Origin of the sequence: Nocardia abscessus NBRC 100374 (assembly GCF_000308455.1) — a bacterium.
GTDB lineage: Bacteria > Actinomycetota > Actinomycetes > Mycobacteriales > Mycobacteriaceae > Nocardia > Nocardia abscessus.
This window is the reverse complement of record NZ_BAFP01000263.1, coordinates 1-42365: the sequence shown is the minus strand read 5'-3', so window position 1 is coordinate 42365 and position 42365 is coordinate 1. Positions and strand designations below refer to the sequence as shown.

The following is a 42365-nucleotide window of genomic DNA, read 5'->3' as shown; positions in this document are numbered from 1 at the left end:
CAACCAGCTCTAGCGCCAGAACGAGCCCGAACGCGGCCGGTCGCCCTCACCCGCCGGCCGCGCTCCTCGAACAGGAAAGGACATCGGATGGCGCTCGACGCCGCAACAATCACCGCGATCGCCGACGAACTCGCCGCCGCCGAACGCGATCGCACCACGGTGCCGCTGCTGACCGTCCGGCACCCGGGCATGACGGTCGCGGATTCGTATGCCGTGCAGAACGAGTGGCGCCGCCGCGGGATCGCCGCCGGGCGCCGTCCGATCGGCCGCAAGATCGGACTGACGAGCAAGGCCATGCAGGCCGCGACCGGAATCACCGAACCCGACTACGGCGCGATGTTCGCCGACGCGGTCTTCGACAACGGCTCGGTCATCGAACACGGGCAATTCCCCAACGTGCGCATCGAGGTCGAGCTGGCGTTCGTGCTCTCCGAGCCGCTGGAGGGTCCCGGCGTGACCGTCTTCGATGTGCTGCGTGCGACCGAATACGTCGTCCCCGCACTGGAAGTCCTCTCCTCGCGCATCGAACTGCAGGGCCGGACGATCGTCGACACCATCAGCGACAACGCGGGCTTCGGCGCGATGGTCTACGGCGGCAATCCGGTGCGGATCGGCGAGACCGACCTGCGCTGGGTCTCCGCTCTGCTCTACCGCAACGAGACGATCGAGGAATCGGGCGTCGCGGCAGCTGTGCTCAACCACCCCGCCACCGGAGTGGCGTGGCTCGCCGACAAGCTCGCCGAGCACGGTGACCGCCTCGAAGCAGGCGAAATCGTTTTGGCCGGGTCCTTCACCCGCCCGATGTGGGTCGAGCGCGGGGACACCGTGCTCGCCGACTACGGACCGTTGGGAACGATCTCATGTCGTTTCGTCTGAACCCGACGTTCGCCGACCGGCTGGCTCGCGCGGATCGAACGCTCTTCGGTGGATGGATCTGCTCGGGTTCGGCCGTCGCCGCCGAAATCATGGCCGGGGCGGGGCTCGACTGGTTGCTCATCGATATGGAGCACGCGCCCAACGGTTTGGAGTCGACGCTCGCGCAGCTCTACGCCGTCTCGGGCTATTCGTCGACGCCGGTCGTGCGCGTCCCGGCGGGCGATGCGGTGATCGTCAAGCAGGTGCTCGACCTCGGCGCGCAGAACATCCTCGTGCCGATGATCTCGACACCTGAGGAGGCGAAAGCAGTCGCCGCGATGACCCGGTACCCGCCTACGGGGGTACGCGGTGTGGGCAGCGCACTCGCGCGATCGGCGCGATGGAACCGCGTCGACGGATACTTGCGCGATGATGCCGCTCACGTTTCCGTGTTCGTGCAGATCGAGACCGTCGAGGGCGTGGCGAACGCCCGCGCGATCGCCGAAACCCTCGGCGTCGACGGTGTTTTCGTCGGCCCGAGCGACCTCGCCGCCTCGATGGGACTGATCGGGCAGCAGACGCATCCGGATGTCGTCGCCGCGGTGAAGCGTGCCTTCGCGGGCATCGCCGCGGCCGGAAAACCCATCGGGATCAACGCTTTCGATCCGGTCGCCGCACGCGACTACGCCGCAGCCGGAGCCCGGTTCATCCTCGTCGGAGCCGACGTGGCGCTGCTCGCACGCGCCTCGGAGAAGCTGGCCGAGACCTACATCGCGAGCCCGGATCAGGCTCCCCGTACCTCGTACTGAAGGACCCGCACGGTGCGCCATCCGCGCACGGCAGCGTCCGCGCGGCGGCGTACCGCGAGCCGTGTCCGAGACAACCGCCTCAGGAGTGACGTCATGACCGAACGTGAGACCACACTGCTTTCCGCCGCCCCCCACCAGTTGTTCATCGGGGGCGAGTGGATCGATGCCGCCAGCGGCGGCACCTTCCCGGTACGCGACCCCGCCACCGGCCGGATCGTGCGCGAAGTGGCCGACGCCACCGCCGACGACGCGATCCGCGCGCTGGACGCCGCCGTCGCCGCACAGGAGCCGTGGGCGACCACGGCGCCCCGCACGCGCAGCGACATCCTGCGCGCCGCTTGGGAACTCGTGCAACAGCACAGCGACGATCTCGCCCTGCTGATGACGGTGGAAATGGGCAAGCCCCTCGCCGAGGCGCGCGGCGAAGTCGCCTACGGCGGCGAGTTCCTGCGCTGGTTCAGCGAGGAAGCCGTGCGCATCCACGGCAGATACGGGCTCAATCCCGAAGGCACGGGGCAGATGATCGTGTCCCAAAGGCCGGTGGGACCGTCGTTCTTCATCACGCCGTGGAACTTCCCGTTCGCCATGGCGACTCGCAAGATCGCTCCAGCGCTCGCCGCCGGATGCACGGTGGTGATCAAGCCCCCGCAGCTGACGCCGCTGACCACGCTCTACTTCACACAGTTACTCGTGCAGGCGGGTCTGCCCACAGGTGTCGTCAACGTCGTCACCTCCGCGTCGTCGCGCCGGGTCTCGGCGCCGATCATCGCCGATCCCCGGCTGCGGAAGCTGTCGTTCACCGGCTCCACCGAGGTCGGCCGCCAACTGATCGCCCAAGCCGCCGACAACGTCCTGCGTGTATCGATGGAACTCGGCGGCAACGCGCCCTTCGTGGTGTTCGAGGACGCCGACCTGGACAAGGCCGTGAACGGAGCGCTCACGGCGAAGTTCCGCAACATCGGCCAGGCGTGCACGGCCGCGAACCGGTTCATCGTGCACGAGGACGTCGCCGACGAATTCGCGAAACAGATCACCGAGCGCGTCGAGGAGATGAAGATCGGCCGCGGCACCGAGGAAGGCGTGACGATCGGCCCCCTCATCGACGACGACGCGGTGAACAAGACCGCCGAACTCGTCGCCGACGCGACGGCGCGCGGCGCGGTGCTGCTGACCGGCGGCGCGAAGGTCGACGGCCCCGGCAGCTTCTATCAGCCGACGGTCCTCACCGGTGTCGCCGACGGCAGCGACATCCTCCAGGAGGAGATCTTCGGCCCGGTCCTCGCGATCGCCACGTTCGCCACCGAGGAGGAAGCGGTCCGCCTCGCCAACAACACCGAATACGGCCTCGTGTCCTACGTCTATACAGAGGATCTCGCACGCGGGCACCGCATGATCGACAAGCTGGAGACCGGCATGATGGGCCTGAACGCCGGCGTCGTCTCCAACGCCGCAGCCCCATTCGGTGGCGTAAAGCAGTCGGGCGTGGGCCGGGAAGGCGGCTTCGAAGGCATTCACGAATTCCTCTCTACGAAATACACCCTGATTCCGAACGAGTGATCACCTGCAGCCATCGGGATCGGATTGTTCGTTGAGCACACGACGGGTGGTGGTCAGGACACAGTTCGCCGCCACTCCCCTGACCGCAATTCTCATTGAAGGGCTCACGCGCGACGAACCGTTGCAGGTGCTTTCCTCACCCGTCCCCTCGGCGGTGTGGTCATGGGCCACTTCGGCGACCGGGTCGGCCGAAAGTCGATCCTGGTCACCTCGCTCGTCCTGATGGGCACCGCGACAGTCGGGATCGGTCTGCTGCCTCACTGGTCAGCCTGGCCTGGCTGGCAGTGGTGACCCGCGAGTCCGCAGGCGTGTCCCGGCGGCGGAAACCCCCACTACCAGTGACGCTGGCAACCCCAAACCCCCCCACTATTCAGAGAAGTCGAGGTCTGTTCCTGATGCGCGCTAAGAAGAAGCTCGTCATGGCGGCTGCGGCCGCCGTGACGGTCGTGGCACTCACCGGCAGTGGCGTCGGAGGCGCTGAGACGGCGGACGCCACTGTCCGCAAGATCAGCGGCTCGCTGTCCGATGGATCCACCTACCTATTCGAAGTGCCCGCCAACTGGAACGGTACCCTCCTGCTCTACTCCCACGGCTACAACCCCGGACCGTCCAACCCGGCCCGGGACGCCGGCTCGGCCGAGGTGGGCGAGGAACTGCTCGCGGACGGGTACGCCCTCGCCGGTGGGTCCTACCCCGGCGTCGGGTGGCAGACCCCCGACGCGCTGGGCGACCAGACCGCCACGCTCGACGAGTTCGCCGCACAGGTCGCGTCGCCTCGACGCGTCATCGCCTGGGGCGAATCCATGGGCGGGGAGATCACCTCCTTGCTGGCCGAGCGGTACCCGGACAAGATCCACGGTGCGATCGCGCTGTGCCCCGGTGTCGCCGGCACAGTGCCGTGGTTCAACACCTACCTCGACGGTGCGTTCACCCTGCGGACGCTGCTCGACCCCGACGGAACCGTCCCGCTCGTCAACATCACCGATGTGGCCTCGGCCCAGGGCTACTGGACGCAGCTCGTCGAGAACGCGCAGAAGACGGCGGAAGGCCGGGCAAGGCTCGCGCTCGCGGCGTCCTTCACCACCCTGCCGACGTGGTCGCAGCCCGGAACGTCCGAGCCCGCCGGCACCGACCACGCGACCCAGGAGCTCAACCAGTACTACAGCCTCAGCACCACGTTCACGTTGTTCCAGGCGGCGGTGCGCGCCGACATGGAATCCAAGGTGGGCGGGCCGTTCTCCGGGAACACCGGGGTGGACTACCGCGAGCTGTTCAGCGGTCTCGGCCACGACGCGAAGGCCGAGGTCGACGCGCTCTACAAGCAGGCCGGGCTGAGCATCAAGGACGACCTGGACGCGCTCCAAGCCGCCCCACGGATCGAATCCAGCGCCCCGCAGGCGATCGCCAAGATGAACGAATACGCTCCAACCGGCTCTCCGCAGATGCCGATCCTGACCGTGCACACCACCGGGGACGACGCCGTCTTCACCAGCCTGGAATCGCCCTACGCCGCAAAGGTGCGCGCCAACGGTGATGCCGCGCTGCTCAGGCAGACCTACGTGTCCGCCCCGGGGCACTGCAACTTCACCACCGATGAGGTGGTGGCATCGATCAAGACGATGGACCAGCGCCTGAGCACCGGCACCTGGCCGAGCACGAGTCCCCAGGCCATGAACAAACGCGCGGCCGACAACGGCACCGACTCCTCGCACTTCGTGGCGTTCCAACCGGACCCGCTGCCCCGGCCGGGGCTCTATCCGTCGTCCCCAACGCGGTAGGCGCCCGCTCTCTCCCAACCCTTCCAGGCCCCTGACCACATGAGAGCGCGTGGTGCCGGGGCGGTGCTTCCGGCCTCCCCGGCACCACGCGCAGGTCCTGCGCGGTCGATCGCCCGGCGCGACTTCATGGTGGGGTTGGTCCTCTTCGGGAGACTTCGCGATCAAGTTCGCGAAGTCGGTCAGCGCCGACGGCTCGCTGGCCGGCGCGGCGGCGGCCACGCCTGGCCGGGCGGCGACACCACCACCGTCCCCGTCGCCCTGACCGGCACAGTCACCCCCCTCAACGCCAACCACATCATCTGGGACTTCTTCCGCGCACACCCACTCCCACACCCCGAACCCTGACCCAGCCCGCCGGAACGCGGCGCCGAACCGACCATCGACTACCGACCCGAGAGGCCGCCCGCCTCCGTGCCGCACCCCTGCGGGCCCGGCAGTAAGAGTTCCTTACAGTTTCGGCGCCTAGAGGCAAATCCCGCTGTGCTGCAGCAGATTTGGGCATGAATCCGCAACAAGCCAGGGATGCACGAGCCAGGAATGCAAGTGCAGAACCCGCCCGCGCGAACTTGCCAAGCTCAGAGATGCATCCCACTGGAGTTCAAACGGGTTCGAAGGGTTCCTGATGGCCAGCTCGGACCCACCGGCTACCGGCCCGTGTGCGTGCGCGACACCCTGTTCTGAGTACAGAGCACGGACGTCGCGCGGCTCGTCAGTGACGTAGCCGGGCGGCTGCGGCCAGAATCGGGGTGCTCACGGCGGTGGCTGCGGCGCCGAGTGTGGTGTCGGTGGCCAGGATCCACCGGACGGTCTTCATGGCCAGGGTCAGGACTTCTCCGCCGCGCTGGCGCATGTCGGCTTCGAAATGTTCCACGCCGTCGGTGAGGGTTGCGGTGCCGGCGGCGGCGGCGCTCACGTGCTCGAGCAGGCTGGCGGCGTCGCGGATGGCCGCGCCTGCTCCCATTCCGGCGGTGGGTGGTGTGGCGTGGACAGCGTCGCCGAGCGCGGTGATTCGACCCGCGGGCCAGGGCGCGAGATCGTCCGCGCGGGTGGAGGCGGCGTTGAAGCGGAACCCGGCCACGCTGTGCGGGTCGGCCTGGGCGATGACCTCGAGCGTGTGCTCGGCCCAGCCCCGCTCGCGAAACCGGCCCAGCAGCGCGGCCTGCAGTGCACCGCCACGCAGGTCACGCAGGGAGTCGGTGCCGGCGGATTCGGGGAACATCGCGCCCCAAATGTAGGTGGGCCCGGTGGTGACCGACATCCGCAGCTCGCGAGCGTCGAGCGCGGCGTTGCCGACCGGGTCGAGGAAGCCGATATAGAGCGCTGCCCCGTGCGGGCCGATCGCCAGCCCCGATCGTGGCCTCAGTCGCTGCTGCTCGCGGAAGCTGAGGTCTCGCACGAGGGTGCGGCCGGAGAAACCGATGATGCCCGCCGGTCTGTTGGTCGGGCCTCCCGCCAGGTGGCGGGCTACCACCGAGTGGGTGCCGTCCGCGCCCACCACCAGATCCGCCGAGACCGGCGCTCGATCGGTGAACAGCACCTGGGGCGCGCCGTGGTCATCATGGCCGACGCCGGACGCGCTGCATCCCAGGTGCAGGGCATCACCCACCGCTTCGGCCAACAACATCCGCAGGGTGATCCGATCCACGTCGACACTGCCGCTGCCACTGAGGTCCGGCCCGTGGCCGAGCAGCCGGCCGCGGCGGTCCCAGAACGCGTCACGCTCGCGCAGCCGCAGCGCCGACCCCGATGCCAGCAACCGCTGCATGATCTGCGGTTCCACTAGATCTTTCAGCGCCGACTGCGCCCGCTCGTCCAGGGTGATGTGGTAGCCGCCGGTCGCTGCCACGTCGGTGTCGCGGTCGAATATCGCCACCTCGAATCCCCGGCGGCGCAGCCCTGCCCCCAGGGCGAGCCCGCCGATCCCGCCGCCGACCACAACCACCCGCATACCCGACCGTCCTCTCTGCCAATGCTCGTTGAACAGACCCACCCTGACATCGGTGGTGGACACCGAGTGGCCACTACCGGTCATGATGAGACGATGGCGAACACCTCACACCGGGCGTTGCGCCTGCTGTCGCTGCTCGGATCAGGACGGCGGTGGTCGCTGCCCGAGCTGGCCACCCGGCTGGAAGTCAGCGAACGCACCGTCCGCCGCGACATAGAAACACTGCGCCAGCTCGACTACCCGATCACCACCATCCACGGCCCCGACGGCGGCTATCGGCTCGGTGCCGGGCACACCCTGCCGCCGCTGCTGTTCGACCACGACCAGGCCCTCGCGGTCGCGGTGGCCCTGCAGACCGCGCCCAGCACGATGTTCGGCCTCGGGGACGACGCGGCGCGGGCACTGGCCACTCTGCACCAGGTCATGCCCCCTGCGCTGCAGGCATCCATGGAATCCCTGCGCCTGACGCGGCTGCAGAACTACTGGGAGTTCCCCGCACCTCCCATCGACCCGGCCGCTCTCACCGCCGTCGGAACCGCGGTGCGCCACCGCCGCATACTCGTCACCGAGACACTGCGTCCGGACGGCACACGCCCCGAACCAGGGGATGCCGATTTCCTGCCCGCACACCGCATCGAGCCGCATCACCTGGTCGTCTGGGCCGCCCGGTGGTACCTGGTCGCCTACGACCTCACCGACCACGAATGGCGAGTGCACCGCGTCGATCGACTGAACCCCCGCCCCACCACGCAGCACTTCTCCGCCCGCGCGCTTCCCGACGACGACCTCTCCCACTTCGTGATGAGCACCCACGACCGCGGCGACACCCCCGCCGCCTGGCAATGCACCGGCACAGCACGGCTCAACCTGCCCGCTCACATCGTGGCCCGCTGGGCGCCAGGCGGCTCCGTCGTGGAATACCTCGACACCGAACACTGCCGGCTCACTCTCGGCGCCTGGTCCTGGGCCGGTGTCGCCGGCATCCTCGCCACCTTCGACACCGAACTCACCGACCTTCACCCACCCCAGCTCGTCCACGCATGCCGCGAACTCACACGCCGATGGGCCACTATCGCCGACACCTCAGAGAAACTCGACCCTATTCTCATAAGTGACCGAGTTGATGTCCCCCCGGTTCTCCGGAGTTGATTGCTCGACTCTTGGTCACGAAGTCATCGAAGAAGACTTGTTCGTGCCACGGCGTTATCCCGAAGAGTTCCGTCGTAAGGTCCCGGATCTCCGGCTTCGACACCAACCGCCGGTTCCGACTACCGGTAGGTGGGCAGTTCGCGTAGGTGGGCACATCGTCAGCAAATACTTCGAACACGAGGTAACTGCCGAGTGGCATTCGGCTACGAAACCTCCGCGAAAACCCGTTGGCGGACCACAGCGACCACTGCTACCGCCGCCGGAGGCCGTACCCGGGCACCGCTGAGAGAAGTGAGGTGCCCCAGAAACCGACGTGCTCCTGCTGGTATGTGCGAATGTGACGTTTGCCGTCTTCCGGGAGTGCTACCCGGTAGCTGGCGGCGACATGAAAGGGGCCCAGCGATCCTCAATTCCTTGGGCAGATGATGAACGCGCTGCACTATCCCGCGGGCGCCATCCGGGGTAGCCGCAATCGCTGATTGCTGACGATCCGAACCGGCGATAACCCGGCTCGGGCAGCCACGACAGTTTGCGGAGCCTCCCACGAACGATGAGCGAGCCAGGCGGCCCTGAAGATGGAGCGCGGTGCCGCAGCGAAGGATCACCGCTCTGGGTCTACAACCCACTACTCATCGGCGGATAGATTGCGAAGGAGAACAGTCATGCCTGATCTGGTACGCCAGAGTTTCGAATCTCCGGAGGAGAGCAGGCCTTTCGAACAGGACAAAGGCAGAGTCGATCTCGTCAACCTGGACCATGGCCCGGTGGGCCGGGCGATCTTCGAACCCGGTTGGCGGTGGTCGGTTCACGTCAAGCCGATAGCCCAGACCGACAGTTGCCAGTCGGCCCACACCGGCTACTGCATCTCCGGCCGGATGGTGGTCGCCATGGACAACGGCGAGCAACAGGAATACGGGCCCGGCGACTTCATGATCATCCCACCCGGCCACGACGCGTGGACCGTGGGAGACGAACCCTGCGTCATGCTCGACTGGCAGGGCTTCGCCGACTACGCCAAGCGGTAGGCGGGCGATGGACCGTGACTATGCGCGAGCGTGCCAGACGGCTTAATCGAGTGGTACGAACTCGATCGCGCGAAAGGCACTTCCGGCGACCCGCCGTCGCGTATTCAACTGTCGACTATCTGTGGCGCTGCGGACGCTGCTTCGGCGCTTGAGCGTCGATGCGTCCGGTCGACGCTCAGGTTGCCGCGGTCTCGGTCCCTGTGCCCCGAAACCTACACTGAGCCCGTTGCCACGGCACTCACCACGACGGCGGCGGTGAGCGCCGCGTCGACCGCCTGCACCGCGTCCCTGGCCGCCTTCGAGGCCCAGTCCCCAGCGGCGATCTCCTTGACCCGCCGCGTCACCACTCGACGGTCGCGGTCGGGCAAGATCTTCGGCACCGTGTCGACCGCCGACAACACGGACTCCACCGTGATCCTCTGCGAGCGCGCCCAAGCGATGAAGCCCGCGATGGACCCCGCTCGGTCGGGCACTCGACCGACCCAGCTGTCGAGCCGGGCTGATCGAGGTCGGCCAGCGCCCGCGTCGGCGGCCAGATCAGTCAGCAGCTTGATGGCAACGCGGATCCGGAGTCGATCGCGGTGGGCATTCTTCGGGCTGTAGTGGCGGCGAGCCGCGCGGCGTCGCGCGGGACGCAGAACGCTCCAGTACGCATATGACCGAATGTATTTCGCATGTTCGCCCGGCAGCTGGGCATTGGTCATACCCAGCCATGCCTCGACGCGGACGAGCGGTTCATTGCGTGCAGGCAGGGGACCCCGCCTGCACTAATAGCGCCCGCACGAGTCGGCCGTGCCGCGGTGTGGCAATCCATCCGTAGAGTCCGGGGGTCAGCTCCGCGCGGTGGTGGCGAGCGCCTGCAGCACCGCGTGGGGCTGCCGTTGCAGCCAACCCGGCGTCGACTCCGCTGGCTCGATACAGGGCAGCTCACCGATCAGGCCGGACAGCGCGGGCGAGGCTCGGATGCCGCAACGCACCGACGAACTTTCGATACCCGACGATTCCCGCCAGCTGCGGCTTCATCCAGCGCGCCGCGGCCCCCGCCATGACGGTGCGGGGCGATCGAACGGGCTGTCGGCCTCGGCGGCACACCGCTGATGATTAGCCGCCGCATGCGCTGCCCGTTGGTGGTGCATCTGCACTTGCATCCGCACGCCTTAGGGCATGAAACCTGCTGGGGGAAGCATCTCGGCATCCGCACAGGGATAGGTTTCGTCAATCTTGTCGGTGAAAGAAACGAATTATGCGAAAGTTTCCGCAGAGTAGACCGCGAGTTGGGTATCGAAGCAAGTTCGGACCGCGGAACGGTAGCTGATTTGTTAGTACTGATCATGCGAAATATGTGCAGTTTCGACGCATACTGAACTCATCCGCAATCAGAGATTCAGGGGTGCGGAGACATCCAGCGAGAAATTCGACCGGATACGAAGTAACGCAAATCCAACAATTCTCCTTCAGCACATGGCACGGGGCGAATCGGCAGACAGACATTCGCGTACCGGCGCACCCGCAGCAGTGCGACTGAGGCCCCCAGCGCGACAGCGCTTCGCCGGTGCGATCCGGTCGGTTTCCGACAATAAGGAGGTCCCTGATGACTCGCTTGGATATCGGCCCCCGAGAGTTGTCCGAGCCCGGCGAGCAGGGCGGGCCGGGTTTCCTGCTCAGCCGGGCTGAGTGGATCAAGATCCAGGTCTTCGTCCAGGATGCGCTCGTTCTGCCGACGACCCAGACCGAGTTCCGGAACTCCTTGGGCCCGGGCGCGCCCAGTGACCTGTCCGACTTCACCAAGCTGATCAATGTCTATCGGCTGATCAATGATGACGGCAAGAATTGGCGTGACTCGATCTATCCCAAGACGATCAGCCTGGCCAGCAACATCCTCCAGTACAGCAGGGACAAGGTCCCGGTCTACTACCCGCCCATCAAGGACCTGGCGCAACGGCTGACGGACAATCCGAACGATCAGCAGGCGAAGAATGACTTGAAGTCGATTCTCAAGACGGTGAGAAGTGAGGCCGACAGACAGGTGCAGTGGGCGCGCTTGGTCTCGGCAACGACCTTCCAGTTCGCGTACGACATCGAGACCGACAAAACGACGTTGACGGGGACGGACGGCAACGGTGGCCTGGTCGCGTATTACAACAAGAAATACGGCGAAGCAAGCCAGGCCGTCGCCGACGTCACGAAGAAGATCGCCGATGAGAAGGCTGTGCTGAAGGCGGCGAACGACGAGTACAACCACGATGTGGTGGTGGCTTCGACAACGCCGGCCTACGGGTGGCTGGGCCTACCGGGGTTCATCGCCGGAGCAGTCGTGGCCGGTGAATACGGCGCTCGCGCTGTCGAGGCGCTGAAGCGAGTGAATGCCGCCAAGGCGCTAATCAACAAGCTGGAAGCCGAGTTGGCCGCCGACGCGAATCTGATGAACGCCGCTCGATCCGCGAAACAGAGCTCCTCGACGATCACGCAGGACATCACAACGGTGCTCCCCGTGCTCCAGAAGGTCGAGGGCGTCTGGGGTGCTTTGTTCGACGACCTCGGGTACATCCTGGACTTGATCGACAACAACATCGCGCAGGTCCCGCCGATCATCATGGACCTGGGTGTCGACGCGGCCATCGCCAAGTGGGCCGCGGTGGCCAAGGAGGCCGACAACTTCCTCAGGAACGCTCACGTCAGCGAGCAGTCCTACGGTTCGGAGCAGTGGACCGTGGAGAGATGGCGGCTGGCGACCCTCATTACGCCGAACCGCGTCCTTACAGGCGCCGTCCGGTGACTGTCATTGCATCCATCTGGAAGGAGATTCTCCGATGACCGAGTTGAATATCGGGCCCCGGGAACTGGCGGAACCGGGCGAGCAGGGCGGTCCGGCGTTTACCTTGAGCCGTGCCGAGTGGATCCGAATCCAGGCCTACGTCCAGGAAGCCCTCGTCCTCCCGACAACGGAGACCCAGTTCCGGAACAACTTGGGTTCGGGCGCGCCCAGCGACCTGTCGGACTTCACCAAGCTGATCGACGCCTACCAGGAGATCAACAAGCACGTCACGACCTGGCGCGAGACGATCTATCCCGCCACGATCAGCCTGGCCAGCGACATCAACGACTACGGTTCGAACAAAGCGCCCATCTATTACCCGCCCATCAAGGACCTGGCGCAAAAACTGACGGACAACCCGAACGACCAGCAGGCGAAAGACAAGCTCAAAGCGATTCTGGACGTGTTGAAGAAAGACGCCGACACGAGGGTGCAGAAAGCGACCGCAGTCACCGCACAAATCCATCAGTTCGCGAAGGACACCGAAACGGACAAGACGACGATGGTGGGGACTGGCGGTGACGGTGGCCTCGTCGCGTACTACAACGAGAAGTACGGCAAGGCCAGCAAGGATGTCGCTGATGTCACGAAGCAGATCGCCGATGCGAAGGCCGTGCTGAAGGCGGCGAACGACGAGTACAACCACGATGTCGTGGTGGCCGCGACAACGCCGACGTACGCGTGGCTGGGACTGCCCGGCTTCATCGCCGCATCAGTCGTGGCCGGCGTCTACGGCAGTCGCGCCGTCGAGGCCCTGCACAGGATCAACGCCGCCAAGGAACTGATCAATTCGCTGGAAGCCAAGTACGCCGCCTACGCGAACTTGATGCACGCCGTCGAATCCGCTAAGGACAGCTCCACCACGATCGGGCAGGACCTCACCGCGGTGCTCCCGGTAATCCAGAAGATCGAAGGGGTGTGGGGGGCCATCTCCGACGACCTCGAGACGATCCGGACGATGATCGACACGAACATCGAGCAGGTCCCGCCGATCATCATGGATATGGGCGTCGACGCGGCCATCCGTAAGTGGGCCGCCGTGGCCAACGAGGCCGACAGCTATCGCATCAATGCCTACGTCACCGAGCAGCAGCGCAACAGTTTGGACCAGTGGACGGTGGAGGCATGGCGGCTGGAGACCCTCGTCACGCCGAACCGTGTCCTGGCAGGCGTGTAGGACCGCGCCATGAATGTCGTTGCGGCGCAGTCCTACGATTGGCGCACCCTCTACGGTGACATCGAACAACAGGGCAACGTGCCCTGCGCCTCGGCCACCGTGATCGACGCCACCCACGCGGTGTTCCGGGCCATGTACCTCGACCTGGGCGAGGTACAGACCGCGTTGCACAACTCGGGTTTCGATCCTGTGCTGGTGACGCTGGTAGCCGACGTCGTGAACGTACCCGCCGGAATCTCGTGGCAGCTCCAGGAAACTGTTCTGTGGATCCAGACGCGACGGATGCAGAGCGACGAGCCGTTCACCGTGACCCTCGACTACCGAAACGACCACGGTGCCCGGTTCGTGCTTTTCTGCGACGAGCTGGCAGGCAGCGTCCAGGGTCAGGCCGTGCTCGGCTCTCAGCAGACGATCGCTCTACCCGTCATCGACGCCCCACCGCCGTCCGGCGGTGTGCTGATCAAGTATGTCGAGGGCAGTGGTCCGGTCCAAAGCCCTCTGGACCGGGCCCACGGGGTCGCGGCCCTGTCTGCCCCGGACTACTTCCAACAGGCGCTGCGCACGGAGTTCCTGTTCGCCTCACTGCTCTACGACACTCATCCGGAACTGGCGCTGCGCCAGCTGACCTGGCTGAAGAACTGGTCGGGCTACAACGCCGAGTTCTTGGGCGTGCTGCTGCGCAGCTCCTCGCTGCTGACGCTGCTCACTGCGCAGATGAACGCCGAATCCGATGGCACGGTGTTCGTCCCGTATCTGAGTCGGCAGGTCTACACCGAGCTCGCGAAGGCCTTCGTCGCCGAAGCCAAGCAGTACGAGGGCGACTATCAGGCCCTCAGCACCCAGAAGGTCGTCACCGACAACTTCATCCAGCTCGCCAAGAACCTGCTGGCGAACAAGACCTACGAGACGCAGTACACCACCCAACTACTGGACCAGGCGAAAAACAACTTCGACAACGCCAGCGCCGCGGTCACCGCCGCACAGCAACGGCTGACGGCAGCCCAGGACACTGCCGAGGAGACCCAGATCGACTTCGAGGAGATCGGCGTGCCCGAATGGAAGCGCCAACAGATCCTCAAGGCGATCATCGACCTCAGCACCGCGGTCATCACCTTCGGCGTCGGGATCGGCGCCATGTTCGTCGGTGACCCCGCCGTAGGCGCCGCCGCCGCGGGCAGCGCGATCAAGGGAGCGGAGGCGGTCGAAGCCGCCGCCGAAGCCGGCAGCGAAGTCGCGACACTGGCCAAGAGGCTCAAAGACTGCATGGACGAGCTCAAAAAGATCGCGGAGGCACTGAAAAAGGTCTACGACCTGTCGAAGGAGATCGTCGACGCCGTCGAGAACTTTCACGACGCTGAGGAATACGCCGCCAAGCTCAGGGACATGAACCTCGACACCGGTGGAGCGGATCTCACCGCGACCTACCAGTGGCGGATCTACCAGCAGAACACCGACGCCATGCTCGCCGACCCGGTCGAGAAAGGCATCCGCTACGCGCGCGAGCTCGAACTCGCCGTCGACGCCGTCGCCATCCACGGGCAGGAATTGGCCGCCGCTCAAGTGGCGGCGGTGGCGGCCGGTCAGCAGTACGCCGCGGTCAGCCTGCAGAAACAGCTGGCCGAGCAGGAACAGCAGCAGCTGCAGCAGTACGTGGATTCCCTGGTCCGGGGCGAGGCCCCCCTGGCAGCGCTGATGCAGCAGCTGTACCTGCGCTACCTCGACACCAAGAGCTCGCTGTTCACCGCCCTGCAGGGCTACCGCGCGTCGTACTTCTACTGGGCACTGGCACCCTCGGTAGTGCGCCCACGCATCCTCGACAACGTCGGCGAACTCGATACCGGGCTGACGAACCTGACCAGCATCACCATGGACTCCGCGACGGCCCTGGAACACTTCTCACCGCCGCCGCAGATCCTGGCCGACAAGAGATACACCATCGACAGCACAAACGCCCCCGACGTCCTCGCCCAATTCAAGAAATCAGGGACCGCCCGCTTCGTGGTACCACTGGACACCGACGAGTTCGCCGGTTTCGGCCGTGTCCGGCTCACCCGCGTGCGCGTATGGGTGGAAAACGGGACACCGCGCAACGGCGCCTCGGTCAACCTGCAGATCAGCACCCAGGGCAACTACCTCGACCGCTACCGGCGAAATACCTACCAGTTCACCTCCAAACCGCTGGACCTCGACTTCGAATACCGGCTGTCTCCCAAGAAAAACGGACCGCCCGACTGGACCTTCGACGACGGCACCTACGGCTACGTCGAAGTCGACGGCGCTCTCGACCACGAAGTGAGCTACGCCTACTTCGAACCGACCCCATTCGCCGGATGGAACATCATGATCGACCCGTCAACAATCGACCTGACAAACGCCACCTCGATCACCATGCAGTTCTCCGGCTCGATAATCCACGACGCCTGACGAACCACGACAACCATGCGTTACGGGGCTGTCGACCTTGGCTCTGGCTCACTTTCGGTGGTGCCCAGGCTATGCGAGCAGGATGCGGTGTCGAAGTGTATTACCGGGCCTGCCTTGTCGACCCCTTCCGCAACCACTTGCGGCCGTGTCGCACCGAACAGCCCGGTGCCGCGGTTGCCGTCTTCGCGGCTGACCCGCATGAGGTCGTCGTCGAACCGAATGGGCCGGCTCACGGCCGTAGGTCGATGTTCTCGCGTTCCACCTCAGCGCGGATCTCGGCCATGTAGTCGATGGGGTCCTCGCGGATCCGCGTGATCACCCGCTGCAGGGGCGCGGCCGCCGGTTCGTGATCCATGCTCCACAACGCCATTTCGAACAGGACCGGCAGTGTGTCGACCGCTTTGCCGGTCGGAACGTAGTGGACCTGGTTGCGGTCTCCGGTACCGACGCGGCGCACCATGCCGGCGGCCTCGAGTCGTTTGAGCCGATCGGCCAGCACGCTGGTGGAGATGGCTTCGGCGGAGTCGAGGAACTGTGTGGTGCGGCGTTTGCCGACCAGCAGCATGTCCCGCAGCACCAGCAAGGTCCACGGGTCACCGAAGACCTCGAGGAACATGTTCATCGGGCAGGTCGATTTGCCGGCCGAGCGCTTCATTCGCCCAGCGTAGCCGAAACGTTTGCATTATCGAAATATTGAGGTAGATTCGGGCCGTCCCGAACGAGCACACCCTCGATGCACCCGGCGGCACCGAGCAGGCACAAACGAGGAAACCCGATGGAACAGAACGTGATCGACACGGTGGCGGCGATGACCGCGGCCCTGGAGAGCGGCGACATCGACGCCGTGTTGTCCTACTACGTCCACGATGCGGTCGTGGCGTTCGAACCGGGCGCCCCGGTACGGGGTGAACGGCAGTTGCGCGAAGGTTTCGCCGCGTTCGCCGCGCTGACACCCGAATTCCGCTACGGCAACGGGCACGAGGTGATGATCGCCGGTGACACCGCCGTGCACATCGCGCCGTGGACCATGGCCGGCACCGCCCCGGACGGCACACCGGTCGCCCAGAGCGGACTGTCGGTGGCCACCCTGCGCCGACAGCCCGACAGCAGCTGGAAGATCGCGCTGGACAACCCATTCGGAGCCCGACTCATCCCCTGAGCGCCGAGGCAACCGGCAGACGCCGCGTCGAGACGACAGGCTCCGGTGGATGCGGGGCGCCGGGTGAGCCCGCGACAACCAGCCGACGGCTTCCGTACGCCCCCAAGGCACTGACATACCAGCACGATCCGCACTAGCGCGGACCCGCCGCGAGGCAGCGCTGCCGGCTGGCAGTTCGGGCGACAACGACCCCTTCCCTGCACCTGCTGGACCGTGGGAAGAGCCCGTCGCGGTGAGGGGTCATCCTCTCAGGTCGCGGCGGGTGTAGCCGTACAGTCCGATCGCCGTCGCGGCGGCGGCGATGGTGGTGAGCGTGGCGCTTGCGGCCCAGTCGGGTGCGGCGTCGGGTACGGCGGCGAGGTGGGCGAACGGGGAGATCTCGCGGACCCAGGCCGGTGCGCCGCCGCTTTGGGCTAGGACGTCGAGGAGGAACCCTCCGGCAACGGGCACCGCCCCGATCACACCGACGGCGTCGGGGTACCAACCCAGTGCCAGGACCGCGGCGCCGAGTGCGAGCAGGGCCACGGGGGCAACGTTGGCGGCACCGGCGAGGGCCTCACCCAGGCCCAGCGGTGCACCGGTGAGCACCGCACCGGCCCACATCGCGACCGCGGCGGTGAGCAGCAGAACTGCCAGACCGGCGGCGGTCACGGCGATTTCGGTTCCCGCCGAGCGGTACCGCGTCAGCGGCAGAGCGTGCAGGGCGGTCCAGCGGCGCGCTTTCTCATCGGCGGCCATGACTGCGATCCGGATGGCGGCGTAGAGCCCGGCCGGTATGGCGAGCAGAGCCAGCAGCGCCGCGGCGAACCCGGAAGCCGATCCGAGTCCAGCGAAACCTGCCGTCGCCGCGAGCTCGGCGAAACGTGGATTCTTCTCAAAGAATTCGAGGATCGAGGAGATCAAGGCGCCGATCAGCAGGAAGTAGGCGGCGATCCCTACCGCCCACCCCATGGTGGGTGCGAGAGCGCGCCGCACAGCGAAACCGGCCACCGATCCGAGCAGTCGGGTCCGGGGTGCCCGGGTGTCGGCCAGGGTGATCACGGCGCCGCCGAGGTCGCGTCCGGCGGCGGCGACGAGCGCGCACACGGCTGGCACGATGGCGAACACCAGCAGGACGAGCAACGGTTCGACCCTGTTGTCCGCATACGGTGCGCTACGGGCGGCGAGGCCGAAGGGGGTCAGCCACGCGGTCCAGGCGAGCGCGGCGACACCGTCGGCGAGCATCCGCAGCAGCAGCCACACTCCGAGCACGGCCGAGGCGAGCCCGGTGGCCGCTGCGCGCGACGGCAACAATTGGGCGGCAAGCAATCCCACGCCCGCGAAGGCCGCCGTGGTGCCGAACACCGAGGCCGCGTGCAGGGCCGCTCCGGCGGGGTCGGTGCCGGTCACGACCAGCCCGGTTCCGATCCCGAGTGCGATGACGGTGGCGGCCAGCCACAGCGTGGCCGAACACCGCGCGAGCAGGTCCATCCGGCGCAGCCTGCCGCCGAGCAGCAAATCCCAGTGCCCGGCGTCCTCCTCTCCGCGGGTGAGTCGGGTGGCGGTCAGCAGCGCCCACACACCGCACAGCACCAGGACGGGGGTGCCGGTGCGCCAGACGGTGAACCCTCCGGGATCGTCGAGGGCGAGCGGAGCGCCGAACAGAATGCGCACGGCGGGGTTCTCGGCCAACGCGCGCAGGGCATCGGAGTCCATGCTGTCGGCGAAGGTGGTGCGGTACTGGGCCGCGACGAGAGCCGACAGACCGGTGGCGGTGAGCGCGACGATCGCTGCCCCGCGCCGCGTCTGGCGCCGGATCAGCCGGCCCGCCGCCCGCCCCGGCGCGGCGACGTTCACCGGCTGCGAGCCGGCCGCGGTAGTAGCGGTCATCGCCGTGCCTGCCCGTAGTAGTCGAGGAAGATCTCCTCGAGGGTGGGCTCGCGCGAGGACAGCACTGTCACCTGCGCCGCGGCCAGCGCGCGCAGCGCCGGTGCCGCGGGTCCGGACAACGTGAACCGCATCCTGCCCCCGTCGAGCGCTTCGACGGCCTCGACACCGTCCACATCGCTCACTGCCGGCGCCTGGCCCTGGTAGGCGATTTCCACAATGGTGCGGCGCAGCCGGCGCAGCTCGGCCAGGGTCGCGATCTCCACTAGCCGGCCGGAGCGCAGAATCGCGACCCGATCGCACAACGCCTCGACCTCGCCGAGCATGTGCGAACTCAAGAACACCGTCTGCCCGCGCTCGCGGGCTTCGGCGACGCACTGGCGGAACTCGCGTTCCATCAGTGGGTCCAGCCCGCTGGTCGGCTCGTCGAGGACCAGCAGCCGCGCCCGAGAAGCGAACGCCGCGACCAAAGCGACTTTCTGCCTGTTGCCGGTCGAGTAGGTCTTGGCGGGTTTGTCCACATCGAGGGCGAAGCGGTCGATCAGCTCGGCGCGATAGTCCAAGTCGGTGCCCGGGCCTACCCGGGCGAGCAGCTCCAGTGTCTCCGCGCCGGTCAACGACGGCCACAGGGCGACGTCGGCGGGCACGTAGGCGAGGTGGTGGTGGGCACGTCGCACATCGCCGGCGTCGACGCCGAACACCCGCACCGTACCGGCGGTGGGCCGGATCAGGCCGAGAAGCAGCCGGATGGTGGTCGACTTCCCCGCCCCGTTGGGCCCGAGGAACCCGAACACTTCACCGGGAGCGACGGTCAGGGTGAGGTCGTCGACCGCGACGGTGCGGCCGAAACGTTTGGACAGATGCTCGATCGAGACGGCCGCGCGGGTATCGATGGCGCGCGCGGACAGCGCCGCTGCAGTGGACATGGAAGCCCTTCCATGGTCGGCGAATACGAACATGCCGACCAGACTTCCCGGCGCACCTGAGAAGAAAGATACGCCACTGCGGCCCTCGCCGGGGGCTTTCGGCGGTGGCCGCGAAGTGCAGAGCGACCGCCGGTGACCGCACCATCGGGTGTGGCATCGGAGACCCCCGTTACATCCTCGATGGTTTCGCGGCGGTGTCGCGGGGCGCAGTTGTCAAGTCCGGCTGAACCATGAACCTTGACCCGTCTGGTCCGGTTCACCGGTGACCCACCCGGTGTCGAACGCGCGGTAATGCCGAGTTGAGTGAATTCGGCATGAGTGTGACTGACCCGTCCGGCGCACTGACTTCGGCGGCGGGCGGTGTCCACTCTCGGACAGGTTCGAGCTCGGGCTATGGCGCCGTGAGTTCCATTTTCGACAATCGGTCCTCGTCCGCGACCGCGTCGATCCCGGCGATGCGGTCGCCCGCGAATCGGATGGTCATCACCAGCATCAGTGTGCCTTGCGGGGCCAGCACCAGGCCAGGCTCGCCGTCGAGCATGATCGCGCGAGCAACCTGCGCCTTTCCGCAGAAGTTTTCGGCCAGGACTCGGCCACCATCGAAGTCGGTCCCCGCTCCCAGCAGGCGTGCGGCCTCGTCCGTGCGATAGGTCGCGTCCGGGTCGAGCATCGCCAGCAGCGCCTCGAACTCGCCGTTTTGCGCGGCCCGCAGGAACACCTCGACGGCGCGGTATTGCCGTATCCGGTCGTCGCTGCCCGCACCTGAGTTGCCCCGCACCCGTCCACGCGCCCGGCTGGCGATCCGCTGCGTCGTCTCAGGGCTGCGATCGACGATCGGCGCGATGTCGGCGAACGACACGGCGAACAGGTCGTGCAGGACGAAGGCGATCCGTTCGGTCGGCGAGAGCTTGTCCAAGACCACCAGCAGCGCCAAGCCGACAGAGTCCGCGAGTAGAGCCTCCTCCTCGGGATCGGTCCGAAGGCTCGTCGCGAGACCTGCGCCGTGTTCGTCGAGAGAGTCCTCGCGGCGCGATTCGCGGGACCTGAGCATGTCCAGGCACACCCGGCTCACCACGGTCGTCAGCCATCCGGCCAGATTCTCGACGCCACCGGTGTCGGTCCCGGCGGCCTTGAGCCAGGCCACCTGGAGGGCGTCGTCGGCCTCGCTGAGCGACCCCAGCATCCGGTAGGCCACCGCCCGCAGATGGCTCCGATGCTCCTCGAAGCGTGTCGCGAGCAATTCGTTTCCGTTCATCTGTCTGGTTTCCTCGCCGTCGCCCGTCAGAGAAGCAGCAAGCCATTCCGACACGAATACTGGAGGCAGTCAATCATGAACCTCGCTCTGTGGATCGTCACCGGGTTGCTGGCGGCCGTGCTCCTTGCCAGCAGCGCCAAGCTGGTGATCCCCAAAGAGAAGATCCTGGCCGCCGGCAAATATGCCGCCTGGGCCGAGGATTTCAGCCCGGCCGCCCTGAAAGCTCTTGGGGTCGTGGACCTTCTGGGTGCGGCGGGGTTGATTCTGCCCGCCGTGCTCGACATCGGACCGATTCTGGTGCCGGTGGCGGCGACCGGCACGGCGCTGCTGTTCGCCGGGGCGATCATCGTGCGGATCCGGCGCGGTTTGTGGGCCACGGCCGTCGCCGAGGTGCTCTACCTGGCCATGGCCGTCTTCGTGGCCTGGGGGCGTTTCGGCCTCGAGCCCTTCGCCTGACTCGGCTTCGATCCGAACCGACCGCGCGCTTTCGTGTGCGGGAACCATCACAAAGGAGAAGCCACATGACCTCGCAGCGGCCGCTACGGTCTGGGTCGGCGCGCGCTGGAACGAGCGAGCGAGCATGTCGGGTAGTGAACGTCCCGATCACCGATCACCGATCACCGATGCGAGCATCGCCGCAGTAAGCTATCCCTCCCACCGCTATCAGTGGTGCTGGTAGACGTCGGGTATTCCGTCGTTGTCGTCGTCGCGGGTTTCTGCTTCGGCGATGCGCCGGTAGGTCCGGTTGCGCAGCCGCAACACCACCGCCGCCAGGAGTGCGGCGGTGAGAGTGCCGATGAGTACCCCGATACGGACGTGATCCTCCCGCGACGGGTCGCCTGAGAAGGCGAGTTCGCCGATGAGCAGCGACACGGTGAATCCGATACCTCCCAGCAGCGCGACCCCGGCCACGTCGATCCAGCGCAGGTCGGTATCGAGTTCGGCGCGGGTGAGCTTCGCGGTCAGATAAGTGGTCGCCAGGATGGCGACCGCTTTCCCGCATACGAGCCCGACGGCGATACCGAGTGTGACCCGGTCGCTGAGAGATTCGACCAGCCCGCTCAGCCCCCCAATGGTGACCCCCGCGGCCAGGAACGCGAACACCGGCACCGCGACAGCGGCGGAGATCGGTCGCAGGCGATGCTCGAACTGCTCGGCGAGGCCTCGGCGTGCCGGGTTGCGCGGATCGTCGTCGTGGAATTTGTGGAGCACCGGAACGGTGAAGCCGAGCAGTACCCCGGCGACGGTGGCGTGGACGCCGGACTGGTGGACCAGCCACCAGGTGAGCAAGGCAAGTGGCACCAGAATCCAGAATGAGCGGATTCTGCGTTGCACCGCGGCGGCGAACGCGACCAGTGGGATGGCCGCGAGCCCGAGGTAGGGCAGGTGTAGTTCGTCGGTGTAGAAGATCGCGATCACGGTCACCGCGAGCAGATCATCGACCACCGCGAGGGTGAGCAGGAAGGTCCGTAACGCCGTCGGCAGATGCGAGCTGACGACCGCGAGGACAGCGAGGGCGAACGCGATATCGGTAGCGGTGGGAATCGCCCACCCGTTCACCGCGCCGTCGTTGCCCAGATTGAACGCGATGAAGATCAGGGCGGGGCCGGCCATTCCTCCGACAGCGGCCACGACTGGAAGTGCGGCGCGGCGCGGATCCCGCAAGTCACCAGCCACGAATTCGCGTTTCAGCTCCAGTCCGACCACAAAGAAGAACACCGCGAGCAACCCATCAGCCGCCCACACTTCCAACGGAAGATGCAAATGCAGACTCTCGGGACCGAGCTGAAAGTCGCGCAGCCTCTCGTACGCGCCCGACCACGGCGTATTGGCCCAGACCAAGCCGACAGCCGCGGCCACGATCAACAGAACACCACCAGCGGTCTCAGTCCGCAAGATCGCAGCGACCCGCCGCGTCTCAGGCCAAGAACCACGCGCAAACAACCGTAGTCGGGACTCGGGGTCGGTCACTTCGAAGTTCGCCTTTCGTGGATGCCTGCGGCGGCGGGTCCGTGTCGCTCCGCGCTCGGCGACCCTTCGGCTCCGGTCAGCGAGTTCAGTGACGGGAGCCCACCACGCCGGCGGAGCGGGCCTAGCGCGCCGAGATCGGCGAATGCAGGACCGCGGGCAGCACAGATGTGTGCCCTGTCGCGGGCGGGCCGCAGCCGGAAAACTCGGCGGACTGCCTTGGGGTGCGAGGTTCTGTGCCGTATGGCTAATGCTGGATTCGGCATGATGTGCGCCCATCACTGGTCAGGCCCGAACCCGCATCCCGGGCCGGGTTTGCCGACCAGACTTCCCGGCACTCCGACTGTAAACATGCCGTATAGACACCCGCAGACGCAAACCAACCGACCACACGGACACCGTGGGCGCGCGTGGGCATTTGCCTCGAGCGCGGGTTTACGGCATCTTTACCAGTGGTGCGCCGGGAAGTCTGGTCGGCAACTCGACCCTGACCACGGGTCGGGTCTTCCGACGGTCAGGAGCCCGCGGTGCGCACACCGAACAGCTGGATACGACAGCCGTCTGCGCTCGCGGAAGCGAGGAGTCCTCCTTCGGCGCGGCCAGGGACACCGATCGTGTTCTGGGACCTCACGTGCAAGCCGTCGCGGCCACACCGCATGGGCAATCGCCCACCTGCGCTCGCCGCTCGCGCTGTCGCCCGACGCCTGGACCGCTCAGTACCCCACAGCCACAATGCCTTCGGTCCCAACCGTCTGCCACGCCACCGGGTTGCCGGACCGGAACTCGACACCCGTCCCGCCACACCCGAAGGAAGCCAGCTCATGACGTCGAGTGATCACAACAGGATGCGGCTCGAGCATCTTCGCATGGCATTGGGATGGGATCCGGTGCGGCGCAATTGGTTCGGCTCCGACGCCAAGGACATCGATCTGAACGCTTCGGCATTGCTGTTCGCCGAGGACCACATCACCGATGTCGTCTACCACCAGCAGCTCAGCTCGCGAGACGGCTCGGTGCGCCACCTCGGGGACAGCACTACTGGGGAAGGCAAAGGCGACAACGAGGTGATCACGATCGACCTGACCCGGATACCGCCGCAGATCACCACCATCGTTTTTCTCGTCACCTCCTATACCGGCCAAAGCTTCGACCAGATCGACAACGCGTTCTGCCGTGTGGTCGACAGCGCCTCCGGCACCGAGATCTCTCGTTACGACCTCGGCGCAGACGCTTCCCACACCGGCCTGGTGATGGGCAAAGTGTCCCGGCCTGGGGGAATGTGGCGTTTCGAGCCGATCGGCGAGGCCATCAGCGCACAACATCCGGTCGAGGCGATCCCGCACATGACCCGATTCCTGACCTGATCGGATAGCTGACCCGCAGCGCAGTCGAGCTTTCCACATTCGGCTGCCTCCGATGATCCGGCTACACAGGAATCAAGCGATCGACATCGACATACACCACACGGTGTGGGAGGTGAACAGAGCCCGCCCGCCGTCTACGGGGCACGCCGCCGAGAACGGGTTGTTCACCCGCGGTGCAGACCGGGCTTGTTCGGCCGTGGACCCGCTACGGAATCGGCCCGGGAGCCGGGTTCCACAGGGCCTGGTGTGTCGGCTATTCGGCGCTGACTGTCTGCTCCGGCGGCGGCTTGGGCATCGAGCTCGCGTCGCGCGAAGGCGATATCGCGTGCGCTGCGCACTGACAATCGGCCGAGCGAGGCCGCGGCGAAGAACAGGATCAGCGCACCGAGACCATAGAAGTAGGTCAGCTGCAGCACGGCACGCTTCAGGTCGGACGTAGCGACGGGTTCCCCGACATCCCCGATCCCCAGTGGGTCCGCCAGCAGCGGCCCGATCACGAACCACATGCCCGCAGCCACTGCCAGCCACCCACCGAAGCTCGCCACGAGCCGGTTGCGGCTTGCCAACATGAGCAATCCACCGATGATCGCGGCGACGCCAGGCAATACCTGGAGCCACCCACGCGCCGCCGTCCACACCCATGGCTCGTCCGGAGTGAACGCGAAGTCGAAGTACGGCCCGACGAACGGGATCAGCGCGCCCCAGACGCCCAGGAGCAGCACCGCGAGCCCGCCGAGAGCTCCCCGGCTACGCGGAATCCGAAGCGGACGACCGCGGCCTGCAGAAACATTGTCGTCGACGTCCCTCATGACGCCTCCATTCATCGAAGTAGATGCATATACCGCCTACCCTTTGTCCACCGGGATACGCACGAACACCGCAAGCGGCGTCCACAAACCTCCAGTGACCGGCGTTCGTGCGGTTGCGAAACAACACCTGGGCCGAGGAGCGGTGCAGGTTAGGGCGAGATACGCCGCCGTGACCAGGCCGCTCATGCGTCCGGTTCCGTCGACGGAGACGACCGCGTCCAGGTCGGGCCGAAGCTACACTCCGGTCGCCGCGTCCCCGCCAGCTCGTCCTCACTCGCGACCGCTCCGTTCGGCGATCGGCGCGCGACCGCTGCCAGCGTGGTCGACGCACGTGTCGGTTCGACTACGCCGGCCAGGTTCAGCCAGGTCAGCACACCCAAGGGCCGACCGTGGGCGTGACAACGGGAAGACCGCGCCACGTGTGGTGGCGCCCCGCGCGTGGTCAGTTGGTCAGGTCGCGGTGGTTGAAGCGAGCAAGCCCGCAGACAACCAGGACCACCGAGATCACGACGAGGACGGCGGCGTCGGTCCATTGCATCCCGTTGCGCAGCGGTTCTCCGCCGATGTAGTAGTGGAACGGTGAGAGATACTTCAGCCAGTCGGCGCCGATGACACCGGCGAGGCTGTTGGCGGCGTAGGCCAGCACTCCGATACCCGCGGTCCCGGCCAGAACCGGGCCGCGTCTTCCGGTCGCTGCGCCGACCCCTATGGCCAAAGCGCCGAAGACGACCGCCAGCAGCGTCAGGTTCAGGCTTTGGGCCGCGAACTCACCGATGCTGATGGAATCGAGATCAGCCGACGAGCGAATCCCCACCATCCCCAGCAAGACCACTACCCCGATCGCCACGGCACCGGTGGCCACGGCGGCGAATCGTTGCAGCGCCAGCGCGGTGCGGCTGACCGGATACGCCAGCAGCAGATCCAGATACCCGGATTCCTCATCCCCTGCGATCGCGCGGGCTCCGAAGGTCACTCCGAAGAACATCGCCAGCAGCGGCAGCAGCAGGCCGAACACGCTGGAGCCGAGATATCCTGCGGCGGAGTTCATGTCGTTCAACCGCAATGCCTCGCGCATCGCCTCGGGGTAGCTGCTCACCGCGTCGGCCATACCGCCTGCGGACACTTGGGGGTAGAACCCGGCGTACATCAGACCGACCGCGGCCGTGCCGACCGACCAGGCGATCAACGAGCGACGGTTGTCGACAAGGGTTCGGGTGTAGATGTCAGGCAGCATCGGATTCTCCGGTGTAGTAGCCGTGGAACAGGTCCTCGAGAGCAGGTTCGGTGACCAGCAATCCGGTGACACGGTGGGTGACGATCCTCCGTAGCAGTGCGTCGGGGCTTCCGGTGACCTGGCAACGCAGGATGGCGCCGTCCACCTGAACGTCGCGGACCGCGGGAAGGGCGGCGAACTCGGCGAGGGTCACCGGCTCGGCGAAGGTGACCTCCACATCGCGCACGGCATTGGCCCGCAGCCCGGACACAGTGTTCAGCGCGACCAATCTCCCCTCGCGGATGATGCCGACCCGGTCGGCGACCGCCTCCACCTCGCTCATGATGTGGCTGGACATGAACACCGTCTGCCCGTTGCCGGAGGCCTCGGTGACCATGTCCAGGAAGATCTGCTGGCCGATCGGATCCAGACCAGAGGTCGGCTCGTCCAGGATAAGCAACTGCGGGGTGTGCATGAATGCCTGGACCAGACCGAGTTTTTGCCGGTTGCCCTTGGACAGACTGCTGACCTGTATGTCCTGATCCAGTTCCAAGCGCTCGCACAGCGCGTCGATCCGTTGCGGCGCGACCCCGCCACGCAGCCCGGCCAGAAACCGCAACATCGCGCCGACCCGTTGCCGTCCCGGCGCGACGAAATCGCCTGCGAGATAGCCAATTTCCGCATGCAAGCGGACCGCATCCCGCCGAGGGTCGAGACCCAGCACACGAGCACTGCCCGCCGTAGGCCGGATCAGGTCCAGCAGCAACCGGATGGTCGTCGACTTACCGGCCCCATTCGGGCCGAGAAAGCCGAACACCTCACCGCGGCGGACCTCCAGAGACAGCTCCACCAACCCGCGCCGCGAGCCGTAGGTCTTGGTGAGCCCTTGCAGCTCGATTATGTTCACCATGATCTGACGGTAATGAACTTTCAGAGATTTGTAAATGTTCTAAACCTATCGAGCTTGCTAAGCTTCGGCTGTGGGAACCAACGAGCGCTTGCGGGCCGCTGCGGAGAAGCTGGCTTTGACCCTGTCCGACGGTGGCGGGATGCAACGCACCACCGCGCGCGTGATGACCGCCTTGCTCTATACCGAACAGGACACGATGACCGCCGCGGACCTGTGCGCAGAGCTGTCGATCAGTTCCGGCGCGGTCTCCACCGCGATCAAACAACTCATCCCCGTCGGCTTGATCGAACGCGTCCCCGCCCCCGGCAGCCGCCGCGACCATTACCGTTTCCGCGCCGGAGCCTGGGCGGCATTGATGTCGCAGCAGAACACGATGCTGGCCACCATGCGCGACGCCGCCCAAGAAGGTATCGACGCCGCCATGCCAGAGACCGCCACCGCCGCGCGCCTACACGAGATGCAAGACTTCTACACCTACATGACCAACGAACTGGTCCCCCTCATCGAACGCTGGCGCGAACAATACGCTGCCGAACACGACTCAGCCGAGCTTCACCGCCATAAGCTCAGCTAGTCTCGGATCCGCCGAGCCAGGGGTGATGCGGCCGCCCGTGGCGTAGTCGGGAACGGTGAGCGAGTCGTGTACTCGCGAGCCCGGCTATTGAATTCTGCCGCGCCACGGCTCAGCACTGCCGGCAGCGCGCTGATCAGCAGAATGCTCGACTCGGGGGTCACAGATGGCGACCGTCTCTGTGCACCCGGTGCTGGAGATGAGATTTGCCCACCTCCAGGGGAGTAGTCTCTGCGGTAGTCCGACAGTGTGGCGATCGAGTGGTGTGCCGTCCTCAGCGCAACCCCAGATCACCGGGGATACCAGCCCGGTCGCCGGGTCGGCAGCCGACCGTAGCCAGACCGGCCGCTTCCCCTTCATCCACGCATCTACCTACGACCACGAAAAACGGGTGGTCGTGGCCGAAACTGCTCCACAACCACCCGTGTGCGTAGTGTCTGTGTCCAAAGGGGGAAAAGGACACCGGAACTGCGGCAAATGCGGATTGTGGCTGTCTCCGGGCAGAGACGTCAGCGCCGACGAGCGGCGACGCCGCATAGAGCCACCAAACGGACACCCGCGCAGGTGTGGAAGGGCATCCGGTTCCTGCGGAAGATCGCAGTCAAGGAAGGACTGCCGCCGGTGACCTTGTGCAGGTGTCGGCTCAGCCGCAGCAGTCGCAGCCGGGGCGGCAGCTGCAGGCGTCTGTCTCCCCGGCTGGCGGCCGGAACCCCCACGGTGGGTCGGTGTCCGGACCCGGTCAGGAGTTCCGGTTCCACCTGTTCTTCCGCGGTGCTCTCCACTCATCTCCAGGCGTCGATCGAGAAGCTGCCGCCCGCGGGCCGGACAACCGTGGCGGTCAGTTCCCTCACGCGGTCGGCAGGTATCGGAACGCCCGGGGCCTGGAAGATCCATTCCATCGTCTTGTCCAAGCTCACGTCCTTGGGCACTTCCCCGAAGTAGGGCTTGCCGTAGACGGGCGTGCCTGGTTCGCTGCGCCAGCTGTCGGCGAGCGTGCCGATGTCCACCGCGTCGTAGCCAAGGAGGTCGAGCAACTCCACGACCTCCGCCTTGGCGGCGGCATCGTCGCCGGCGATCGGCATGGCACTGCGGTCCGGCGCACCCGAGGGGCGGGCCAGGCTGAACAGCTGGCTGACGACGATGTTGCTGGCCGCCTTGACCACACGGGAGTCGGCCAGGTGGCGCTGCACCAGCTCGCTGCTCGTCAGCTCGTTCGCGTCCAGCTCGGCGATGCGGCCGTCGCGCACCGGGTAATAGTTCAGCGTGTCGATCACGATCTTGCCCGCCAGCGGCTGGGCCGGGATCTTCTCGTAGGCGCTCAGCGGGATGGACACCACTACCAGGTCCCCGGCCTCGGCGGCCTCGGCGGGAGTGGCCGCCTGGGCGCGGGGGCCGAGTTCGGCGACGAGATCGGCGAGGGACTCGGGGCCGCGGGAGTTGCTCAGGACGACGTCCAGGCCTGCGGCGACAGCAAGGCGGGCCAAGGTGCCGCCGACGTTGCCGCTGCCGATGAAGCCGAGTGTCTTGTTCATGGTGCTCTTTTCTCCGATGGGATGAGGAAATGCCGGACCGGCCACAGTCACGAACCGTAACCGGACCGGCTGGTCATGTTAACTACCGTACCACATAACCGGACCGCTCGGTCATGTTGCGTAGAGTGGACCCATGAGCACTGAAGAAGCCGTTGCAGCGCCGCCCGCGCGACGGATGAGAGCCGACGCGGTGCGGACGCGTAAGGCGCTGTTGAAGGCCGCCGCCGAGGTGTTCGCCGAGCACGGCGCGGAAGGGTCCATTGCACAGATCGCGGCACGGGCCGGTATCGGAAAGGGAACCGTCTTCCGGCATTTCCCCACCAAGGAGGACCTGTTCGCCGCGATCATCAGCGAGGAAATCGACGGGCTGGTGACAGTGGGCCGCCAGCAAGCCGAGCAGGCCGACGCCGACGCCGCCCTGCTGCAGTTCATGAGCGCGGGCGTCGATATCTACGCAAACAACCGGGCGCTCGCGGAAGCACTACATACGGTGTCGGAACTTCGGCACCCGGAGATACAGGCCGGACAAGAGCAGCTGATCGCCACAGCCGAGTCACTGGCGCGGCGGGCGCAACGCGACGGCTCACTCCGTGCGGACCTCAACGGGCAGGACGTGATGCTGCTGATCTGCGGCGTGTACTACACCGCCGCACCCCTGCTGACTGCCGATCCGTCGGCCTGGCGGCGCTACCTGCGGCTCACCTTCGACGGCATGTGCGCCACCGGCACCGGGCCCCTACCCCCGGCACTCGTCCACAACTCCTTGCTGCCGACGATCCGGTAGGGGCGACGCGATGCTCCCCGAGGCCGATCCTCACAGGGCGTCACCGACCGAGGAGATATGGCACAGCTTCTGACAAACGGTGTCGCTCGTCAGTTACGAAGCCAGGGTTGCGCGACGTCCTCGTACAAGACCAGCAGCTGCTCCAAGCGCACACCGCAGTATCCGCTTTGCGCATCTGCTGTTCGGGCCGAATCCTGAACAGGGGCTTTCGCGCGGCCTGGACCTCTTCTGCGAGTCAGCGGGCATCGACCGCGAGCGGGCCCGCCGCTGGGCGCAGGTCCGCGCGATCAAGGCCGCGCGCTGGGGACGCCAACACCACGACCCGGACTGGGCGATCCAAGCCACCGACCAGCTCGTGGGCATCCTCACATAGCGCCGCAGGGGATTGAACCGCACCCGGCTGACTCAGCTTCCACCAACACGCCGGATCCTCTGGACTCGAGCTGACACGAACGGACATAAGTGACGTCATTTTTCTCGTCAGCCCCGCAGCGAGCCTGAGCGGCGCGTACGTGTTCGGCGCGGATCTGGTCGACGCGGACCTGAGGGACGCGACGCTGACCGGGGCGAACCTGAGCGGCGCAGATCTCAGCGGCACGAACCTGAGGTCTTCGGCGGCGCGTCAGCGCCGACTCCACGCTGGCCAACTTCTACGCCTGGGCCCGCGTGCTGCGCATCGTCGACGGCCCGGACGCCGTCCACCGCCGCACCATTGCGCGGGAGTTGCGCCGTACACGACGCTCGAGGCTACGCACGTCCAGCGCTGGATTTACGCGGGCACGCGTCGCGCTGGGACCTGCACGTCACGCACCATCTCGCCTCGCCCCGTACGCCAGGGGACCGCAGACGCCGTCGAGGCTCTAGATCGACCCCAGAGCCGCGGGCAGCGTTGTCGGCCGCGACCCGAAAGCTTCTCGACCGACGTGACAAGGCGTGTCGAGACCGATGACCGTGAGGTCACGTGGCCCAACCCGCCCGCATGATGTCTTCGAGCGCGCCGCCGGAGGTCTCATCGGCCAAGGCGGCTTCCCGCACCCAACTGATCGCGAGCACGTTCAGGAACAAGTCTTTGCCTCGCACGGTCGGTCGGGCGCCGCCGTCGCGTTGGGCCGCGGACAAGAACTCGTCGGTGATCGTGACGTAACCCTGGCACGTGAGCGCCAGGGGCGAGGATCCCTCGTCGAGCGCCAGACGAAGAGGTTCCGGCAGGCCGTTGAAGGCGGTGGCCCACTGGCCCAGCGCCTCCAGCCACTGAGCCAGTGCGGCGGTTGAATCGTGCACCTCGAGCCGAATGGCGTCACGACGGGCCTTGAGCTCGTCGCTGCGTGCGCGCAGAAGTGCCGCAAGCAGAGCGTCGCGGTTGGGGAAGTGGCGGTACAGGGTGCCGGCTCCGACGCCTGCCAGTTTGGCGATGGCGTTCATCGAGTCGGACACGCCGTGCTCGGTGAAGTACTGCTCGGCCACGTCGAGGATGTGCGAGCGATTGCGCTGTTTGTCCGTTCGGGCGGCGCGCTGGCGGGTGCTTACGTCTGTCACGTCCGAACCACCTCCTTTGACAATACGGAGAACTTCTCCGTATTGTCGGTTGCGTAAAGCGGAGAACTTCTCCCCATCAGGGTAGCGGTGCTGGTCTCGCTTTGTTGCGGCGGTGCTGCCGCACGGTCGTGACGGAAGGAAAATAGTGAAGCCGAGTACCACTGAGCGCCGTGCTCACCACCAGGTGACGTTGGCCGTTCTGGCGGCAGGGGTCGGGACCTACGCCCTGTTGCAGTCACTGGTCACCCCTGTGCTGCCGACCATCCAGGTCGCGTTGCACACCTCTCAGACCAACGTCACCTGGGTGCTGACCGCCTACCTGCTGTCAGCGTCCATCTTCACGCCGATCATGGGTCGCCTGGGCGACATGACCGGTAAGAAGCGGATGTTCGTGGTCGCGTTGGTAGCGCTGGCGATCGGCTGCTTGCTGTCCGCGGTGGCGACCAACCTGCTCGTGATGATCGTCGGCCGGGTCATCCAGGGCGTCGGCGGAGGCGTTCTCCCGCTGGCGTTCGGCATCATTCGCGACGAGTTGCCGCAGGACAAGGTTCCGAGCGCGGTGGGCACCATTGCCGGGCTGAGTGCCGTCGGCGCTGGAATCGGCATCGTGCTGGCCGGCCCGATCGTGACCGCCTTCGGCTATCACTGGCTGTTCTGGTGGCCTCTGATCCTTCTGGTCGTCTCCGCCCTGGCCGCCCACTTCCTGGTTCCGGAATCGCCGCAGCGTAGTGCAGGCTCCATCAACTGGCTCACCGCGCTGCTGCTGTCCGGCTGGTTGGTCGCGCTGCTGCTCGGTGTCAGTGAGGCGCCGACCTGGAGTTGGACATCGGCCAAGGTGTTGGGCCTGCTTGCGCTCGCCGTCGTGCTCGCTGTTGTCTGGGTGGTAGCGGAGTCTCGCGCCGAGCACCCGCTGATCGACATGACGATGATGCGGGTGCGTGCGGTCTGGGCGACGAACCTCGTTGCACTGCTGTCCGGTGCGGCGTTCTATGCCGCGTTCGCGTTCTTGCCCCAGATGTTTCAGACCCCGTCGTCTGCGGGCTACGGCTTCGGTGCGTCGATCACCCAATCAGGTCTGATGTTGTTGCCGCAGACGGTGGCGGTGTTCGTGCTCGGCGTGGTGGCCGGTCAGATGGCACGCCGCGTCGGCTCGAAGAACCTGGTCATCGTCGGATCCGTGATCGGCGCTGTGGGCTACTTCCTCGTCGCCGTGGCGCACGACCGCGAGTGGGGGATCTACCTGATCACCCTTGTCGTCGGCGTGGGATTCGGCATGGCATTCGCGGCGATGGCGAACCTCATCGTGGCCGCTGTCCCCGCGCACCAGACCGGCGTCGCCAGCGGGATGAATGCCAACATCCGCACTATCGGCGGCGCTCTGGGCGGAGCGGTCATGGCCAGCATCGTCACCGCCGGCGCCGCACCCAGCGGTTTGCCGAAGGAGTCCGGCTACACCAACGGCTTTCTGATGCTGGCCGGGGCCCTGCTGTTGAGCGCCGTGGTCGCACTGCTCATCCCGAGCGTGCGGCGCGACCCGCGCACCCACGCCGAGCCCGAGGTCGAGTTGCGGCACGCCGAGTCCGTTCTGGTCCCCGGCGGCACCTTGGTGGGCGACGAATCCGAGTGACCATCCAGCCTGGGCCAGCGTCCCGGGTTCAGCCCTCGACGGAGAAGAAGCAGATGCACGACAAACAGATGATCCTGGGTATGCAGCTCGGCAACGGCTACGGCACCCAACCGGGCGCCTGGCGGGCGCCTGGCGTCGATCCCGCCGACTTCACCAGCTTCGACAAGCTCGTCGGCTACGCCCAAGCAGCCGAGCGCGGGAAGCTGCAATTCCTCTTCCTGCCTGACTTCCAGGCGCTCAGAGTCGACATCGAACACGCGCCTCCGGCCGGCACGCTCGAACCCATGCTCACGCTCGCAGCCATTGCGCGTGGCACAGCACGCATCGGCATGGTCGCCACCGGATCCACCACCTTCAACGAGCCCTACAACCTGGCCCGCCAGTTCAAGACGCTCGACGTCATGAGCCACGGCCGAGCCGGCTGGAACGCGGTGACGACCAGCGATCCGCGCGCGGCCGCCAATTACGGTGGGGAGATCGCGCCGCGGGACGAGCGGTATGAGCGGGCTCACGAGGTCATCCAGGTCGTCCAAGCCCTCTGGGGCAGCTGGGGTCGCGATGCCTTGGTGACCGATGTCGAGGCCGGTCGATTCGCCGACGCCTCGAGGGTTCAGCCGATCAACCTCCGTGGTCGCCACGTGGCCTCCCGCGGACCGCTCCCCGTGCCGCCCTCCGAGCAGGGGCAGCCGGTGATCTTCCAGGCCGGTGGCAGCGCGCACGGCCTCGGTCTGGCCGGCATGTACGCAAGCGGGATCATCGGTGCGACCTGGACCATCGAGGACGCGCGCGCTCAGCGGGCGACGATCCGTGAGGCGGCCGAACGGTTCGGCCGAAACCCCGACGAGGTGAAGTTCTTTGCCGGCGTGCTGCCGGCCACCGCCCCCACGAAACGCGAGGCGCTGGACCAGCGCATCGCGCTCGGCGGGCAGGCGTTTCCCGACCAGGTCAGATACCTCGGTTCGATGCTGGGCATACCGCTCGGCGCGCAGCAACTCGACAAGCCGCTGACCCCGAGCCAGTTGGCCGCTGCCCGGGCCAGTACGTCGGACCCCCGCGCGGGGCACGCGCTCGAGGTAGCACGCGAGGGGTGGACTCTTCGGGACGTGCTGGCACACGGCGTCATCGACTATCACCCGGTCATCACCGGGCCGCCTTCCGAGGTCGCCGACCACATGCAGGAGTGGTTCGAAGCGGACGCAGTCGACGGGTTCTGGGTGGTGATGGACGTCTACAACCCCGGCGTGGACACCTTCGTCGACGAGGTGGTCCCCATCCTCCAGGAGCGTGGGTTGTTCCACCTCGACTACGAGACCAGCACACTGCGGGGCCACCTCGGCGTGCCGGATCAATACGGACTCGACCCGCGCCTGGCGTCCAGCTCCTGAACCCGCGTCCAGTCTGAGGGCTGCTCGCCGGGAGTTCGTCCCGGCCTCGGTCATCGGTCAGCGATCAGGTCGCTGCGGAGGTGCCTCTCTATGTTGGAAAGTCGCACAACACGGCTCGGCTGGGCTTCGGCGGCGTTTGGTGTCGTCGGCAATCATGATCCACCAGAGGACGTTGGACAGGTGTCGTTTCAGGCAGCGCATGGCCGCGCGTGGGGATGCTCCGGCGGCGATCCGCCATATCCCGAAGGGCTGACAGCGCTGATGCTGACCAGGGTGTAGTCGACCGGGGCGGCATCGAGGCTCGCGAGGGGCAGCGCAGATGTCGAAACGAGTGAAACGGCAAGCGGCACAGCATCGTCCCTACTGGACATGGCGTTGTGTCGGGGCAATCGGCTTGGCTGCGGTTCCCGAGGGATGAGTCATCGAGGCGGTCACTGACGTTGGAGTTTCTGCCTCACCCAGGCCACGACGGGTCGCTGTTGGGGCAGGGTGGGGTGCTCGAAGGCGGAGTCGGGCCACAGTTCATCGGCGTATCGATTCTCGACACCGGACTCGTCGATGAACGATGCTGTCCCGCCAGGGGAAACAACAGTGTCGTCGCGCAGGGCGAGGATGTGATAGTTCACGCCGGTTGCTGCGAGCGGAGGTTGGTTGTTCTTCTGCCTGTATGCCGATCCGGGCGCCGACATGTCCGCGCAGGCCGGGCAGATGGTGGCGCGTAGCATATCGTCGACTGTGGCTTCAATGCCCATATCGTGAAGCAGGTCGGTTGTTCCGCTGAGGGTGGCGCCGTGGGTGGCCGGTGCCAGCAAGACCACCGTGTGTACACCGCTAGGGCCCAGTCGCCGGGACAGGGCACCGGCGAGCAAGCCTCCCTCGGAGTGTCCGACGAGGTCCACTCGGGCGGATGCGGTGCGAGCGCGAACTTCAGCGATGAACAGTGCCAGCTCGTCTTCGGACTGAGCCAAGGGTGCCAGCCCGTTGAGTGCGTATCCGGTCGAGGCATGCGCACCGTAGTTCTTGGCGAACACGCAGGCGCCGTGTGGGGTGAGGTCATCGATCTCCGCTCGCCAGTTCTCGATGTCGCCGAAGATGCCGTGGATGAAGACGATCGGCCTGGGAAATGCGCTGTCGGGCAACGGTTTACAGTTCCAGTTGTTGACAGAATGGATCGGCTCCGCTGTCGCGGTGGCCGAGACCGGACTGGTGAGTACCAGGGCCGAGCAGGCCAGCGTGACCAAGGATCGATGCTTCATCAGGGATTCTCCTGCTTGCAGACGCATGCCCCGCCGACCGTGAGATCGCAGGCGTGTACCGCCCCTCAGATCGCAGGTGGGTCGGTGTAGAGCACGGAATGGGTGGTGGGTGTCGGACTCGTCAGCGTGGCTCGACCAACACCGGATCGCCGCAACTGGCGGGCAGAGCAATCAGTGAGCACGGTGCTGGTTGGCGCGTCGGCCGGTAGGTGGAGGGCACCCCGTGGTGTTCGGTGATCTCGCGGTAGGCCGCCACCGCGACTGTCGGGCGGCGGGTCAGGGCAGGGTCGTGGACGGTATCGACGCTGTAGAGACCGAATCGGGGACCGTATTCACCCCACTCGTAGTTGTCGGTGAGGCTCCAGTAGTTGTAGGAGACGATGTTGATGCCGTCTTGGCGTGCGCGCTGAATCCAATAGACGGTGTCGCGGAGATGGTCGTCGCGGCGGTACCCGTCGGCACGGTTCTGATCCGCGTCGGTAGCCAATCCGTTCTCGATGACCCGCAGCGGTTTGTTCGGATATTTGGTGGCGAAGTAGCGCAGCACGTAGTACATGCTCTCCGGTGATTGCGGCAGATTCCAGAACGAGCCGCCCGAGGCGGCGAACGACGACAGTTCCGACGGCGCGATCGAGTAGTACTGGTCGACTCCGATGAAGTCGAAGGAATCGACCATACGGTCGGAGAACACGGCTTCCAGCGCCGGCTCCACACCGGGCAGTGGGATGTAGGCGATGTTCGAGGAGACCTGGCCGCCGGGCTGCACGGCATGGATGTAGGTCGTGATCGCCCGATGAGCCTCGATGATCCCATCGACCATGAGCCCGGTGTTCACCGGCGCCAAACCACCGTAGGTCAGTTCCCGCCGGACGTATTCGCTGGGCTCGTTGAATGTGATCCAGATCGGCTCGGCCCATGTATAGCGATCAACGACACGTCGCCCGAAAGCGGTCAGGGCTGCGGCCATCTCCGGGTTGTTCCACCCCCCACGATCGACCGCCCAACCAGGATGAACCCAGTGATTCAACGTGATCATGGGGCGCATGCCCGAGGCCACGATGCGGCCGATCACCGCGTCGTAGAACGCCCAACCGGCCGCGTCGTCGACACCGGCCTGCGGTTCGATGCGCGACCACTCCACCGACAATCGATAGTTGTCCACACCGATCGAGGCCGCCTTGGCAACATCCCCCTCGTACTGGTGGAAGAAGTCCACGGCGTTTCCCACCGGCTCGTGCAACTTCCCTTCGTTGCCGTAGCGCAGGTAGTTCGAGTCCTGGTTGAAACCTTCGGACTGGAAACCGGATTGAGCGACCCCGAACTCGAAGTCCGCCGGTAACGCGGGAAGGTCTTCGGCCGCTGAGGGCGCTGCAAGGGCGGTGAGAGCCAGCACCGAAACCACTGCGGACAGCATCGCGGTGACAGTTGCCGATTGACGCATAACTTCCTTCGTTCGGAATTCACGAAACTGCGGCGTGTCCATCCGGGTCGGGCAGTCGACCGAGGTGAACAGCGATCACGCCGCGCGTGCGGCTCGACACGTCATTCAGATGCGTTCACGTATCCAGATACGTCGATGTCTTCGGGTATTGTTGCGTTCGGACCGAGCAGTGTCAAGGAGGCACACATCAGAGAAGGCCGGACATGCCCAGGTTGACCCGCGCCGAGAGCATGCAGCGCACCCGCAACATGCTGCTCACCGCCGCCGAGGAGGTGTTCGCGGAAAAGGGCTTCGCGCAAGCTTCCCTCGAAGACATCGCGGACAGGGCCGGGTACAGCCGAGGTGCGGTCTATGCGAACTTCACCAACAAGGAAGATCTGTTCCTCTCGCTTCTCGGAGACTGGCTCGATCGCGACATCGAAGAGAGCGAGGAAATCCTCGCTGCGGGCGGTGACGCGATGCAGACAGTCGACACCCTGCGAGGCCGAGGCGGCAATCGCTTCGCCGACCGCAAACGTTTCGTGCTGATGCTCGAATTCCGGCTCTACGCGATGCGAAATCCTCCGGCGGCACAGGCATTACGCGACTACGACAGAGTATCCCGAGACTGGTACGCGCGTTCTACCCGGCGCGTGATCGAAGGAATGGGACTGAGCCTGCCCGCACCCGCCGAGCAAATGGCACTGGTGGCACTCGCTCTCGAGCACGGTATAGCTCTGCTCGCCCACACCGATCCCGAGGCGATTTCTCAAGACTCCTTTCTGGACGCGGTGACTCTGCTGGGCACGGCGCTGATCGGCGCTGCCGAGAGAGAACGCAGCGCGCAGTAGACACGCGAACCCCGCGCAGCTCTGCAACGATCACTTGTCAGTAGTGAAGGTGGCGGACCCGGGGTCGGCTGACACGTCGGCATCGTCGCGACATTTTATGTGAGTCATAGATCGCTTCGAGTGCGCGGTGGGCCGACGCGGGGTAGCCGACTGGTGAGATCGCCTATTCAACTTGACCTGACCCCGCTGGTTCGGTCCGTCTGATCTGCCCCCCGCTCCGGGATCCGCGGTTTCGAGAGTTGAGGCAGCCTGACCCGTAGGAGGTCACGATGCCGAAATCCTTTCCGCTGTCTATGCGCCGGCAGGTGTGTGCTCGGCTGCGAGCTGGCGAGCCTGTCGCCCAGATAGCGGAGGAGACAGGGATCTCGCCGGCCACACTGTTTCGCTGGAAGGCGCAGGTGCTCGTCGATGCAGGAGTCCGAGAGGGCATTCCGAGCGTGGAGGCCGACGAGCCGGCCTCAGCGAAGAAGCGCATTGCCGCGCTGGAAGCCGAACTGAAACTCACCCGCGACGCCTGCGAACTGTTCGACGCGCAGGCGGTGGTTTGCCCAAAAGGTGGATCGCGGTCGTCGAAGGGCTGATCGCGCTCGGACATTCGGGGCGGTCGGCCTGCCGGGTTACCGGAGTGAACAGATCCACCTTCCTACGGCACCGACGACAACCATTGTCCACCCGAAAGATTCGCAGGATCGTGGTCGCCGACGAAATATGCCGGATCCATGCCCACTCGCGCGGAACCTACGGCAAGCGCCGGATCAAGGCAGCGCTGCTGGCTGAGTGCGAGATGATCGTCAACCACAAACTCGTGGCCTCGATCATGTCCGAGCGCGGCATCTTCGGCCTGCCAAGACGCAAACGTCGCGGCCACCCGATGCTCGGTGTGAGCGCTCCTGCGGACCTGGTGAACCGCGCCTTCACCGCCGCTCGCCCCAAAATGACAGTACTCCGGCATGGCCAGAGGGGGCTGTCAAGTTGATCTGAGCGGGCTCGTGCCTTTTCCGATTACGTGGTGTTTCGCGCTGTTCTTCGCCTCGTGTCACGTGGTGAGATGGGCACGCAGTGCGCGGGCGAACCAGGTGAACACCGGCGCCAGATCCGCAACCGCAGGCCAGTCGTTGATGGCCGCCACCAACTGCCAATAGCTCGCTACCCGAGGATCGTTGGCCACCTCCAACCGCTCGAGCATCCAACGCCGCAAGTCATCGTCATCGGTCTTGCCGAAGGTCTCGGCGTAGCGTGCGGCCAGGGTATCGACAACCGGCGCCGCCCCCGCCGATTCCGGTGCGACTCCCGCGGCCAGCGCTCGGCCTACTTCGGCCCGAACGGTCTCGGTCAGATCGTGATGCAGGCCGGTGGTGTCTCCTTCGGCGCGTTCTTTCGCCTGGTATTCGGCCATGCGCCGCACCGCTGTCCGGAAGTCGTTGTCCTGCACCAGTTGCACCAGCTCCATCCACGCCTCGACCTGCTCGGAGGTGGGCTCGTCGGGAAGGTCGGGCATGCTCGAGCGCAGCAATTCCACCATCGCCGGATTGGCATCGACACCGCCGAAGGTGTCATCGATGAAGTCGTGGATGAAGCGGTGCCGTTGGGCCTGTGACAGATTCACCAGTTTGTGCATCAGATCCATCTCCTGTGGGTTCGATTCCCGGTTCGCTACCGCCTGGAACACCGCGCGACGCAGTCGCAGCACTCGCAATTGCGCGTCGAGGGCGGCCGCGTGTGCCGCGGCGACCTCGGCCAGCGAGGTCTCACGAGCGAGGATGCGCCGCACCGTGGACAGATCGATATCCAGTTCACGCAGCGTACGGACCAGTTCCAGGCGTGCAAGGGCACCGATGTGGTAGAGGCGGTAGCCGGCCGGGCTGTGGCAGGTCGGCGGAACGATCCCTTTGTCGGAGTAGAACCGAATCGTCTTGACCGTCAAACCGGTCCGCTCGGCCAGGGCCCCGATCGTGAAGAACGTCTCGTCGTCCATGTCCCAAGCTTGATGTCTCCCCCTGATGGAGACTCAAGCCGACACTCCACCCGAACCCACAGCGTTGTCCTGACCAGCACCACCATCACCCGATCATGAATCGGGATCGGTGGCAGATTCCTGGTCGGTTTCGGCGATATTGGTGAGCATGACGGCCGTGAAGCGGTAGCGGTCTTCGCGCAGGGATTGCGCGGAGCAGGCGCGACCGGCGAGGCGGTCCAGGCAGATGCGAGCGTCCTGGTCCGAGGCAAGCCAGTCGTTGATGAACTAAAGCAGTTCGGCGAGTTCGGTGGCATCGCCGATTCGGATGCCGCTGCCCTCGGGCATCCGGATAGCCCCGAATCATCGTGTGACCAGGTAAATCCAGATGAATATCGGCGTCACCTGGCCGAGCATGACCGGAATCAGGCCGTCACCTGCCCGGTCTCCGGCCAGTGAGGGCGAATGCCGGTGCGCTCCTGGTCTACCCCACCCCCCGCGGGTCCGTTCGCCGGTCGCGTGGTCGGCTGGTCGAGCCAGCTCGATGGCTCGGGGGTTGGGGGCCAACTCGGTGAAATCCGGCGGCTAACGGCGGCGGAGGCCGGTCGGGCTGGTAGTGGGGGGATCGAGTGGTGCCTGTGGATCGTGTTGTGCCCGCTGCCGATGCGCTGGATCGGCCTCCGCCATTGGGCTGTTGGTGATTTCATGTCGGGCTGTGCGTGATGAGGGCGCCCTCGAGTACGGCATTTTTCAGGAAGCGTCGACCGGTCCGGGTGGCCCAGCAAAGGACTCGGCGTGGTGGAAGCGTCGACGGCTGCGACTGTCGTTTGTGATGCGGGATCGACAGACTATTCTGGATGTGTATTATCCAGGATATGCAGATGGGTGAGGGTGTCGAGTGGGCGATCCACAGCTGCCTCAATCTGGCCTGGGCCGAGCCCGGGGAGGCGGTCTCGGCTGCCAGACTTGCCTCCTTCTTCGAGCTGCCCGCCGCGTATCTGAACAAGCAGTTGCAAGCGCTCGTTCGGGCGGGGATTCTCACCTCGACGTCGGGACCGCGCGGCGGCTTCCGCCTGGCTCACGACCCTGATCGGATCACACTGCTCGATATCGTGACGGCGGTCGAGGGTGCGCAGGAGGCTTTTCGGTGTCAGCAGCTCATGAAACGGGGGCCGGGTGGTCGAAAGGACGTCGACTACCGTCAGGAGTGCTATGTCTCGCAGGCAATGCGTCAGGCGGATCTTGCGTGGCGTCGAGCTCTCGCCGGCCGGACTATCGGCGGCATCAAGGCCGCTGTCGAGGACCACGATCCTGACGCTCCGGAGCTGACCCGACGCCGGCTCGCCGAGCTGCGTTAGAACTCCCACCTGCCGCGGGCTCTCTGCGGCCACAATTCTGGATATTGAATATCAAGAAAGGATAGATATGATGCAGGCACGGATGCCCAACGTGTACAAGTACGCACAGGGCGGCTACCGGGGACTTCAGGCCGTCGAGGACTACCTTGACGGAAGCCGGATACCCCGGAAACTTCTGGAGCTGGTCCGAATTCGGGCCAGCCAGATCAACGGATGCTCAGTCTGCGTCGACTTGCACTCGCATCGGGCACACAAGGCGGGAGAGCGCGACGAACGACTGTGGTCGGTGGGGGCATGGCGTGATACGCCGTTCTTCACCGACGCAGAACGCGCGGCCCTGGCATTGACCGAGGCGATCACCCGTATCACCGACAATCCCGGCGGCGTTCCCGACGAGGTGTGGAACCAGGCCGCCAGCCACTTCGCCGACGAGGATTTGGCGGCGCTGGTGATGGCGATTGCCTCGATCAATGCCTGGAACCGGATCAATGTGACAGCACGCCTGGTCGCCGGCACCTTCCGCTGACCCGGGTTCCAGCAGCCGGCCGACCCGCCGCGAACGAGACGCGGCTCGGCCCGGCACGTGCCGGGCCGCGCCCGTGTCGGCGGTCGCTGCCGGACCGTCATCGGCGCAGCGCTCCTACGCGCCCGCATGGACGCCATCCACGGTCGAGTCGGGCCTCGAAAGGTTCTTGTCGTTCTCTGAACTACGTGTCCCGACGATCCGAATGCGTCTGGTTGTGCTGGCGCATTCCAACGGCGTTCATCGGTGAATGCAGGCGTCGGTCGGTCGGGCCGCGAACGGTTGGTATCGATGAAAAGTGACGTCGCAGACGTTCATTTCATCGACTGGGCGTGCCTGTCGAACGCATTCTCATGCCCGAAGTCAGGGCACGGCGTCTGGTGCGCGGAAGTCTTCCCGCGCACCAGACGCATCCGTAACCTCAGTTGCTCCCGCGTCTCAACCGATACGCCCGCGACTGCCGAAGCCGCTATCCGCGTGCGGCGTTCGCGCTCGTGATGAAATCGATCTGGGCGGGTGACGGTCCACAGAACTCGCTCTCGATCCGGTCGGCCTCGCCCG

Annotated in this window: 38 protein-coding genes and 2 pseudogenes; 24 read left to right on the top strand and 16 right to left on the bottom strand. The window is 66.0% G+C overall.

Annotated elements, in window-relative coordinates; all coding sequences use genetic code 11:
* Positions 1-87: 87 nt before the first annotated feature.
* From ON19_RS32890 to ON19_RS32875, 5 genes and pseudogenes are all read left to right on the top strand, one after another.
* Positions 88-876, top strand: a complete 789-nt coding sequence (locus ON19_RS32890; protein WP_043701769.1) for a fumarylacetoacetate hydrolase family protein — start codon at positions 88-90, stop codon at positions 874-876.
* Positions 861-1664 (top strand): HpcH/HpaI aldolase family protein, encoded by an 804-nt coding sequence (locus ON19_RS32885; RefSeq protein ID WP_043701767.1) that lies wholly within the window; start codon positions 861-863, stop codon positions 1662-1664. The genes ON19_RS32890 and ON19_RS32885 overlap by 16 nt, the downstream gene beginning before the upstream one ends.
* A 93-nt stretch (positions 1665-1757) precedes the next feature.
* Positions 1758-3221 (top strand): NAD-dependent succinate-semialdehyde dehydrogenase, encoded by a 1464-nt coding sequence (locus ON19_RS32880; protein ID WP_043701764.1) that lies wholly within the window; start codon positions 1758-1760, stop codon positions 3219-3221.
* A 117-nt stretch (positions 3222-3338) separates the two neighbouring features.
* Positions 3339-3491, top strand: a pseudogene (locus ON19_RS44190) (MFS transporter); the annotation flags it as partial.
* Positions 3492-3616: 125 nt separating this feature from the next.
* The gene (locus ON19_RS32875) at positions 3617-4999 is read left to right on the top strand and encodes an alpha/beta hydrolase (RefSeq protein WP_043701762.1); all 1383 of its coding nucleotides are present in this window, start codon (positions 3617-3619) and stop codon (positions 4997-4999) included.
* Positions 5000-5708: 709 nt separating this feature from the next.
* Here ON19_RS32875 and ON19_RS32865 read toward each other — a convergent pair.
* Positions 5709-7031 (bottom strand): FAD-dependent oxidoreductase, encoded by a 1323-nt coding sequence (locus ON19_RS32865; protein ID WP_227954859.1) that lies wholly within the window; start codon positions 7029-7031, stop codon positions 5709-5711.
* Between the two features lie 9 nt (positions 7032-7040).
* On the opposite strand from ON19_RS32865, the gene ON19_RS32860 reads away from it, so the two are divergent.
* Positions 7041-8096 (top strand): helix-turn-helix transcriptional regulator, encoded by a 1056-nt coding sequence (locus tag ON19_RS32860; protein WP_063709520.1) that lies wholly within the window; start codon positions 7041-7043, stop codon positions 8094-8096.
* 662 nt (positions 8097-8758) lie between these two features.
* The gene (locus ON19_RS32855) at positions 8759-9121 is read left to right on the top strand and encodes a cupin domain-containing protein (protein WP_043701757.1); all 363 of its coding nucleotides are present in this window, start codon (positions 8759-8761) and stop codon (positions 9119-9121) included.
* Positions 9122-9333: 212 nt separating this feature from the next.
* On the opposite strand, the gene ON19_RS44885 is transcribed toward ON19_RS32855, so the two are convergent.
* A complete protein-coding gene (locus ON19_RS44885; protein ID WP_043701756.1) occupies positions 9334-9825 on the bottom strand; it encodes a GPP34 family phosphoprotein in 492 nt (163 codons plus the stop codon).
* A 126-nt stretch (positions 9826-9951) separates the two neighbouring features.
* On the bottom strand, positions 9952-10098 hold the full coding sequence (locus ON19_RS42470; RefSeq protein WP_157229955.1) for a hypothetical protein: 147 nt from the start codon (positions 10096-10098) through the stop codon (positions 9952-9954).
* Between the two features lie 623 nt (positions 10099-10721).
* On the opposite strand from ON19_RS42470, the gene ON19_RS32845 reads away from it, so the two are divergent.
* Genes ON19_RS32845 through ON19_RS32835 form a run of 3 tightly spaced genes read left to right on the top strand, consistent with a single transcriptional unit; the run spans position 10722 to position 15537 of the window.
* Complete coding sequence (locus ON19_RS32845) at positions 10722-11897, top strand: alpha-xenorhabdolysin family binary toxin subunit A (RefSeq protein WP_157229954.1); 1176 nt, start codon at positions 10722-10724, stop codon at positions 11895-11897.
* Between the two features lie 34 nt (positions 11898-11931).
* On the top strand, positions 11932-13113 hold the full coding sequence (locus tag ON19_RS32840) for an alpha-xenorhabdolysin family binary toxin subunit A (RefSeq protein ID WP_043701752.1): 1182 nt from the start codon (positions 11932-11934) through the stop codon (positions 13111-13113).
* A 9-nt stretch (positions 13114-13122) separates the two neighbouring features.
* Positions 13123-15537 (top strand): hypothetical protein, encoded by a 2415-nt coding sequence (locus tag ON19_RS32835; RefSeq protein WP_043701750.1) that lies wholly within the window; start codon positions 13123-13125, stop codon positions 15535-15537.
* Positions 15538-15766: 229 nt separating this feature from the next.
* Here ON19_RS32835 and ON19_RS32830 read toward each other — a convergent pair whose 3' ends face one another.
* Positions 15767-16192: a winged helix-turn-helix transcriptional regulator gene (locus ON19_RS32830; protein ID WP_043701748.1), complete on the bottom strand. Its 426-nt coding sequence runs from the start codon at positions 16190-16192 to the stop codon at positions 15767-15769.
* Between the two features lie 120 nt (positions 16193-16312).
* On the opposite strand from ON19_RS32830, the gene ON19_RS32825 reads away from it, so the two are divergent.
* Entirely contained in the window at positions 16313-16696 is a 384-nt protein-coding gene (locus ON19_RS32825) for a YybH family protein (protein ID WP_043701745.1), read from the top strand.
* 240 nt (positions 16697-16936) lie between these two features.
* Here ON19_RS32825 and ON19_RS32820 read toward each other — a convergent pair whose 3' ends face one another.
* From ON19_RS32820 to ON19_RS32810, 3 genes are all read right to left on the bottom strand, one after another.
* Positions 16937-18565 carry an ABC transporter permease gene (locus ON19_RS32820; protein ID WP_051169544.1) on the bottom strand — a complete coding sequence of 543 codons (1629 nt, stop codon included), beginning with the start codon at positions 18563-18565 and terminating at the stop codon, positions 16937-16939.
* Complete coding sequence (locus ON19_RS32815; RefSeq protein WP_043701742.1) at positions 18562-19488, bottom strand: ABC transporter ATP-binding protein; 927 nt, start codon at positions 19486-19488, stop codon at positions 18562-18564. The genes ON19_RS32820 and ON19_RS32815 overlap by 4 nt, the downstream gene beginning before the upstream one ends.
* Positions 19489-19879: 391 nt before the next feature.
* On the bottom strand, positions 19880-20743 hold the full coding sequence (locus tag ON19_RS32810) for a sigma-70 family RNA polymerase sigma factor (RefSeq protein ID WP_043701739.1): 864 nt from the start codon (positions 20741-20743) through the stop codon (positions 19880-19882).
* A gap of 75 nt (positions 20744-20818) precedes the next feature.
* Here ON19_RS32810 and ON19_RS32805 point away from each other — a divergent pair, with 75 nt between their 5' ends.
* The gene (locus ON19_RS32805) at positions 20819-21199 is read left to right on the top strand and encodes a DoxX family protein (protein ID WP_043701736.1); all 381 of its coding nucleotides are present in this window, start codon (positions 20819-20821) and stop codon (positions 21197-21199) included.
* A gap of 207 nt (positions 21200-21406) precedes the next feature.
* Here ON19_RS32805 and nhaA read toward each other — a convergent pair whose 3' ends face one another.
* Positions 21407-22714, bottom strand: a complete 1308-nt coding sequence (gene nhaA / locus ON19_RS32800) for a Na+/H+ antiporter NhaA (protein WP_083899814.1) — start codon at positions 22712-22714, stop codon at positions 21407-21409.
* A gap of 818 nt (positions 22715-23532) precedes the next feature.
* On the opposite strand from nhaA, the gene ON19_RS32795 reads away from it, so the two are divergent.
* Positions 23533-24075 carry a TerD family protein gene (locus ON19_RS32795; protein ID WP_043701734.1) on the top strand — a complete coding sequence of 181 codons (543 nt, stop codon included), beginning with the start codon at positions 23533-23535 and terminating at the stop codon, positions 24073-24075.
* Positions 24076-24239: 164 nt separating this feature from the next.
* On the opposite strand, the gene ON19_RS32790 is transcribed toward ON19_RS32795, so the two are convergent.
* The 3 genes from ON19_RS32790 to ON19_RS32775 form a co-directional block, all read right to left on the bottom strand.
* Positions 24240-24884 (bottom strand): hypothetical protein, encoded by a 645-nt coding sequence (locus tag ON19_RS32790; RefSeq protein WP_043701731.1) that lies wholly within the window; start codon positions 24882-24884, stop codon positions 24240-24242.
* Between the two features lie 442 nt (positions 24885-25326).
* On the bottom strand, positions 25327-26118 hold the full coding sequence (locus tag ON19_RS32780; protein ID WP_043701726.1) for a DUF2705 family protein: 792 nt from the start codon (positions 26116-26118) through the stop codon (positions 25327-25329).
* Positions 26108-27007: an ABC transporter ATP-binding protein gene (locus ON19_RS32775; protein ID WP_043701723.1), complete on the bottom strand. Its 900-nt coding sequence runs from the start codon at positions 27005-27007 to the stop codon at positions 26108-26110. The genes ON19_RS32780 and ON19_RS32775 overlap by 11 nt, the downstream gene beginning before the upstream one ends.
* Positions 27008-27146: 139 nt before the next feature.
* Between ON19_RS32775 and ON19_RS32770 the strand changes: the two genes are divergently transcribed.
* Positions 27147-27581, top strand: a complete 435-nt coding sequence (locus ON19_RS32770) for a GbsR/MarR family transcriptional regulator (RefSeq protein WP_083899817.1) — start codon at positions 27147-27149, stop codon at positions 27579-27581.
* Positions 27582-28360: 779 nt separating this feature from the next.
* On the opposite strand, the gene ON19_RS32760 is transcribed toward ON19_RS32770, so the two are convergent.
* Positions 28361-29110 (bottom strand): NADPH-dependent F420 reductase, encoded by a 750-nt coding sequence (locus ON19_RS32760; protein WP_043701717.1) that lies wholly within the window; start codon positions 29108-29110, stop codon positions 28361-28363.
* A 133-nt stretch (positions 29111-29243) separates the two neighbouring features.
* Between ON19_RS32760 and ON19_RS32755 the strand changes: the two genes are divergently transcribed.
* The 3 genes and pseudogenes from ON19_RS32755 (at position 29244) to ON19_RS45125 (ending at position 30758) form a co-directional block, all read left to right on the top strand.
* Entirely contained in the window at positions 29244-29894 is a 651-nt protein-coding gene (locus tag ON19_RS32755) for a TetR/AcrR family transcriptional regulator (protein ID WP_051169543.1), read from the top strand.
* 443 nt (positions 29895-30337) lie between these two features.
* Positions 30338-30490: pseudogene (locus ON19_RS45130) on the top strand (pentapeptide repeat-containing protein); the annotation flags it as partial.
* Positions 30491-30533: 43 nt separating this feature from the next.
* On the top strand, positions 30534-30758 hold the full coding sequence (locus ON19_RS45125) for a hypothetical protein (protein WP_372478720.1): 225 nt from the start codon (positions 30534-30536) through the stop codon (positions 30756-30758).
* Between the two features lie 93 nt (positions 30759-30851).
* Here ON19_RS45125 and ON19_RS32750 read toward each other — a convergent pair whose 3' ends face one another.
* Entirely contained in the window at positions 30852-31430 is a 579-nt protein-coding gene (locus tag ON19_RS32750) for a TetR/AcrR family transcriptional regulator (RefSeq protein ID WP_043701712.1), read from the bottom strand.
* A gap of 145 nt (positions 31431-31575) precedes the next feature.
* Here ON19_RS32750 and ON19_RS32745 point away from each other — a divergent pair, with 145 nt between their 5' ends.
* Together ON19_RS32745 and ON19_RS32740 are read left to right on the top strand one after the other, a co-directional pair.
* Positions 31576-33057, top strand: coding sequence for an MFS transporter (locus ON19_RS32745; RefSeq protein ID WP_227954860.1), 1482 nt, complete (start codon positions 31576-31578; stop codon positions 33055-33057).
* 53 nt (positions 33058-33110) lie between these two features.
* A complete protein-coding gene (locus ON19_RS32740; RefSeq protein ID WP_043701710.1) occupies positions 33111-34442 on the top strand; it encodes an NtaA/DmoA family FMN-dependent monooxygenase in 1332 nt (443 codons plus the stop codon).
* A 431-nt stretch (positions 34443-34873) separates the two neighbouring features.
* Here ON19_RS32740 and ON19_RS32735 read toward each other — a convergent pair whose 3' ends face one another.
* Positions 34874-35683, bottom strand: coding sequence for an esterase/lipase family protein (locus tag ON19_RS32735; RefSeq protein WP_157229953.1), 810 nt, complete (start codon positions 35681-35683; stop codon positions 34874-34876).
* Positions 35684-35819: 136 nt separating this feature from the next.
* Positions 35820-37112, bottom strand: a complete 1293-nt coding sequence (locus ON19_RS32730) for a family 1 glycosylhydrolase (protein ID WP_086006764.1) — start codon at positions 37110-37112, stop codon at positions 35820-35822.
* Positions 37113-37351: 239 nt separating this feature from the next.
* Here ON19_RS32730 and ON19_RS32725 point away from each other — a divergent pair, with 239 nt between their 5' ends.
* The 3 genes from ON19_RS32725 to ON19_RS42455 all read left to right on the top strand — a co-directional run bounded on the left by ON19_RS32725 (position 37352) and on the right by ON19_RS42455 (position 38945).
* Positions 37352-37969: a TetR/AcrR family transcriptional regulator gene (locus ON19_RS32725; RefSeq protein WP_169334245.1), complete on the top strand. Its 618-nt coding sequence runs from the start codon at positions 37352-37354 to the stop codon at positions 37967-37969.
* Between the two features lie 269 nt (positions 37970-38238).
* Positions 38239-38550 (top strand): transposase, encoded by a 312-nt coding sequence (locus tag ON19_RS32720; protein ID WP_043701702.1) that lies wholly within the window; start codon positions 38239-38241, stop codon positions 38548-38550.
* 110 nt (positions 38551-38660) lie between these two features.
* Positions 38661-38945, top strand: a complete 285-nt coding sequence (locus ON19_RS42455) for an IS3 family transposase (protein WP_051169542.1) — start codon at positions 38661-38663, stop codon at positions 38943-38945.
* A gap of 60 nt (positions 38946-39005) precedes the next feature.
* On the opposite strand, the gene ON19_RS32710 is transcribed toward ON19_RS42455, so the two are convergent.
* Complete coding sequence (locus tag ON19_RS32710; protein WP_043701699.1) at positions 39006-39944, bottom strand: MerR family transcriptional regulator; 939 nt, start codon at positions 39942-39944, stop codon at positions 39006-39008.
* Positions 39945-40798: 854 nt separating this feature from the next.
* On the opposite strand from ON19_RS32710, the gene ON19_RS32705 reads away from it, so the two are divergent.
* Together ON19_RS32705 and ON19_RS32700 are read left to right on the top strand one after the other, a co-directional pair.
* Positions 40799-41281 (top strand): RrF2 family transcriptional regulator, encoded by a 483-nt coding sequence (locus tag ON19_RS32705; RefSeq protein ID WP_043701775.1) that lies wholly within the window; start codon positions 40799-40801, stop codon positions 41279-41281.
* Positions 41282-41348: 67 nt separating this feature from the next.
* Complete coding sequence (locus ON19_RS32700) at positions 41349-41807, top strand: carboxymuconolactone decarboxylase family protein (RefSeq protein WP_086006763.1); 459 nt, start codon at positions 41349-41351, stop codon at positions 41805-41807.
* Positions 41808-42365: the final 558 nt, after the last annotated feature.

Excerpts from the sequence above, each read along its gene's own strand:
- ON19_RS32890 (WP_043701769.1), top strand. The coding sequence starts at position 88 with ATGGCGCTCGACGCCGCAACAATCACCGCGATCGCCGACGAACTCGCC.
- ON19_RS32885 (WP_043701767.1), top strand. The coding sequence starts at position 861 with ATGTCGTTTCGTCTGAACCCGACGTTCGCCGACCGGCTGGCTCGCGCG.
- ON19_RS32880 (WP_043701764.1), top strand. The coding sequence starts at position 1,758 with ATGACCGAACGTGAGACCACACTGCTTTCCGCCGCCCCCCACCAGTTG.
- ON19_RS32875 (WP_043701762.1), top strand. The coding sequence starts at position 3,617 with ATGCGCGCTAAGAAGAAGCTCGTCATGGCGGCTGCGGCCGCCGTGACG.
- ON19_RS32865 (WP_227954859.1), bottom strand. The coding sequence starts at position 7,031 with ATGACCGGTAGTGGCCACTCGGTGTCCACCACCGATGTCAGGGTGGGT.
- ON19_RS32860 (WP_063709520.1), top strand. The coding sequence starts at position 7,041 with ATGGCGAACACCTCACACCGGGCGTTGCGCCTGCTGTCGCTGCTCGGA.
- ON19_RS32855 (WP_043701757.1), top strand. The coding sequence starts at position 8,759 with ATGCCTGATCTGGTACGCCAGAGTTTCGAATCTCCGGAGGAGAGCAGG.
- ON19_RS44885 (WP_043701756.1), bottom strand. The coding sequence starts at position 9,825 with ATGACCAATGCCCAGCTGCCGGGCGAACATGCGAAATACATTCGGTCA.
- ON19_RS32840 (WP_043701752.1), top strand. The coding sequence starts at position 11,932 with ATGACCGAGTTGAATATCGGGCCCCGGGAACTGGCGGAACCGGGCGAG.
- ON19_RS32835 (WP_043701750.1), top strand. The coding sequence starts at position 13,123 with ATGAATGTCGTTGCGGCGCAGTCCTACGATTGGCGCACCCTCTACGGT.
- ON19_RS32830 (WP_043701748.1), bottom strand. The coding sequence starts at position 16,192 with ATGAAGCGCTCGGCCGGCAAATCGACCTGCCCGATGAACATGTTCCTC.
- ON19_RS32825 (WP_043701745.1), top strand. The coding sequence starts at position 16,313 with ATGGAACAGAACGTGATCGACACGGTGGCGGCGATGACCGCGGCCCTG.
- ON19_RS32820 (WP_051169544.1), bottom strand. The coding sequence starts at position 18,565 with ATGACCGCTACTACCGCGGCCGGCTCGCAGCCGGTGAACGTCGCCGCG.
- ON19_RS32815 (WP_043701742.1), bottom strand. The coding sequence starts at position 19,488 with ATGTCCACTGCAGCGGCGCTGTCCGCGCGCGCCATCGATACCCGCGCG.
- ON19_RS32810 (WP_043701739.1), bottom strand. The coding sequence starts at position 20,743 with ATGAACGGAAACGAATTGCTCGCGACACGCTTCGAGGAGCATCGGAGC.
- ON19_RS32805 (WP_043701736.1), top strand. The coding sequence starts at position 20,819 with ATGAACCTCGCTCTGTGGATCGTCACCGGGTTGCTGGCGGCCGTGCTC.
- ON19_RS32795 (WP_043701734.1), top strand. The coding sequence starts at position 23,533 with ATGACGTCGAGTGATCACAACAGGATGCGGCTCGAGCATCTTCGCATG.
- ON19_RS32790 (WP_043701731.1), bottom strand. The coding sequence starts at position 24,884 with ATGAGGGACGTCGACGACAATGTTTCTGCAGGCCGCGGTCGTCCGCTT.
- ON19_RS32780 (WP_043701726.1), bottom strand. The coding sequence starts at position 26,118 with ATGCTGCCTGACATCTACACCCGAACCCTTGTCGACAACCGTCGCTCG.
- ON19_RS32775 (WP_043701723.1), bottom strand. The coding sequence starts at position 27,007 with ATGGTGAACATAATCGAGCTGCAAGGGCTCACCAAGACCTACGGCTCG.
- ON19_RS32770 (WP_083899817.1), top strand. The coding sequence starts at position 27,147 with ATGCAACGCACCACCGCGCGCGTGATGACCGCCTTGCTCTATACCGAA.
- ON19_RS32760 (WP_043701717.1), bottom strand. The coding sequence starts at position 29,110 with ATGAACAAGACACTCGGCTTCATCGGCAGCGGCAACGTCGGCGGCACC.
- ON19_RS32755 (WP_051169543.1), top strand. The coding sequence starts at position 29,244 with ATGAGCACTGAAGAAGCCGTTGCAGCGCCGCCCGCGCGACGGATGAGA.
- ON19_RS32740 (WP_043701710.1), top strand. The coding sequence starts at position 33,111 with ATGCACGACAAACAGATGATCCTGGGTATGCAGCTCGGCAACGGCTAC.
- ON19_RS32730 (WP_086006764.1), bottom strand. The coding sequence starts at position 37,112 with ATGCTGTCCGCAGTGGTTTCGGTGCTGGCTCTCACCGCCCTTGCAGCG.
- ON19_RS32720 (WP_043701702.1), top strand. The coding sequence starts at position 38,239 with ATGCCGAAATCCTTTCCGCTGTCTATGCGCCGGCAGGTGTGTGCTCGG.
- ON19_RS32710 (WP_043701699.1), bottom strand. The coding sequence starts at position 39,944 with ATGGACGACGAGACGTTCTTCACGATCGGGGCCCTGGCCGAGCGGACC.
- ON19_RS32705 (WP_043701775.1), top strand. The coding sequence starts at position 40,799 with ATGCAGATGGGTGAGGGTGTCGAGTGGGCGATCCACAGCTGCCTCAAT.
- ON19_RS32700 (WP_086006763.1), top strand. The coding sequence starts at position 41,349 with ATGATGCAGGCACGGATGCCCAACGTGTACAAGTACGCACAGGGCGGC.